The 53,183-nt window shown below is 61.9% G+C and carries 43 protein-coding genes and 1 tRNA gene (1 of these 44 running past the window's edge); 32 read left to right on the top strand and 12 right to left on the bottom strand.

Annotation, left to right across the window (positions count from 1 at the left end; all coding sequences use genetic code 11):
* Positions 1 to 102: 102 nt before the first annotated feature.
* The 6 genes from gltA to glmU all read right to left on the bottom strand — a co-directional run bounded on the left by gltA (position 103) and on the right by glmU (position 7,865).
* The gene (gene gltA / locus DWZ01_RS06005) at positions 103 to 1,512 is read right to left on the bottom strand and encodes an NADPH-dependent glutamate synthase (RefSeq protein WP_022094914.1); all 1,410 of its coding nucleotides are present in this window, start codon (positions 1,510 to 1,512) and stop codon (positions 103 to 105) included.
* A complete protein-coding gene (locus DWZ01_RS06000; RefSeq protein WP_006235793.1) occupies positions 1,503 to 2,342 on the bottom strand; it encodes a sulfide/dihydroorotate dehydrogenase-like FAD/NAD-binding protein in 840 nt (279 codons plus the stop codon). Before DWZ01_RS06000 ends, gltA begins: the two co-directional genes overlap by 10 nt.
* A 373-nt stretch (positions 2,343 to 2,715) precedes the next feature.
* A complete protein-coding gene (gene pth / locus DWZ01_RS05995; RefSeq protein WP_006235792.1) occupies positions 2,716 to 3,345 on the bottom strand; it encodes an aminoacyl-tRNA hydrolase in 630 nt (209 codons plus the stop codon).
* 351 nt (positions 3,346 to 3,696) lie between these two features.
* Positions 3,697 to 4,824 carry a hypothetical protein gene (locus tag DWZ01_RS05990; RefSeq protein WP_117769751.1) on the bottom strand — a complete coding sequence of 376 codons (1,128 nt, stop codon included), beginning with the start codon at positions 4,822 to 4,824 and terminating at the stop codon, positions 3,697 to 3,699.
* A 451-nt stretch (positions 4,825 to 5,275) separates the two neighbouring features.
* Positions 5,276 to 6,262, bottom strand: a complete 987-nt coding sequence (locus DWZ01_RS05985) for a ribose-phosphate pyrophosphokinase (protein WP_117769752.1) — start codon at positions 6,260 to 6,262, stop codon at positions 5,276 to 5,278.
* 190 nt (positions 6,263 to 6,452) lie between these two features.
* A complete protein-coding gene (gene glmU / locus DWZ01_RS05980; protein WP_117769753.1) occupies positions 6,453 to 7,865 on the bottom strand; it encodes a bifunctional UDP-N-acetylglucosamine diphosphorylase/glucosamine-1-phosphate N-acetyltransferase GlmU in 1,413 nt (470 codons plus the stop codon).
* Positions 7,866 to 8,064: 199 nt separating this feature from the next.
* On the opposite strand from glmU, the gene DWZ01_RS05975 reads away from it, so the two are divergent.
* Genes DWZ01_RS05975 through DWZ01_RS05965 form a run of 3 tightly spaced genes read left to right on the top strand, consistent with a single transcriptional unit; the run spans position 8,065 to position 11,313 of the window.
* The gene (locus DWZ01_RS05975; RefSeq protein WP_233504600.1) at positions 8,065 to 8,952 is read left to right on the top strand and encodes an energy-coupling factor transporter transmembrane component T; all 888 of its coding nucleotides are present in this window, start codon (positions 8,065 to 8,067) and stop codon (positions 8,950 to 8,952) included.
* Entirely contained in the window at positions 8,952 to 10,595 is a 1,644-nt protein-coding gene (locus tag DWZ01_RS05970) for an ABC transporter ATP-binding protein (protein ID WP_117769754.1), read from the top strand. Before DWZ01_RS05975 ends, DWZ01_RS05970 begins: the two co-directional genes overlap by 1 nt.
* A 4-nt stretch (positions 10,596 to 10,599) precedes the next feature.
* Entirely contained in the window at positions 10,600 to 11,313 is a 714-nt protein-coding gene (locus DWZ01_RS05965) for a DUF6580 family putative transport protein (RefSeq protein WP_117769755.1), read from the top strand.
* A 539-nt stretch (positions 11,314 to 11,852) separates the two neighbouring features.
* Here the strand turns inward: DWZ01_RS05965 and DWZ01_RS05960 are convergent.
* Complete coding sequence (locus DWZ01_RS05960; protein ID WP_117848375.1) at positions 11,853 to 12,671, bottom strand: exodeoxyribonuclease III; 819 nt, start codon at positions 12,669 to 12,671, stop codon at positions 11,853 to 11,855.
* 135 nt (positions 12,672 to 12,806) lie between these two features.
* Between DWZ01_RS05960 and DWZ01_RS05955 the strand changes: the two genes are divergently transcribed.
* From DWZ01_RS05955 to DWZ01_RS05945, 3 genes are all read left to right on the top strand, one after another.
* Positions 12,807 to 13,559 carry an NAD-dependent protein deacylase gene (locus DWZ01_RS05955; protein ID WP_117848374.1) on the top strand — a complete coding sequence of 251 codons (753 nt, stop codon included), beginning with the start codon at positions 12,807 to 12,809 and terminating at the stop codon, positions 13,557 to 13,559.
* Positions 13,560 to 13,654: 95 nt separating this feature from the next.
* Positions 13,655 to 15,397: a dihydropteroate synthase gene (folP, locus tag DWZ01_RS05950; RefSeq protein WP_117769758.1), complete on the top strand. Its 1,743-nt coding sequence runs from the start codon at positions 13,655 to 13,657 to the stop codon at positions 15,395 to 15,397.
* Positions 15,398 to 16,099, top strand: a complete 702-nt coding sequence (locus DWZ01_RS05945) for a hypothetical protein (RefSeq protein WP_117769759.1) — start codon at positions 15,398 to 15,400, stop codon at positions 16,097 to 16,099. It begins immediately after the preceding gene.
* Between the two features lie 20 nt (positions 16,100 to 16,119).
* Here DWZ01_RS05945 and DWZ01_RS05940 read toward each other — a convergent pair whose 3' ends face one another.
* Complete coding sequence (locus tag DWZ01_RS05940) at positions 16,120 to 16,893, bottom strand: type III pantothenate kinase (protein WP_158557001.1); 774 nt, start codon at positions 16,891 to 16,893, stop codon at positions 16,120 to 16,122.
* A 196-nt stretch (positions 16,894 to 17,089) separates the two neighbouring features.
* On the opposite strand from DWZ01_RS05940, the gene DWZ01_RS05935 reads away from it, so the two are divergent.
* From DWZ01_RS05935 to DWZ01_RS05900, 8 genes are all read left to right on the top strand, one after another.
* Positions 17,090 to 17,166 (top strand) — tRNA-Met (locus tag DWZ01_RS05935).
* Positions 17,167 to 17,613: 447 nt separating this feature from the next.
* On the top strand, positions 17,614 to 19,644 hold the full coding sequence (gene bilR / locus DWZ01_RS05930; protein ID WP_233506182.1) for a bilirubin reductase, long form: 2,031 nt from the start codon (positions 17,614 to 17,616) through the stop codon (positions 19,642 to 19,644).
* Between the two features lie 449 nt (positions 19,645 to 20,093).
* Positions 20,094 to 20,489, top strand: a complete 396-nt coding sequence (locus tag DWZ01_RS05925; RefSeq protein ID WP_117848371.1) for a helix-turn-helix domain-containing protein — start codon at positions 20,094 to 20,096, stop codon at positions 20,487 to 20,489.
* Between the two features lie 285 nt (positions 20,490 to 20,774).
* Positions 20,775 to 23,657 (top strand): proton-conducting transporter membrane subunit, encoded by a 2,883-nt coding sequence (locus DWZ01_RS05920; RefSeq protein WP_117848370.1) that lies wholly within the window; start codon positions 20,775 to 20,777, stop codon positions 23,655 to 23,657.
* A gap of 12 nt (positions 23,658 to 23,669) precedes the next feature.
* Positions 23,670 to 24,251 (top strand): NADH-quinone oxidoreductase subunit B family protein, encoded by a 582-nt coding sequence (locus tag DWZ01_RS05915; protein WP_117769763.1) that lies wholly within the window; start codon positions 23,670 to 23,672, stop codon positions 24,249 to 24,251.
* Entirely contained in the window at positions 24,251 to 24,952 is a 702-nt protein-coding gene (locus DWZ01_RS05910) for an NADH-quinone oxidoreductase subunit C (RefSeq protein ID WP_117848369.1), read from the top strand. The genes DWZ01_RS05915 and DWZ01_RS05910 overlap by 1 nt, the downstream gene beginning before the upstream one ends.
* Positions 24,953 to 24,957: 5 nt before the next feature.
* On the top strand, positions 24,958 to 26,046 hold the full coding sequence (locus tag DWZ01_RS05905; RefSeq protein ID WP_117848368.1) for a nickel-dependent hydrogenase large subunit: 1,089 nt from the start codon (positions 24,958 to 24,960) through the stop codon (positions 26,044 to 26,046).
* 7 nt (positions 26,047 to 26,053) lie between these two features.
* Complete coding sequence (locus tag DWZ01_RS05900) at positions 26,054 to 26,395, top strand: 4Fe-4S dicluster domain-containing protein (protein WP_117848367.1); 342 nt, start codon at positions 26,054 to 26,056, stop codon at positions 26,393 to 26,395.
* Between the two features lie 310 nt (positions 26,396 to 26,705).
* Here the strand turns inward: DWZ01_RS05900 and DWZ01_RS05895 are convergent, their stop codons facing one another.
* Together DWZ01_RS05895 and DWZ01_RS05890 are read right to left on the bottom strand one after the other, a co-directional pair.
* Positions 26,706 to 27,335 (bottom strand): response regulator transcription factor, encoded by a 630-nt coding sequence (locus DWZ01_RS05895; RefSeq protein WP_117848366.1) that lies wholly within the window; start codon positions 27,333 to 27,335, stop codon positions 26,706 to 26,708.
* Positions 27,332 to 28,588 (bottom strand): sensor histidine kinase, encoded by a 1,257-nt coding sequence (locus DWZ01_RS05890; RefSeq protein WP_117848365.1) that lies wholly within the window; start codon positions 28,586 to 28,588, stop codon positions 27,332 to 27,334. Before DWZ01_RS05890 ends, DWZ01_RS05895 begins: the two co-directional genes overlap by 4 nt.
* A gap of 100 nt (positions 28,589 to 28,688) precedes the next feature.
* On the opposite strand from DWZ01_RS05890, the gene DWZ01_RS05885 reads away from it, so the two are divergent.
* The 6 genes from DWZ01_RS05885 to DWZ01_RS05860 all read left to right on the top strand — a co-directional run bounded on the left by DWZ01_RS05885 (position 28,689) and on the right by DWZ01_RS05860 (position 36,903).
* Positions 28,689 to 29,627: an ABC transporter ATP-binding protein gene (locus DWZ01_RS05885; RefSeq protein ID WP_117848364.1), complete on the top strand. Its 939-nt coding sequence runs from the start codon at positions 28,689 to 28,691 to the stop codon at positions 29,625 to 29,627.
* Positions 29,628 to 29,636: 9 nt separating this feature from the next.
* Positions 29,637 to 30,824 (top strand): ABC transporter permease, encoded by a 1,188-nt coding sequence (locus tag DWZ01_RS05880; protein WP_117848363.1) that lies wholly within the window; start codon positions 29,637 to 29,639, stop codon positions 30,822 to 30,824.
* The gene (locus tag DWZ01_RS05875) at positions 30,811 to 32,016 is read left to right on the top strand and encodes an ABC transporter permease (RefSeq protein WP_117848362.1); all 1,206 of its coding nucleotides are present in this window, start codon (positions 30,811 to 30,813) and stop codon (positions 32,014 to 32,016) included. The genes DWZ01_RS05880 and DWZ01_RS05875 overlap by 14 nt, the downstream gene beginning before the upstream one ends.
* Before the next feature lie 183 nt (positions 32,017 to 32,199).
* Complete coding sequence (locus DWZ01_RS05870; protein WP_117848361.1) at positions 32,200 to 32,913, top strand: ABC transporter ATP-binding protein; 714 nt, start codon at positions 32,200 to 32,202, stop codon at positions 32,911 to 32,913.
* Between the two features lie 8 nt (positions 32,914 to 32,921).
* A complete protein-coding gene (locus DWZ01_RS05865) occupies positions 32,922 to 35,588 on the top strand; it encodes an ABC transporter permease (RefSeq protein ID WP_117848360.1) in 2,667 nt (888 codons plus the stop codon).
* 109 nt (positions 35,589 to 35,697) lie between these two features.
* The gene (locus DWZ01_RS05860) at positions 35,698 to 36,903 is read left to right on the top strand and encodes a DUF362 domain-containing protein (RefSeq protein ID WP_117848359.1); all 1,206 of its coding nucleotides are present in this window, start codon (positions 35,698 to 35,700) and stop codon (positions 36,901 to 36,903) included.
* A gap of 164 nt (positions 36,904 to 37,067) precedes the next feature.
* Here the strand turns inward: DWZ01_RS05860 and DWZ01_RS05855 are convergent, their stop codons facing one another.
* A complete protein-coding gene (locus DWZ01_RS05855; RefSeq protein ID WP_117848358.1) occupies positions 37,068 to 38,033 on the bottom strand; it encodes an alpha/beta hydrolase in 966 nt (321 codons plus the stop codon).
* Positions 38,034 to 38,219: 186 nt separating this feature from the next.
* Between DWZ01_RS05855 and DWZ01_RS05850 the strand changes: the two genes are divergently transcribed.
* The 8 genes from DWZ01_RS05850 to DWZ01_RS05815 all read left to right on the top strand — a co-directional run bounded on the left by DWZ01_RS05850 (position 38,220) and on the right by DWZ01_RS05815 (position 47,447).
* Positions 38,220 to 38,903, top strand: coding sequence for a hemolysin III family protein (locus DWZ01_RS05850; protein ID WP_199408783.1), 684 nt, complete (start codon positions 38,220 to 38,222; stop codon positions 38,901 to 38,903).
* A 108-nt stretch (positions 38,904 to 39,011) separates the two neighbouring features.
* Positions 39,012 to 40,385: a hemolysin family protein gene (locus tag DWZ01_RS05845; protein ID WP_117848357.1), complete on the top strand. Its 1,374-nt coding sequence runs from the start codon at positions 39,012 to 39,014 to the stop codon at positions 40,383 to 40,385.
* A 24-nt stretch (positions 40,386 to 40,409) separates the two neighbouring features.
* Positions 40,410 to 41,243, top strand: coding sequence for a hypothetical protein (locus tag DWZ01_RS10915; protein WP_233506181.1), 834 nt, complete (start codon positions 40,410 to 40,412; stop codon positions 41,241 to 41,243).
* A gap of 136 nt (positions 41,244 to 41,379) precedes the next feature.
* Positions 41,380 to 41,769, top strand: coding sequence for a YtxH domain-containing protein (locus tag DWZ01_RS05835; protein WP_035136593.1), 390 nt, complete (start codon positions 41,380 to 41,382; stop codon positions 41,767 to 41,769).
* Positions 41,769 to 42,524, top strand: a complete 756-nt coding sequence (locus DWZ01_RS05830; protein WP_117848356.1) for a PRC-barrel domain containing protein — start codon at positions 41,769 to 41,771, stop codon at positions 42,522 to 42,524. The genes DWZ01_RS05835 and DWZ01_RS05830 overlap by 1 nt, the downstream gene beginning before the upstream one ends.
* A gap of 72 nt (positions 42,525 to 42,596) precedes the next feature.
* A complete protein-coding gene (locus tag DWZ01_RS05825) occupies positions 42,597 to 44,003 on the top strand; it encodes a polysaccharide deacetylase family protein (protein ID WP_233506180.1) in 1,407 nt (468 codons plus the stop codon).
* Positions 44,004 to 44,331: 328 nt separating this feature from the next.
* A complete protein-coding gene (locus tag DWZ01_RS05820; protein WP_117758587.1) occupies positions 44,332 to 46,176 on the top strand; it encodes a magnesium transporter in 1,845 nt (614 codons plus the stop codon).
* Between the two features lie 74 nt (positions 46,177 to 46,250).
* The gene (locus DWZ01_RS05815; protein WP_117758623.1) at positions 46,251 to 47,447 is read left to right on the top strand and encodes an Nramp family divalent metal transporter; all 1,197 of its coding nucleotides are present in this window, start codon (positions 46,251 to 46,253) and stop codon (positions 47,445 to 47,447) included.
* Positions 47,448 to 47,963: 516 nt separating this feature from the next.
* On the opposite strand, the gene DWZ01_RS05810 is transcribed toward DWZ01_RS05815, so the two are convergent.
* Positions 47,964 to 50,180: an acyltransferase family protein gene (locus tag DWZ01_RS05810; protein WP_117848355.1), complete on the bottom strand. Its 2,217-nt coding sequence runs from the start codon at positions 50,178 to 50,180 to the stop codon at positions 47,964 to 47,966.
* Positions 50,181 to 50,367: 187 nt separating this feature from the next.
* On the opposite strand from DWZ01_RS05810, the gene DWZ01_RS05805 reads away from it, so the two are divergent.
* From DWZ01_RS05805 to DWZ01_RS05790, 4 genes are all read left to right on the top strand, one after another.
* Positions 50,368 to 51,330 carry a ribokinase gene (locus DWZ01_RS05805; RefSeq protein ID WP_117848354.1) on the top strand — a complete coding sequence of 321 codons (963 nt, stop codon included), beginning with the start codon at positions 50,368 to 50,370 and terminating at the stop codon, positions 51,328 to 51,330.
* A gap of 30 nt (positions 51,331 to 51,360) precedes the next feature.
* Entirely contained in the window at positions 51,361 to 52,335 is a 975-nt protein-coding gene (locus DWZ01_RS05800) for a nucleoside hydrolase (RefSeq protein ID WP_117848353.1), read from the top strand.
* Positions 52,336 to 52,438: 103 nt separating this feature from the next.
* Entirely contained in the window at positions 52,439 to 52,927 is a 489-nt protein-coding gene (locus DWZ01_RS05795; RefSeq protein ID WP_117848352.1) for an S-ribosylhomocysteine lyase, read from the top strand.
* 144 nt (positions 52,928 to 53,071) lie between these two features.
* Positions 53,072 to 53,183, top strand: the 5' end (the start) of a protein-coding gene (locus DWZ01_RS05790) for a DUF4867 family protein (RefSeq protein WP_117848351.1). The gene runs 533 nt beyond the window's last position; only the first 112 of its 645 coding nucleotides appear in the window; it begins with the start codon at positions 53,072 to 53,074; its stop codon lies beyond the right edge, outside the window.

Here is a 53,183-nt window from a genome sequence, read left to right as displayed (position 1 = left end):
GCCATAAAAAAGCCTCCCATTTCTTGTGTCCAAGAAATGGGAGGCAGTTCAGGCGTGTGCTCGACGGGGACTTTGCCGTTTGGTGGCTAGCGCCGCAGGTGATTACTCGCCCAGCAGGCTCTTGGTGATCGAAGCGGCGGCCTTCTTGCCGGCGCCCATCGCCAGAATGACCGTAGCGGCACCGGTGACGATGTCACCGCCGGCCCAGATGCGGGGATCGGTGGTCTGGCCGGTCTCCTCGTCGGCAACGATGTAGCCCCACTTGTTGAGCTCCATCTTGCCGCCGATCTTTTTTGCGAAGGGGTTGGCGTTGGTGCCGATAGCCGAGATCGCGACGTCGCAGGGGATCTCCTCGATGGCGCCCTCGATGGGCACCGGGCGACGACGGCCGGACTCGTCGGGCTCGCCGAGCTCCATCTTCTGGACCTTGACGGCGCACACGGAGCCGTCTTCGCCAGCGACAAACTCGAGCGGGGAGACAAGCGGCAGAACCTCGACGCCCTCGGCCTTGGCATGGTGCAGCTCGGCGCGACGGCAGGGCATCTCGTCCTCGGTACGGCGGTAAGCGATGATGGCGTGCTCGGCGCCCAGACGCTTGGCGGTACGGACGGCGTCCATAGCCACGTTGCCGCCGCCAAAGACAACGACGTTCTTGCCGTGCTTGGTGGGGGTGTCGTACTCGGGGAACTTGTTGGCCTTCATCAGGTTCACGCGGGTGAGGTACTCGTTTGCGAAGAAGACGTTGGGCAGGTTCTCGCCGGGGACGTTGAGGAACTTGGGCAGGCCAGCGCCGGTCGCCACGTAGATGGCGTCGAAGCCCTGCTCGAACAGCTCCTCGGCCGTGGCCATGTTGCCCACGACGGAGTTGTACTCAAACTTGACGCCCATGTCCTCCAGGCCGTCAATCTCGCGCTTGACGACCGCCTTGGGCAGACGGAACTCGGGGATGCCGTAGACCAGCACGCCGCCGCCGGTGAAGAAGGCCTCGAAGACGGTAACGTCAAAGCCGTTACGGGCGAGCTCGCCGGCGCAGGTGATGCCGGACGGGCCGGAGCCGACGACGGCGACCTTCTTGCCGTTCTTGGGGGCCATCTTGGGCGTGGAGGCGAGCTCGGGGCGATCACCCAGGAAGCGCTCGAGCTGGCCGATGGCCACGGGCTCGGACTTCTTACCACGGATGCACTTGCCCTCGCACTGGTTCTCCTGCGGGCAGACGCGGCCGCAGATGGCGGGAAGCATGGAGTCCTCGCGGATGGTATCGAGAGCGCCGCCGAAGTCCTTCGCGCGGATCTGCTCGATAAAGCGGGGAATGTTGATGTTGACGGGGCAGCCCTCAACACAGAACGGCTTCTTGCAGTTGAGGCAGCGCTCGGCCTCGGCCAGCGCCATCTCCTCGGTGAAGCCCTTGTCGACGGGGCGGAAGTCGCAGGCGCGCTCGGCAGCCGGCTCCTCGTTATCGGGGGTGCGGGGCGACTTCATATCGGCAACGAAACGACCGTTAACTAGTGGCATGCGCAGCTCTTTTCCTCATAGGCCTTGAGGGACTCGCCCTCTTCGGAACGGTAAGCGGCCTGGCGGGCACGAAGGTCATCCCAGTCGACCAGGGTGGCATCGAAGTCGGGGCCGTCGACGCAAGCGAACTTGGTCACGCCGCCCACCTCGACGCGGCAGCAGCCGCACATACCGGTGCCGTCAACCATGATGGGGTTGAGGGACGCGGTGATGGGGGTGTCGTACTTCTGGGCGGTGAGGGTCGAGAACTTCATCATCGGAACGGGGCCGACACAGAAGACCTGGCTCACGGCCTTGTCCTGCAGTAGGCGCTCCAGCGGAGCGGTAACAACGCCCTGCTCGCCGTAGGAACCGTCGTCAGTGGTGATGTGGATGTGGTCCTCGTCGAGGAGCTCGCGGAACTGGTCCTCCATGAGCAGGAGGTCCTTGGTGCGGGCGCCCATGATGGCGTGCACCTCGTGACCGGTCTCGACCAGGTGCTTGGCGACCGGGAAGGCAATTGCCAGGCCGACGCCGCCGCCAATGACGGCGCAGGGGCCCTCGGCCATCTCGGTGGGAACGCCCAGCGGGCCCACGACGTCGCGCAGCGACTCGCCGGCCTCGTAGGTGGAAAGCATTTCGGTGGTCTTGCCGATCACCATGAAGATGAACTCGACCCAGCCCTCGTCACCGTTCCAGCCGGCCAGGGTAAACGGGACGCGCTCGCCCGTCTCGTTGGCGCGAACCATGAGGAACTGTCCAGCGTGCGCATGCTTGGCGATTGCAGGCGCCTCGATGCGGAACTTGAACACCTTCTCCGAGAACTGCGTCTTCTCCAGGATCTTATACATAGAACCCCTCTCTTGTTAGGGCCGCCGAACCGTGCCTCCACGGAAATGGACGGTAGCCCGAATAAAACCGTACGCGCACAGGCGTTGTGCAGACATACGGTGCAAATTATACCCTCATGGACATGTCACTTACGTGTGTCTTCGGCTGTTGGGAGCAGGGTTTATCCACTTTGGCCTACCAAAGGGGAGAGGTTTATTTTGGTCAGTTTTATCAGGTAAAACGGCAAATGGGGCCGGCCTCGGGTTGTGATGAGGCCGGCCCCCTTTGGGGTGCTATGCATGTATGTCGGCGCGCGGTTGATTGCGATGCCGCAACTGGGGCGTTTCCGCAGGTAAAACCTGCCAAAATAAACCTGTTCCTAAATGATAGGTTTTAGTGCTTGCCGTTGGCGGAGGCGGCGCCGTTGACATGGTCGCGGGCATAGACCACGCCGTGCACGATCGCCAGGCCGGCGGCGTCGGCCGCGCGGGCGCAGGTGTCCTGGAAATCCTCGGCCTCGCGGGCGCGCAGCTGCTTAAGAACGTAGTCGGCGACGGCCATCTTGCCGGGAGGGTTGCCGATGCCGGTGCGGATGCGGCTGAAGTCGCGGCTGCCCATCTTGTCGATGATGGAGCGCAGGCCGTTGTGACCGGCGTGGCCGCCGCCCACCTTAACGCGGACGTCGCCGGCGGGAATATCGAGCTCGTCGTGGATTACGAGCAGCTCCTCGGCCTTGATCTTGTACTCGCGGCAGAGCTTGGAGATGGGGCCACCCGAGGTATTCATATACGACTGCGGCTTGACCAGTACAATCTGGCGCTTACCGCCCTCTTCCTCGGGATCGTTGATGTTGATGAGCGCGACCTCGGCGCCTGCTTGGTTTTTCCAGTACGTGACGCCGGCCTGACGGGCCAGCTCGTCGATTGCTTTGAAACCAGCGTTGTGACGGGTCTCGGCATATTCCTCGCCAGGGTTGCCAAGTCCGGCAACCATGCGAATCTTAAGCGGCTGTGCAGCTGCCATGTTTATCCTTTCGTTGATTTGTCGCCTGCTATGGTGAGCGACCCTGTTGCCGCTGTCAAATGGAGGGTAATTGAGGGCGTTTAGGGGCGTTTGGACGGCCGTCGAAATCAGAGGTGGACAGTTAGTTCAGATACGTATAAGTTCTGAGGACTCGAAGTGCTCAATTCAATGCCGATACGTTGTTTCGGAGCTTTAGTTAGTCCATATGGCGCTGTTTTGAAGTCTACCCTGCCTTCAAATAGGGCGAATGGTATAGAGATAGCTGCAAAACAGCCTAATTCAATGTGTCCATCTATACGTATCTGAACTAACTGTCCAGTCCTGTTCGGCGGCGCGCGGGTGATTCGCCGTTTAGACCGCCGCAAGGCCGATTCCAGCCCGCAGAGCGTTGAGCCAAGCGGCCTGACGCTTGCGATAGCCCTTGATACGGTATCGGAATCGGACTCCCGCGAGTCGATGCATCGTTTGGGCGAAGGCTTCGAGTGCAACAAGGTCTTTCATTTGGTCGCGATTGATAACCAGGACGTGGATGCCCATTGCCTTGAGGCCATTATTTCGATTGCCATCGTGGATGCGAGCGTTTTGAAGCTCATGCCCAATTCCGTTGTATTCGTTGTCGACTCCGGCTGCCGGGCAATATAGGTCGCAGATGGCATAGGGGATGCCCGAGGACATGTTGACCGCAAGAGTGTCGAAGTCGATTCGATAGTTGAGTAGCAGGCCTCCCATGGGCAGACTGCAACATCCGAATCCTCCAAAGCGCATGGGCGCTCCGAGAACGGCAAACATTAGGGATTCGGCTGGGGATGCAGATCCGGGTCGGGCAAGTTTGACTGCCGTGCGAAACGATGTGTATGAGCTACTTTTGGCAAGCTGTGCAACAGCCTCGAGATCTTCGATGGTCGTGGCGGGCTCGCATTTGTAGTGTGCCTGTTCGTAGCGGGTTTCGTTCTGCTGTTCGGTCGCCGACTGGTCGCCCCGGCAATCGAGGTCGTCCATCGCTTCGTAGTCATCGCCCTCGGGCCAGATGCCGTCATAGGCAATGGGGTATGTTGCCCCGGGAGGAAGGGAGTAGGTTCCGAGCAGTTCCATGAGAAGCATCAGGGTTTTGGCGACTGATTCATTTTTGGAACAAAGCATGGCTGTCATGGCGGGAGACGTTGCGTAGATGTCGGCCTCGACGTGCATAATTGCACCTTCAGGAAGAGGAGCGGAGAGAATATGCTGAAGAAGTCGCCTGTCGCGGCGTCTGTTGTCTTCGTTTGAAACGAGAAGATCGAGCAGTTCGGAATCATCTTCATTCCAGGCGTCGAGTATCGAAAGTGCACCAAAGTCTATCGCGTCATTGTTGGGAATACAGCTAGCCAAGGCATGTGCTTGCTGTTCGCTATCAACGAAGTCCCAGGGTAGGGCAGAGTACGCCCGTCGTGCGCGACGAATTGCGCGGAGGGCGGAGAGATGTGAAATCACGGTCGTCATAGCTATAACGTACTAAGTTGGCGGCAGAATGCGACCGCCATACCGTTCTTTTCGCTCAGCGGGGCGCTGCGCGCCATGAACGGCTGGGTGTTATGAATTCGGTGGAATCGGTTGAGGGGATTGCAGGAAATTGAGCTCTGCCGCGAAGGTTGACGATAGCTGCTGGACAGTTAGTTCAGATACGTATAAGGCAGCGGCGTTCGAGGCGTTTCTAAGGGCCTTTGAGGGCGATTTGAGGATAAATATGCAGCGGTTGTACTCGAAAACGATGAGCTTTGGACGGCATGGCATGCGCCGGGGAGGTCAGAAGGCTCCGAACGGTCCTTTGGAGCTTTAGAAAAATACGTATCTGAACTAATTGTCCAGGGCGGGTTGACGAGGGATAGAAAAAGGGTCGGAAGCGAGCTTCCGACCCTTTAAAAGCATCAAAGATGATGCGATGCGCGTTGGATTACAGCGCGAAGTCGCCGCCGACGAGCGTGGAGACGGGCTCCTCGTGGTAAACGGCGGAGATGGCCTGAGCGAACTCCTCGGCGACCGAGATGGTCTTGATCTTGCCGCCGACCTCGACGGGAATGGCGTCGGTGACGACGCACTCGACGATCGGGGCGTCGTTCAGACGCTCGATGGCCGGACCGGAGAAGATACCGTGGGTGGCGCAGACGTAGATATCGCCAGCGCCCATAGCCTTGAGCTCCTTGACGTTGGCGCACAGGGTGCCAGCGGTGTCGATCATGTCGTCGTTGATGATGCAGGTCTTGCCCTTGATGTCACCGATGATGCCCATGACCTCGGCGGCGTTGTGGCGCGGACGGCCCTTGTGGGCGATGGCCAGGTCGCAGCCGAGCATGTCGGACAGCTTCTTGGCGGCCTTGGCGCGGCCCACATCGGGGGAGACGACAACCAGGTTGTCGGTGTCGAAGTTCATGGCGTTGTAGTACTGGCCAAACAGCGGCAGTGCGGACAGGTGGTTGACCGGGATATCGAAGAAGCCCTGGATCTGACCCTGGTGCAGGTCGAGGGTGATGATGCGGTCGACGCCGGCGCGCTCGAGCAGGTTGGCGACGAGGCGGGCGGTGATGGGCTCGCGCGGGCCGGCCTTGCGGTCCTGGCGGGCATAGCCGTAGTGGGTGATGACGGCGGTGATGGAGCGGGCGGATGCGCGCTTGGCAGCGTCGGTGGCGATGAGCAGCTCCATGAGCATGTCGTTGACGTTGCCGCCGGCCACGGACTGAATCAGGAAGACGTCGGCGCCGCGGACGGTCTCGTCGTAGCGGGCGTAAATCTCACCGTTGGCGAACTGCTTTAGCGTAAGGCCCGAAAGCTCGACCCCAAGGTACTCAGCGATCTTCTGAGCGAGGGGACGGTTGGAGGAACCGGAATACACGCGGATGGACTTGCGCATATTCTCCGACTTCTCGGGATCATTAATCGGCATTACCCTTCTCCTTTATATCGAATGCCATATAGATGCCTTTTTGCATTGTAACCGTGCGGCGGGGTTAATCGGGTCTTGATAACGTCTTTACCGTCAACGGACACGAACCGACCACTCATCCGGTCGCGCAGGTCACGATAGAAAAAGGAGCCGTCCCCATGGAACAGCTCCTTTTGTGCTTGGCGAAACGTTATGCCTCGTCGTCCTCGTGCAGACGGCGGCGATAATCGGCGGCCCAGCCCTCAATATTTACCTGACGGGCGCGGCCCAGACCGAGTGCGTCGGCCGGGACCGGCTCGGTGATGACGGAGCCGGCGGCCACGAGTGCGCCGTCGCCAATCTGGGCGGGCGCGACCATCATGGTGTCGGAACCGATGAAGGCATCTTTGCCGATGACGGTCTTGTGCTTGTGGACGCCGTCGTAGTTGCAGGTGATAGAGCCCGCGCCCACGTTGACGCCGGAGCCCATGGTGGTGTCGCCGATGTAGGACAGGTGCGGCACCTTGGAGCCCTCGCCGATCGTGGACTTCTTAATCTCCACATGCGTGCCGGCCTTGGAGCCGTCGAGCATATGGGTGCCCGGGCGCAGGTAGGCGCGCGGACCGCAGTCGACGCCGTTCTCGATGACGGCCTCGATGGCGATGGTCTCATCGATGGTGCAGCCGCTGCCGACAGTGGTGTCGGTGAGGCGGCTGTTGGGGCCGAGCTGGCACTCCTCGCCCACGGTGACGTGGCCGATCAGGTGCGTCTGCGGCCACACGATGGTGTCGCGGCCGATGACGGCATCGGGGCCGATCCAAGCCTGCGTGGGGTCGATGAAGGTGACGCCCTCGGCCATCCAGTGCTCGTTGATGCGGTCGCGCGCGATGGCGGTGAGCTGCGCGAGCTGGATGCGGCTGTTGACGCCCAGGCCGTCGCGGTAGTCGTCGCAGTGGAAGATGGAGACTGCCTGGCCGTGACCCTTGAGGATTTCGAGCATGTCGGGCAGGTAGTACTCGGACTGCGCGTTGTCGTTGCCGATCTCGTTAATGTGGGCGGCAAGCTGCGCGCCGTCGAAGGCGTAGCAGCCGGCGTTGCACTCCAGCAGCGTGGCGGCCTGCTCGGGCGTGCAGTCCTTCTGCTCGATGATGCGCTCGATCTGGCCGTCGGCGCCCAGCTTGATGCGGCCGTAGCCGAAGGGGTCGGGCGGGGTCATGGTCATGACGGTGCAGGCGAGCTCGCCGGTGGCGACGGTCTGCGCGAACTTGGCGACGGTGTCGGCGGTGATGAGCGGCAGGTCGCCGTTAAGCACGACGACGGGGCCTTGCGTGATGCCGCAGGCCTCGAGCGCGACCTTTACGGCGTGGCCGGTGCCCAGGCGTTCGGTCTGCTCGACGCACTCGACCTTGGTGGCGCCGTTGGCGTAGGCGCCATCGATGAGGGCGCGCATCTCGTCGGCGTGGCTGCCGATGACGACCACGACGCGGCTGCAGCCGGCCTTGATGGTGGCGTCGACGATCCACTGGACCATGGGCTTACCCAGGATCTTGTGCGAAACCTTGCAGTGGTTCGACTTCATGCGGGTGCCCTCGCCGGCGGCGAGGATAATTGCGGTTGCGTCCATGTGATCTCCTGTTACGTTATAGAGACGTGTGTTTGGAAACGATACACGGCGCAATATGATACCGCAGGCATATGATGAGCGCGTAACGATTGGCGCGCGGCAGCTGAGGTTTGGGCCGGCGGTGTGGCGTTTGCGCTGGTTGCGGGTGGTGCCGGCAGTGCTTCGGCGTCGGTGATTTGGCGGGAGGGCGGGGATGCCTATGGACAACATGCGAGAGGGTTCGGGCGCCGAGTCCGTGGGGGCATTTTCGATGTCGCATCCGGCGGTGCCGGCGCTCTACATGGTGCTGACGTTGGGGCTCACCATGTTCTCGATGCAGCCGGTGCTGATCGCGCTGTCGCTTGCGGGCGGGCTGGCGTACGGGCTTGCGACGCGCGGTGCTGCGCGCACGTTGGGGGCGCTTCGCTGGCAGCTGCCGGTGATTTTGATTATCGCGGTGCTCAATCCGCTGTTTAGTGCATCGGGCTCGACGGAGCTGTTCCGTATTGGCATGCGCGCGGTGTATCTGGAGAGCATGGTTTACGGCCTGTGCATGGGCGGGCTGTTTGTGGCGAGCGTGCTGTGGTTTGAGGCCGCGGCGTCGATGCTCGAATACGACAAGGTACTTGCGCTTTTTGGCAACGCCGCGCCGGTGGTCGCGCTCATGATCTCGATGTGCATGCGGCTTATCCCACAGTTTTTGCGTCGCGGCCGCACGGTGCTGGCGGTGCAGGACGCGATCGATGTACCGGGGCGTGCGCCCACCGATCCCGTGCGATCGCGCCTGCGGGCATCGAGTGTGTTGATGGGCTGGGGCATGGAAGATTCGCTGGAGCGCGCGGACGCGATGCGCTCGCGCGGGTGGGGTGCCGCGACGCGTCGTACGACGTATGCGCGGTATCGGCTGGGGCGCGGCGATGTTGCCGCGCTGGTTGGGCTTGCACTGTTTGGCGTGGTCACGGTGACAGTGGCGTGGACCGCGACGACGCAGTATTCGTTTTATCCTCAGCTCTTGGTGCCGGCGCCGTGGCCGGGCTATGTTGTGTACGCTGCCTGGATGGTGCTGCCTTGCGCGTTGCACGCGAGTGATGAGAAGAGGTTTGGCTGATGGCTCGGTTGGATAGGGGCCCGGTGTCGGGCGCGGCGTGCGGCCCGGATATGCCGGCGATTGAGGTGCGGAGCCTGAGCTTTGCCTACCCCGATGCTGATGCTGCGGTGCTCGAGGGGCTCGACTGGTCTGTTTCCCAAGGTGCATTTGCGCTGCTTGTTGGCGGTACCGGATCGGGTAAGTCGACGCTGCTGTCTCTGCTCAAACCCGAGATCGCTCCGGCGGGCGAGCGCACTGGCGAACTGCGCGTGCTGGGCGAGAACGTCGCCGACATGGATGTGCGGGCATCGGCGGAGCGCGTGGGCTATGTGTTCCAGGATCCCGAGAACCAGATTGTGTGCGAGACCGTGTGGCATGAGATGGCGTTTGGCCTAGAGAATCTGGGTGTGTCGCGCGACGAGATGCGCCGCCGTGTTGCCGAGACCAGCTATTTCTTTGGTCTGGAGGACTGGCTTCATCGTGATACCGATACGCTTTCGGGTGGCCGCAAGCAGCTGCTGTCGCTTGCCGCCGTCCTGGCGCTGCGTCCGCGTGTGCTGCTACTCGACGAGCCCACGTCTCAGCTTGATCCGGTTGCGGAGAAGAATTTCCTGCACGCGCTGTTTCGTGTAAATCGCGAGCTGGGCTGCACGGTTGTTGTGGCGACGCATCAGCCGCGCCCAATGCTCGAATACGCGACGTGTGCGTACCGGATTGAGGATGGCCGCGTGCGCGAGGCGGCGGATATGGCATCTTTGGGACGCCGAGAATCGCTGTTTTCCGATGACACGTTGGGGTGGGGTGCCATCCGATGTGCAAAAAACGGAGTATTCAGCAGGCGTGAGGACAATTTGGGCTCTCTGGAGCCGCCCGGGGACGTATCGAGCGCGAAAAAAAGTTCAGAATTGGACAAATCGTCCGAATTTGTGGCGCAAACGTCGCTCGAGAACGGCTTGGAAGCCTTCTCGCGCACGGATGGAAGTAGAATACTCCAAAAAATGCACGCTGGGTCGGCTACCATCCTGTCGGAAGGTTGGTTTCGCTACGATCGAGCGTCCGGCTGGGTGTTGCGTGGGCTCGATGCGTCGTTTTCGGCCGGTGCGGTGCATGCGGTTGTTGGCGGTAACGGCTGCGGCAAGTCGACGATGCTCTCGGTGCTGGCGAAGACCGCCAAGCTGCAGCGCGGCCGCATGGTGCGCGGAGCGGCCTCGGCGGCGCTGCTGCCTCAGAATCCCAAAGCATTGCTGGTTGCCGAGACGGTTCGCGATGAGCTGATGGAATGGGCCTCGACCTGCGGATATGACGAGAACTTGGCGCGGGAGCGTGCGGCGAGCTTGGGGTTGTCGGGTCTGGATGGACGCCATCCGTACGATCTTTCGGGCGGGCAGCGTCAACTGCTTGCATTGGCAAAACTGCTGCTAATCGGCCCCGAACTGCTATTGCTCGATGAGCCCACCAAGGGTCTAGACCTGTTCAGCCGCCGCATCATCGCCCGCGCCCTGCGTGACCATGCGAAGGCTGGCGGCACCGTCATCATGGCTACGCACGATTTGGACTTTGCCGAGCAGGTAGCCGACGACGTCGCCATGATGTTTGACGGCGAGATTGCCTGCATGGAGCCGCCGGCCGACTTCTTTGCCGACAACGTGTTCTATAGGGCGTGATGGGATGACGGACTGTCGTTTCTCGCGTTTGCTTGCAAAACTGGAGATCCCGCTGTTGTTGGCGGTGCCGGCGGTGATGGCTGCCGCGTTGCTGGCGGGTGTTGAGCAGGCAGCGTTGGCCATGCTGGTTGTGGTGGCGTTGGTGCTTGCGCTGTTCTTTGCGGGTTACGAGGCATCTCGTCCGGGTTTGCGCCAGATTATGCCCACGCTGGTGCTGGCGGTGCTGGCGGCGGCGGGGCGCATCCTGTTTGGGCCCATTCCCGACTTTAAACCGGTGAGCGCCATCGCCATTATCGCGGGGGCGACGCTTGGTCGCCGCAATGGTTTTATGGTTGGCGCGCTGGCTGCGCTGACCAGCAATTTCTTTTTTGGACAGGGCATGTGGACGCCGTGGCAGATGTATGCTTGGGGGCTCGTGGGATACGTTGGCGGTGCGCTGACGTATGCGGGTGCGTTCGACCGCGCCGACGGCACCGTGCGCATGCCAGCACTGCTGGCGTACGGCTTTGCGTCGGGCCTGCTCTATGGCGTCGTGATCAACGCGTATGACATCATTGGTTTTGTGCAGCCGCTTACCTGGGCGGGTGCCGTGGCGCGTCTTGCCACGGCGGTGCCGTTCGATATCACACACGGCCTCGCGACCTGCGTGTTCTTGGTCGCCCTGTACAAGCCCTGGTGTCGCCGCATTAACCGTGTCGTCGTGAAATACGGGCTGTAAGGCTGGTTGCGTCGGAGCGGGAATCAATACTGCCGAAGTGCCATTTTAAAACTATGCCGGTTTACGGGGCTAGATTGGCGCAGGCCGACCATACCGGCTTTTTTCAAAATAGAGCAAGCCGTTTACCTGCGGTTTTATTATTACGGAATTGCGCATGGCTGGGGGTTCGCGATTCAGCCCCGTAAACCGGCATAGTTTTAAAATGGCCGGCTGATACGACGGGCATCGTGGCCCCCAGAGAGCCAAATTGATCCATTTTCTTCCGTCTCCAGATGTCCCCAGGAAATCAGTTGACGGCGCTTGCCACGAAACTGGCCCATCTACTACGTTTAGCTTGATACCCCCGACCATGACCGCGTTTTATGAAAAACCGCAGGCTTTCTACCTGCGGTTTTCTTTTTGCGTTGTTCGCTGTGGTTGAGGGTAGTGGCTTAAACGTAGTAGATGGGCTGGTTTCGTGGCGGACGGGGTCACGCGGGCGCCCCTTGCGCGGGCAAAAGTGATCTGTATTCCTTCGTCCCCGGGGGATCATTTGGGGGCTAGAGCTCTAGCGTGAGGGTGACGGGGCAGTGGTCGCTGCCGAAGATGTCGCCGCGGATGCCGGTGTCGCGTACGTTGTCGGCGATTGCGTCGCTTACCAGGAAGTAGTCGATGCGCCAGCCTGCGTTGTTCTTGCGGGCATTAAAGCGGTAGCTCCACCAGCTGTAGACGCCCTCGACGTCGGGGTTTGCCGCGCGCCAGGTATCGGTAAACCCGGCGTTGAGCAGCTCGGTAAACTTGCCGCGCTCCTCGTCCGAAAAACCGGCGTTGCCGCGGTTGGACTTGGGGTTCTTAAGGTCGATCTCCTCGTGCGCCACGTTAAAGTCGCCGCAGGTTACGACGGGCTTGCCGGTCTCGCGCTCAAGTGCGCTCAAAAAGCCGCGATAGGCATCGTCCCAGGCCATGCGTACATCGATGCGCGCGAGCTCATTTTGGGCGTTGGGCGTGTAGACATCCACGAACCAAAACTTGTCGAACTCGAGCGCGCAGACGCGGCCCTCGGTTGCGGCTTGGGCGACGAGCTCGGCCGCCTCGCCCTCGCCGGCGTAGGGTAGCAGCGCGTCGGCGTGCAGCACGCGCAGCGGTTCCTGGCGGCTAAAGACCGCAGTGCCCGAATAGCCTTTACGCTCGGCGTAGCTCCAGGTTTGGTGATAGCCGGGCAGGTCAATATCGACCTGACCCTCTTGCAGCTTGGTCTCCTGCAGCGCCAAGATGTCGACGTCGAGTTCTTGCGCGATCTGAATAAAGCTCGGGTCCTTTTTGAGCACGGCGCGCAGGCCGTTAACGTTCCACGAGGCAAAGGTGTAAGTCTGAGGCATGGTGTCCTTTCGACGGGGTTGGCAGGCTTAAGATTAACGCAACAGGGGCGGGGTGGGCTCCGCGCATGCTGACTCAAAGGCCGCATGCTGGGACGTCGCCCAACGCTGCCCGACTAACAAGGACGGAGGACTCATATGACGCAGGCAATATCGGACCCCAGGCAGGCCTCCGCCGCGCTGGCGGATCTGTTTGACACCCACAAGCGCGTGGTCTTCTTTGGCGGCGCTGGTGTTTCCACGGCAAGTGGCATCCCCGATTTCCGCAGTGTGGACGGCCTGTATCACCAGCAGTTTGCCTATCCGCCCGAGACCATGCTGTCGCATAGCTTTTACGAGGCGCATCCTGCCGAGTTCTTCGACTTTTACCGCACCAAGATGATCGCGCTTAACGCTAAGCCCAACCGCTGCCACACCAAGCTAGCCGAGCTGGAGCGCGCCGGCAAGCTCGACGCCGTAGTGACGCAAAATATCGACGGCCTGCATCAGATGGCCGGCTCACAGCGCGTGTTCGAGCTGCACGGATCGGTCCATCGCAACATTTGCCAGTCGTGCGGCGCGGTCTATAGCGCCGAGTGGATTTGCTCGCGCGAGCACGAGGATGCCGCGGGCGTGCCTGCGTGCCCCGCGTGCGGCGGCCGCATCAAGCCCGATGTAGTGCTCTACGAAGAGCCGCTCGACGAGCATGTGTTGACCGGTGCCGTTGCCGCCATCGCCGCGGCCGATGCCCTCATTGTAGGCGGGACCTCGCTCGTGGTGTATCCGGCGGCAGGCCTTACGCGATACTTTACCGGCGATACGCTGGCCATATGCAACCTTGCTCCCACCGATCAGGATGCAAATGCCGACCTGCTGATTTCTTGCGACATCGCGGCCACGTTTGCGTTCTAGCCCGCGCGCGCGGATACAATAGAAAGACTGAGTGCAAAGCGACCCCGCCGCCAGCTCCCCAAGCTCGGCGGCGTGGGCATTTTAGGAGGATGCTCATGGCGAACGACAGCAAGACATGGCGGTGCGGAAAGTACGAGCTCAGCTTTGACCGTCCGCGCATCATGGGCGTCCTCAACGTGACGCCCGATTCGTTTAGCGATGGCGGGGAGCACTTCGACCCCGATGCCGCCATCGAGTACGGCCTGGCGATGCTCGACGCCGGCGCCGACATCATCGACGTGGGCGGCGAGTCCACGCGCCCTGGTTTTACCCCGGTCAACCCCGACGAGGAGGCTCGCCGCGTGCTGCCCGTGGTGCGCGCGCTGGCCAAGGAGGGCGCCATCGTCTCGATCGACACGCGTCATGTGGCGGTTGCCAAGGCGGCCGTGCGCTGCGGCGCCTCGATCGTCAACGACGTGACGGGCTTCACTGATCCCAAGATGGTCGAGTTCGTTAAGACGAGCACCTGCGGCGTCATCGTGATGCATGCCGGCGAGGTCGCCGCGCCCGCCCGCACGCACGCAACGGTGCAGCTCGATACCTCGGCTGCGGCGTTTGTTGCCGAGAAGGCACGCGAAGCGGCTGCCGAGGCCGCGCGCGAGGCCGAGAAGCCGGCCCGTCGCCGTCGCGGCAAGTTGCTGGGCGAGCCCAAGGTTGAGGCCAAGCTTCCGGGCGGTGTGGTACAGCCCTCACTGCCGTTTGGCGAGCCGGAGCCCACGTCCGAGCCTGCAAGCGAGCAGGAGACGCCCGCCGCCGAGCGGGCTGCTGCCGCCGAGACCGTCGCGCCCGCACCCGAGGCCGCGCCCGCAGCCACCGAGGCCGAATCGGAGTCCAATGACCGCCTGGCCGCCATGATGCGCCGCAGCGCCCGCCGCGAGGAGGCCTACGTGCCCACCTCTCAGCTCCGCCGCTTTACCCTGCCCGATTCGGCGCCCATCATGCGCCGCGTCATGGGCTTTCTGTCCGACCAGGCCCGCACACTCATCCATGCCGGCGTGTCGCGCGACCGCATCTGCATCGATCCTGGCCCGGGCTTTGGTAAGTCGGCTAACGAGGACATCGTCATCCAGCGCGAGACTGCCAAGATGGCGTCACTGGGCTATCCGCTCATGTGCGCCGTGTCGCGCAAGCGTTTTGTGGGCGCTGTCTCGGGCGTGACCGAGGCCGCCGCGCGCGATGCCGCCACGTTTGGCGTGTGCCTGGGCGCCATCCAGGCCGGTGCCAACATCGTGCGCGTGCACGACGCCGCGGGTTTTGCGCAGTTCCTGAACGGTTACTGGGCCGTCGCCAAGCCGCAGCCGCGCCGTGCGTTTGTGGCCGTGGGCTCCAACCTGGGGCATCGTTGCGACAACATCCGCGCCGCGCGCGACATGATCGCCGAGATTCCGCTCACCTGCGTGTCCAACTCCTCCAAGATCTACGAGAGCGAGCCGGCCTACGAGACGCGCCAGGACGCGTTTGCCAACGCTGTCATCGAGATTAAGACCGAGCTGGCGCCGTTGGTGCTGCTCGACGAGCTCATGAAGATCGAGGTCGAGCTGGGGCGCGACCGCTCCAAAAAGGCCAAGGCCAACGGTCCGCGCACCATCGACCTGGACCTGCTGTGGATGGACGGCGAGACCCACGGCGGCAAAAAGCTGCGCCTGCCGCATCCGCTGATCGGCGAACGCGATTTTGTGCTGGTGCCGCTCGAGGACCTGATGCACGACCCGGCGCGGTTCTTCCGCTACAACGGCGTCGAGGTCAAGGAGCCCGAGGACCGCGTGGGCCATATCGTGGGCGAATTGGGGCGTATGTAGATGATCGAGATGAATGCTGTTGCCGCTGGCACCGAGCTCGACGCGGCGCGCGACGCGGGCCGCGAGGGCATGTCCGCGGGCTGGTGCGCGTGGAGCGCGGGCGATGCATCGCTGATGTTTTCGCTGGTCGTGCGCCCCGATGTGAACATGCATGCCTTCCACGGCCTGCCGTTTGTGGCGGCTATGGGCATGATGGACGCGCTTGTGGGCACGGCTTCGACGCCGGGGTTGGGCCTTGCCGGTAAGGTGGGTATCCAGTGGCCGAGCGATATCGTGTGCGGTGCGCCTGCGTTTGAGACGTCGCTCGCGCGTGTTGCCGTGAACGGCGGTGCCGGTGCTGCGGGCATGTTCGGTGCCGTGACGGTGGATATTGAGCGTTCGGCGCTGAGCGAGCTTGGTGTGGACGTGGCTGACGAAGCGCTGGTCGAGACGCTGGCCGCCGCCGTGCTGGCCCGCGTGGACGCCTGGGCGGTTGTTGCCAACACGCCGCAAGGCGCCGCAGGGCCGCTGGCTCCCGTGCTGGGCGAGTACTTCGACATGGTGCCGCTGCTGGGCCGCCAGGTTGCGGCGGTGTCTCCCAACGGCTTGCCGCTTGCGGTCGGTGTGTTTGCGGGCCTGGACATCTGGGGCCGCGCGACCATCAAGACCGATGCCGGCGAGCAGGAGTTTCCGCCCGAGGCTGTACGAATTCGCGGGCTGTAGCGTCTCGGCTTCGCCAGAGCCTACGCTAACTCCTGCATGCGGCGGTAGATTTCGCAGATGCCTTTGATGGTGAGTTGGCCGTCGACTATGTCGAAGGCGTCGGTCGAATCGGCGACGATGCTGGCGAGACCGCCCGTGGCGATAACGGTGGCATCCTCGCGGCCCAGCTCGCGCTTCATGCGCGCGACCAGGCCCTCAGCCATGGCGGCGGCGCCCGTTACGGCGCCGACCTTGATGCACTCCTCGGTATCGCGGCCGATGGCGTGCTCGGGCGCCTCGAGCGGCACGCTGGCGAGCTTGGCGGCACGGGCGGCAAGCGCGTCCATGGAGATGCGAATGCCCGGCGCGATCGCTCCGCCAATGTAATAACCGTCCTCATCGATGACGTCGATATTGGTCGCGGTGCCAAAGTCCACCACGATCGCCGGCGCGCCATAGAAGGTCTCGGCAGCGACGGCGTTGGCGATGCGGTCGGCACCAACGGCCTGGGGGCGCGCCGCCCGCAGCTTGGTTACGGCGGCCGTCTGCGGCCCGATGACGATGGCGTCCGCGGCAATGCGGTCGGCCACGGCGTGCCACTCGCGCGAGAGCTGCGGCACCACGCCCGCAAAGGCGATCGCGTCGACCGCATCGAGCGAAAGGCCGTACATCTTAAAGAAACCCATCAGGCGCACATGGATCTCGTCGGCGGTATAGGAGCGGTCGGTGGGCATGCGCCACGACTGCACCAGCTCGTCTCCGTCAAACAGGCCCATGGCCGTCTGCGTGTTTCCCATATCGATAGCGAGCAGCATGTCTACTCCCGGTGTCGGCATAAAAGGACGCGCACCATTGTATACGTGCCGTCGACGGCGCTCGGCTGCGATTCGTTTACGGTGATAGGGGCTGAGGGGTTTAAATATGAAGGAATTATGCTCTACGAGATTTTCCTTGCCGTTTACCGAACTCCCGCGTAATATTCTTTCTTGCGCACATGAGGCGCCCAGACATTGCGGGGTGGAGCAGTCTGGTAGCTCGCCGGGCTCATAACCCGGAGGTCGTAGGTTCAAATCCTGCCCCCGCGACCAAGAACTTGCAGCTCGTCGGCCTAGCCGGCGAGCTTTTTTGTTATTCCGGGACTGTGTTTTCGGTCCAATTCTCGGCTTCTTAAACAAAATCTCGATCTGTAACATCTAGACCCGATTTGGGCGGCTAAGTGTTACAGATCGAGATGTTTCGGCAGGACGGTCTTCGTTTGTCTAAATCTGTAACACGAGGGACGGATTTTGCCGAGTTGTTGTTATAGATTGAGATTTTTTAGCAGGCGGGTTTGGTTTGTCTCGATCTGTAACAGTAAGACCCGGTTTTGTCGCGTAACTGTTACAGATTGAGACAAACCGACGGGCCGCCCTGCCCCATCCACCTGCCGCTACCTGCTGTCCGCCGATTTCCGTTGCGCTGTTGTATTCCCATGCCATATCCTCTAGACAACTACGCGGCAACATCGCCGCCGCGCCTACAAGAGAGGAATGTCCATGACCGCACCTGCATCCAAGCTGCTTCAGCCCATTACGGTTGGCCCCCTTGAGCTCAAAAACCGCATTATGTTTCCGCCGCTGACCACCGGCTACGAGGAGCGTGACGGCTCCATTGGCGAGCGCAGCCTGGCTTTTTACGAGCGCTTGGCCCGTGGCGGCGTGAGTTACATCGTCATCGGCGACGTTGCTCCCGTCATGACCGCAAGCCCCACGCCCAAGCTGGCGACCGACGCCCAAATCCCCACGTTTAAGGCCCTGGCCGATGCCGTCCACAAGCACGGCGCCAAGGTCGCGCTGCAGCTGTTCCACCCCGAGTACGACGTGCCCGGTGTCGGCCGCATGGTCATGGGATCCATGGCCGCCGCCAAGGCCGCGCAGGAGGCCAAGGCCGCCGGCGACGAGGAGACCTTTGCCGCCAAGATGGCCGAGTCCAACGAGATCCGCAACCAGGCCTACGCCAAGCTGCACCACGACATGCAGCACTTTGTGAACGAGGCGAGTGTGGAGCAGCTCACCCAGATCAAGGAGGCTATCGCCGCCTCGGCCGCTCGCGCGCAGCAGGCCGGGATCGATGCCATCGAGGTCCACGGCGACCGCCTGGTAGGTTCGCTGTGCTCGGCCATCCTCAACCAGCGCACCGACGAGTACGGCGGCTCGTTCGAGAACCGCGTTCGCTACGCGCTGGAGGTCGTCGCTGCCATTAAGGAAGCCGCGCCGCAGCTGATGGTGGAGTACAAGCTCCCCGTGATCATGGAGAACCCCGACGGCACGCCGCGCGGCAAGGGCGGCCTGCAGCCCGACGAGGCCTGCGAGTTCGCCAAGCTGCTCGAGGGCGCGGGCATCGATATGATCCAGGTCGCACAGGCCAACCACACCGGCAACATGGGCGACACCATTCCGCCCATGGGCGCCATGCCCTACAACTGGACGCTGCCCGTGGCCGAGCGCGTCAAGGCCCTGGTCTCCGTGCCGGTGGCAACCGTCGGCCGTGTTGTTTCGGTCGAGGCCGGCGAGAAGATTCTGGAAGACGGCGCCGCCGACATCATCGCCTATGGCCGCTCGCTCATGTGCGACCCCGACATTGCGCTGAAGGCCGCCACGGGTGAGCCCATCCGCGAGTGCCTCAACTGCAACAAGGGCTGCGTCGACGCGATTCAAAATCGCAAGTACATCTCGTGCGTGCTCAATGCCGAGAACGGCGACGAGGCGACCATCGCCATCAAGCCGGGCGAGGGCGACAAGAAGATCGCCGTGGTGGGCGGCGGTATTGCCGGCCTGGAGGCCGCGCGCGTGGCGGCCAAGCGCGGCTACGATGTGACCGTCTACGAGGCGAGCGATCATCTGGGCGGCCAGATTGTGCTGGCGGCCGCGCCTCCGCGCAAGGACGAGATCATGCGCTCGGTCGAGTATTACGAGAAGATTCTGCCCGGCCTGGGCGTGAAGGTTGAGCTCAACCATGCCGCTAGCCCCGCGGACCTCAACGCCGCCGATGCCGCGATTGTGGCCGTGGGCGCGCACGACGTGGTCATCCCCGTTCCGGGCGCCGACTCGGAGAAGGTCGTCTCGAGCTGGGACGTGCTGGCCGGCAAGGTGGAGCTTACGGGCCGCGCCGCCGTCATTGGCGGTGGCCTGGTGGGCACCGAGACTGCCGAGTACCTGCTGCAGCACGGCTGCCAGGTGGCGATCGTGGAGATGCTCGACAAGATTGCCGCGGGCGAGTCCGAGACCATTCTGCCGCTGATTATGAGCGACTTTGCCGAGCACAACGTGGAGCAGCACGTGAAGACCCGCCTGACCGCCATTACCGACGAGGGCGTTGAGGCCATTTGCACCACCGAGGACGGCGCCGAGGAGCCGGTGAAGATCGCCTGCGATTACGTGGTGATGGCCGTGGGCTCCAAGGCCAACGCGTTTGACCTGGATGGCGTGACGGTGCCCGTGACTTGCGTGGGCGACTGCTCGGGTGAGCGCACCGCCGACATTGCGAGCGCCATTCGCACGGCGTATCACGCGGCCAACGAGCTGTAGTTGAACATCGCGGCCAGGCGGGGCGGTAGCACGGATCCGTCTCGCCCGGCTGTGTCCCGTCGGGTGTTAACCGGTGCGGGGCCTGCAAGCGCAGCAGGTCCCGCCCTTTTTGTTTTGCTCCGGTGGATGGCAATGCGCGGTAATCATGAGGAGTGAGGACGTCTACTGCCTTGCAGATCACTCAAAAATATTGGGGGAGGGGTTAATAATTATATCCTCTATACCAAAGGACATAAAGAGATGCCAATTTTGTTGACAAGCGAATGACGATTAGCTGCGAGTCAGCTACCAGCGTAAATAATCGATAAAGAAATGTCGTAATTTGGTGCCAAATGCCCAGATAACGCCGCGTCTATTTTAATTAACTGCTTTGAGCAAACAGTAAAATGCTACTATCTAACTTGCACGTAAGAAAGCAGATTAACGGTTAAGGCTAAGAAGTGGCAGGTATGTCGGAAGCAACTAGGACTCGCACGCATGCGCCCGAGGTTAGGCAGCGCGCCGTCGAGATCCTCCAAGAGGGGGTCGGCCATCGCGCCCTCGCCGCGGAGCTTGGCATTCCCCAGGCCACGGCTCGTCAGTGGGCCCGCGCGTATGCCGTGGGCGGTGCCGACGCCGTTCTCAATGCCGGTTCGCATCATCACACCTATTCGTACGACGTAAAGCTCGCTGTGGTTAAGGACCGTCTGGAAAGCGGCTTGACGGTTCGCGAGGCCATGATCAAGCACAAGATTCCCAGCGAGTCTTCGGTCAAGGCTTGGTGCCGTCAGTACCGTGAGGGCGGTGAGTCCGCACTGGTCGATAAGCCGCGCGGTCGCAAGCCGCGCGTTAAAAAGGCGGAATAGCAAACGGGATGGTGCGCCCACAGGGGCGCATTTTTCTTGCCGCGCCAACTTTTTGGACCGGCGCGAGCCTGTCGGGACATCCTCCAAAGTGGCCAATAAACCGCGCGCAGTGGCCCGCGCGCCTGTCGCTGCGATAGGGGAGCGTCGCCTCTCTGCTCCAAAGCAGACGTGCCCTTACCCCGTACGCCTAAAACTCCCCAGTTGACCGAAAACCTGCCGCCGCTGCTCCTCAATTGAGCTATAACGTTAAACAATTGCAGCGTTTTTGCATGGGGGAGTGATGGTATGACGCTACTGTATTTCCTTACCCTGTTTCCGCTGGTACCGGCGCTGGGCATGCTGCTCGCGCGCGGTGACCGCGCCCGCGATGCGGTGGGGCTCATAGGTTCCGGCATTATTATGGCGGTGACAGTTGTAGTCGCCGTCATGTTTTTTGGCACGGGTCCGCAGAGCTTTGAGGTTGCCCCCGGCACCTCGCATGTGCTCTCGATCATCAGCTCCGCCATCGATGTCATCCTGTGCGCCGTCATCCTGTACAACGCGTATAAATATAGGAACGCGCTCACCACGGTGCTCGGCATAGTCCAGCTGGTGGGTTCGCTCGCCTTTGCGGCCATGACGCTGCCCGCGGCCGAAGCCGTCACGGCGACGCCGCTCTACCTGGACTACATGAGCGTGATCATGGTCCTCGCCGTCGGTATCGTCGGCAGCCTTATCTGCGTGTATGCCCTGGGCTACATGAAGGACTTCCAGGCCCACGACGAGCACGAGGCTGCGCTGCGCGGGCAGACCGCGCCCGACCGTCGCCCGCAGTTCCTGGCGCTTATGTTCCTGTTCCTCTCGGCCATGTTCGTCATCGTGACGAGCGACAACCTTGAGTGGCTGTTCTGCGGCTGGGAAATCACCACCGTGTGCTCGTTCCTTATGATTGGCTACACGCGCACGCCCGAGGCCATCAAAAACGCCTTCACCCAGATCATCCTCAACATGCTGGGCGGCATCGCGTTTTTGGTCGGACTCATGTACCTGCACGTTAACGGCATGCCGCTGACCATCTCGGGCATGATCGAGCTTTCCGGCGCCGGCACCGCGCAGTCCGCGCTGCTGGTGATGCCGGTCATCTTGCTATCGCTCGCCGCCCTTACCAAGGCCGCACAGATGCCGTTCCACACTTGGCTGCTTGGCGCCATGGTTGCCCCCACGCCCACGAGCGCCCTGCTGCACTCGTCAACCATGGTCAAAGCCGGCGTGTTCCTGATGGTCAAGCTGAGCCCGCTCTATGCCATCTATCCCGTGACCGGCTTTATGGTCACGAGTGTGGGTGCCATCACGTTTTTGCTCGCTGCCCTCATGGCCATCTCGCAGAGCAACGCCAAGCGTGTGCTCGCGTACTCCACCATTTCCAACTTGGGCCTCATTAGTGCCTGCTTGGGTGTCGGCGCGCCCGAGGCCGTATGGGCGGCCATCTTCCTGATCCTGTTCCACACGGTGGCCAAGTCGCTGCTGTTCCTGTGCGTGGGCACGGCCGAGCATCATATCGGCAGCCGCGATATCGAGGACATGGACGGCATGTTCAGCCGCATGCCGCACCTGACGCGCCTGATGATGCTGGGCATCATGGGCATGTTTGTGGCGCCGTTTGGCATGCTCGTGTCCAAGTGGGGCGCCCTGGTGGCGTTCGCGCAGACCGGCAACGTGCTCATGATCATGGTGCTTGCCTTTGGCTCGGCCGCGACGTTCTTCTTCTGGGGCAAGTGGCTTGCCAAGCTTTCGGGCGTCGACCCCACGGCTCAAAACGTTGAGGTCAATGTCCATAAGACCGAATGGATGGCCCTCAACACCATCGCCGCGCTGCTTATTCTGTGCTGCGTGGCGTTCCCGGTTATCTCGAGCGGTCTGGTGTCGCCTTACTTGGCCATGGTGTTTGGCCGCGTGCCGTACGTTATTGGCAAGGACGCCATGTATCTGATGGTGGTTATCGTGGCTTTTATTGCCGTGGTGTTGCTGACTTCATTCCGCGTGAGCAACAAACCGCATGTAAACGTATATCTTTCGGGTGTGGGAACCGACAAATATCGCCATTTCCGCGGCTCGATGGGACACGAGGTAAAGGCCGAAAAGCGCAATTGGTACTCGGAGGACGCCCTTGGCGAGAAGCGTATTGGCCCCGCGGGTAGCGTCGTGTGCTGCAGCATTATCTTGTTTGCGCTGCTGTGTTGCGCATGGATTGGGCCCGAGAGACTTGCCATGAGTGCGCCCTCGGTGCTGCGCGGCAAGTATTTTGAAGGTTCGGGCGTCGTGGGCATTTTTATTGGCACCGTGGCATTTGCCTTGCTGGCGCCGCTTGTGGGCGGCCTGATCGACGGCGTTGACCGCAAACTTTCGGCCCGCATGCAGGGCCGTGTGGGCCCGCGCCTGCTGCAGCCTTTCTACGACGTTTCCAAGCTGCTGCGCAAAGCCCCCGCCAGCGTAAACACCATGGACGATACCTACATGGCGTGCGCGCTCATCTTCACCGTCGTGGGCGGCGGCATCTTTGTGTCGGGTTCCAACACGCTGCTGTGCGCCTTTATGGTTACGCTCGCCGCGATCTTTGTGGTGCTGGCGTCCGCCTCGACGCAAAGTCCGTTTGCCCAGGTTGGCGCCGATCGTGAGTTGCTGCAGGTTATGAGTTACGAGCCCGCCGTTCTGCTGATGAGCGTGGGCCTGTACCTTGCCACCGACAGCTTCGATTCCATTGCCGTGACGGGGCAGTCGGCCCCCATCATCGTGTACAGCGCGCCCATTTTCCTCGCGCTGCTCGCGGTGCTTACCATCAAGCTGCGCAAGTCGCCGTTCGATCTTTCGTACTCGCATCACGCGCATCAGGAGATCGTCCAGGGCGTCGCCACCGAGATGAGCGGCGGCACGCTGGCCAAGATGACCCTTATGCACTGGTGCGAGACCGTGCTGTTTTTGATGTGGGTGGGCATGTTCTTTGTTTGGGACAACCCGGTGAGCTGGGTGGTCGCCCTGGTCGTGATGGCTGCGACGTATTTTGTCGAGGTACTGATCGACAACACCTTCGCACGCAGCACCTGGCGCAGCTGCTTTAAGCTCGGATGGGGTGTGGCGCTGGTGTTTGGCCTGCTCAACCTTATGCCCATCCTCGTCGACGTGTTTATTTAGGAGGCGGCATCCATGGATCATAAAATGTCGCGCTCGCCGTGGGTTATTCATTACGACGGCTCGAGCTGCAACGGATGCGATATCGAGGTGCTGGCCTCGCTCACGCCGCTGTTCGATGCGGAGCGGTTTGGCGTGGTCAACACCGGCAACCCCAAGCATGCAGATATCTTTTTGGTGACGGGGTCGGTCAATGCCCAGAACCTGCCCGTCGTGCGCCAGATCTACAACCAGATGCTCGAGCCCAAGTGCGTGGTGGCCTGCGGTATCTGCGCGTGTTCGGGCGGCGTGTTCCGCGATGCGTACAACGTGATCGGTGGCGTGGACCGCGCGATTCCCGTGGACGTGTACGCGCCCGGGTGCGCCATTCGTCCCGAGACGGTGATCGATGCCATCGTGGAGGCGTGCGGCATCCTGGATCAGAAGGAAGCCGTGATGCGCGCCGGCGGCGACCCGCTCACCGTGGGCGGTGCCGCAACCTGGGACGGTGGCGTTGAGCTGGGCGAGGACGGGTTCGTGGCTGCTGCGGGGGCCGGGGTCGGTGTCGACGCAGGCGCGGCTGACGGTGCGCCCGTCGCTGCAAAGGAGGCCGAGTAATGCAAAAGGCAATCTATACCACCGTCGGAATCGACGAGCTGTTGCCGCATGTGCAGGCGCTCAAGGGCTTCGGTGCCCGCTTTGTGCAGATGCACGCCGAGCGCTGTGTGGACGACGGATCGTATCGCCTGGTCTATACGTTTATCAACGTTCGTGCTGCTCGGGAGCATATCGCGCAGGACGGCAACTATGCGATTGAGAATCTGATGGTCGAGGGTATCGACCAGTACCAGGAGATTCCGTCCATCAGCTCGTACTATCCGGCGGTATTCCCGTTTGAAAACGAAGCGCATGACCTATTTGGTCTTGCCATCACCGACATGCAGGTCGACTTCAACGGCTTTTTCTACCAGGTCTCGACTGCCGAGCCCATGAGCGTTATCACGCCCGAGGTGAAGGCCGCGCGCGAGAAAGCCATGAAGGTCCGTGCCGCCGCCGAGGCCAAGGCGCGCAAGGCCGCCGCCGAGAAGGCTGCCGCTGCCGCGGCCGCTGCGGGGGAGGGTACTGCGGGTGCTACTGTCGCTCAGTCCGCTGCGGCTGCCGGCTCCGATGCTCAGCACGATGAAGCTGCCGCCAAGGCCGCGCTCAAAGCCGCCGAGCTGGAAGCAAAGCTCGCCGCCATGGATCCCGAGAAAGCGGCCAAGGTCCGCGCGGCGCTTGCCGCCAAGGCCGCCCGCGACAAGCAGAAAAAGGAGGCGTAAGGTCCATGGCACATCGCTCCGTTATTCCGTTTGGCCCGCAGCACCCGGTGCTGCCCGAGCCGCTTCATCTGGACCTGGTGATCGAGGACGACCGCGTTATCGAGGCAATTCCGCAGATCGGCTTTGTGCACCGCGGACTCGAGAAGCTTACCGAAAAGCGCGATATGCATCAGTTTGGCTACATCGCCGAGCGCATCTGCGGTATCTGCGCCGTGGGCCATAGCTGCGGCTATGCCAGCGCCTGCGAGCGCATGCTCGACATCGAGGTGCCCGGCCGCGTGCAGTATATCCGCACCATTTTGCACGAGCTTTCGCGCATTCACTCGCACCTGCTGTGGCTGGGCCTGCTCGCCGATGCCTTTGGCTTCGAGGCGCTGTTCTATCGCTCGTGGACGCTGCGCGAGCAGATTCTCAAGATTTTTGAGAGCACCTGCGGCGGCCGTGTGATCCTTTCGATTAACGAGATCGGCGGCCTTAAGCACGATATCGAGGACTCCGAGCTGGCAGGCATTGTCCAGACGCTCGATGCCATGCGTCCCGACTACGAGGCCCTGGTGCATACGTTTTTGGACGACAATAGCTGCGGCGAGCGCTTGCATGGCGTGGGCGTGATTAGCAAGAAGGAAGCGCTGGAGCTTTCGATGGTCGGCCCGTTCGGTCGTGCCTCGGGCGTGGACTACGACGTGCGCATGTTTGGCGACGGCGCCTATGCGGATCTGGCCGCGTTTGAACCTATCGTGGCGACCGATGGCGACTGCTATGCCCGCTGCCAGGTGCGTTGCGCCGAGGTCACGCAGGCCATGGACATCATCAAGGAGCTTGTGGGCAAGATTCCGCACGACGGAATCGGCGGGCGCACCAAGCTCACGCCGGCCGACGGCGCGCTCGGCGAGGTTGTGATTGAGCAGCCGCGCGGCGAGGCGTATTACTATGTGCGCGGTAACGGCACCAAGAACTTGGACCGCTTCCGCGTGCGGACGCCGACGTCGCAAAACCTGGCGGGTCTGACGCATGCGCTGCAGGGCGTGCTTCTTGCCAACGTGCCCATGATTATCCTGACCATCGATCCCTGCATTAGCTGCACGGAAAGGTAGGCGCGGCATGAGTTTGCTGACATTTGCCAAGACGGCCTTGGGTTCTATGGTCAAGCGGCCGGTCACGGTGTGCTATCCGCAGGAGAAGCTCGCGGCGCCCGAGCGACTGCGCGGGCATATCGTCAATGACATGGACGTGTGCATCTGCTGCGGCATGTGCGCGCGGCGTTGCCCGGCGGGCGCGCTCGCGGTCGATCGCAAAGGCGGCACCTGGTCGATCGACCCGTACGCCTGCGTGGTGTGCGGCGAGTGCATCGAGAGCTGCCCCAAGCACTGTCTGAGCATGGACACCGCCCGCACTCCAGTTGCGGCGAACAAGACTCCCACGGTAGAAACCAAACCGGAATAACTCTGGACTGGGGCTGGTATAGCGTTGGGATAGGGCCGGTGGGGCAAAATTGCCCCACCGGCCCCGCGCTTAAACGCGCGGTTGTACCGCCACGAACAAAACCATGCCGGATTACGGGGCTGGATAGCGAACCTCCGACCATATAGAAAACCGCAAAAACAAAACCGCAGGTAGATAGCCTGCCGTTTTCCAAAAAATGAAGGTATGGATGAGGGTCCCGACTTTAGCCCCGTAATCCGGCATAGTTTTGAAATAGCATTAAATCGGTAGCAGCTATTTTTCTTTGCCGGGGCGGTCGGTCTTCGGGCAATTACCCCCGCAGGTAGGCGATGGCGATCTGCGTGCGGTTGCGCAGGCCCATTTTGGCAAGGATCGAGCTGATGTGGTTGCGCACTGTGCCTTCGCCCATATAAGCGGTGGCGGCAATCTCCTTGTTGTCGAGGCCGCGGGCGATGAGCTCGGCGACTTCGAACTCGCGGTCGGTCAGGCTGACAAAGGCCGCGGGCCGGCGGGTCGCGCCGGCCTCGACGTCCGCCCCATCAAAGTTGATATCCTCGATCGCCTTACCTTCGAGTACGCGTTTGCCATCCATGACCTGCGCTAACGCTGGCGGAATGGCGGCGACATCGGTTTTGATCAGGTAGCCGCGGGCACCCAGTTTGAGCGCCGACACAATGTACTCGTCATCCGGGAATGTCGTCAGAAACACCACGCGCGCCGCAGGGTCGCGCTCGAGGATCTCGCGTGCCGCCGATAGGCCGTCGCGTCCTGGCATCTGAATGTCGAGCAGCGCGATGTCGGGTGAGTACTCGGTGTAGAGCGCCACCGCATCGTTGCCGTTGGCGCCGGTACCCACCACCTCGATCTGCGGCTGGGCGCCCAGGATAATCTTGAGCGAATCGACCACCAAGCGGTCGTCGTCGACAACGATGAGCCTCATCGGTCCTCATCTCCTTGCTGTTTGGGAACGGTGGCAAACACGCGCCAGCCGCCGACGCCGGCGCGCGGACCGGCGGTGAAGGTGCCGCCAAGCGCCTCGATGCGCTCGCGCATGGAGGCGAGCCCCATGCCCTCCGCGGCGCCACGGCCGATTGCTTGGACCCCGCCCACGCCATCGTCGGTAACGATGAGCTGGTAAAACGACGGATGCTCCATGCACCGTACGGTGGCAGTATGGGCGCAAGCGTGGCGCATGGTGTTGGAGAGCGCCTCGCGCAGGACCGCCGCAAAGCAGTTCGCGACGTTTGCGGGCGCATGTTCGGTCATAACTTCAAGCTCAATCTGCGGGCCGCCGTCCGAGCGCGCGCCTTCAACAATGCGTTCGAGCTGCACGGAAAGGTCGACGGCGTTGTCGTTGAGCGCGTGGACGCTGGTGCGCACAAGCTGGAGCGCCTCGTCAACCGTGCGTTTGACGTCGGCGAAATCGACGGCGACGCCGGGCTCGTCGGCGTGGATCACGCGCAGGGCTTCGGCTTGTAGCGAGGCACGCGTGAGCTGGTGTCCGACGTTATCGTGGATTTCGCGCGCGATGCGGGCGCGTTCGGCGAGTGTCGCGAGCTCGACTTCGTAGTCCTGGCGGTCGGCAAGATCGCGGTTGCGCGCCTCCAGCGCCAGAGCTCGTTCTTGCAGCTCGTCGCGGATACGGCGCATGCGCTGCTGTTCGCGCTCCAACTGGGCGGTACGTAGCGATAACAAGGTGGCGGCAACCGAAAGGATGGTGGTCAGCAGGAGCGTTCGGGCGGTGAGCTCGTCGGCGCGAAGGTCCGCGACAAGCGCAAAGGTAAAGACGGAGCCAATGCTCAGTGCGATCCAGGCGTGCTCGCGGCGCACGCGTCGCGCGATGTCATAGAGGGCGAGAGGCGCAAACGGCACAAACGGCGGCACGAAGACAGCCGCGATGATGTAAGCGTAACTCGCGGCCTCGCTTACGCGGCGCGTGCGTTCCCCCTGTGCGACCTCGGCCAGCGAGGTGGCAATAATGCCAAGGCAAAACGCCGCGACCAGGCGAGCGTCCACAGCAAGACCCATGGCGGCCGCAATACAGCACGCCAGCACGATCGATTTGTCGAAAAGCCTGTTCATACGGGTATTGTACGCGAAGCCGCGCGTGGTGGAGGGACCGCCTGCGCAACTGTGACATTCCTCCCACGCGGCAAAGCGGCGTCGATCGCTCGCGCGAGCGGGGGTTTTCACCTCTGCCCCCTCGCACTCGTGACAAAGCTCACTGGCGCGCGCCGGCGGCTCCTGCGATGATGCAATCGTACCGGGCTGCAATCAACAGAAGGGCCGCCTCATGACAGACATCGTCCACGTCGAAAACCTCGTCAAGCGCTACGACGATCTTATCGCGCTCGACCACTTTAACCTGAGCATCGCCCCCGGCGAGATCTTTGGCCTGCTCGGACCCAACGGCTCGGGCAAGACCACGTCCATCAACTGTATTCTGCAGCTGCTCGCTTACGACAAGGGCACCATCGAGCTGTTCGGCGAGCCCATGACACCCGCCCGCTACGACCTCAAGCGCCGCATCGGCGTGGTGCCGCAGCAGGTGGCGGTATTCGACGAGCTCACGGTGCGCGAGAACATCGACTATTTCTGCAGCCTCTACGTCAACGACCGCAAGCGCCGCCGCGCGCTGGTGGACGAGGCGATCGACTTTGTCGGGCTGGGCGACTTTACCAAGTTCCGCCCCGGCAAGCTCTCGGGTGGCCTGGCGCGTCGCCTCAACATCGCCTGCGGTATCGCGCACAAGCCCGAGCTCATCTTTTTTGACGAGCCCACGGTGGCGGTCGACCCGCAGAGCCGCAACGCCATCCTGGAGGGCATCTGCCGCCTGCGCGACGAGGGCGCCACGGTGGCGTATACCAGCCATTACATGGAGGAAGTCGAGCAGATCTGCAGCCGCATCATGATCATGGACGGTGGGCGCGTGCTGGCACAGGGCACCAACGACGAGCTCAAGCGCATGATCCAGATGGGCGAGCGCGTGACCGTCGAGGTCGGCGCCGTCGAGCCCGTCACGGTCAAGCGGCTGCGCGCCCTCGAGCACGTGCTCAGCGTCGAGCTGTCCGGCGGCGAGCTCGTCTGCACCTGCGAGGCGAGCCCACACAATCTGGTTGACATCCTCGACACGCTGCGCGCCGCCGACGTGGCACTCGGCCGCGTGTGGAGCGAGCCGCCGACCCTCAACGACGTGTTTCTTGAGATCACCGGCCGCGAGCTGCGCGACTAGGGGGCGGCCATGTTCAACACCATTATCATTACGGTCAAGACGCTGCTGCGCCGGCCGAGCACGTGGGTTTGGGGCGCGATCTTTCCCATTGCGCTTTCAACGATGTTCATGTTTATGTTTGCGAACCTGAGCTCCGACGGCAAGGTCGACCCGGTGCCGGTAGCCGTCGTGGCTGACGAGGCCTGGGACGCCTCGACCTTTAAGGACGTGGCGACGTCGCTTGCCAAGGAAGGCGACGACCAGCTGCTCGAGATCCACGAGTGCGACGATGCAGCCGATGCGAACCGTGCGCTTAAGGCCGGCGAGGTCGCGGGCATCTATACGGTCGACGACGCGGGCACGCCCAACCTCACGCTGCTTTCGAGCTATGACAACTCGCGTGCGTCGTCGGTGCTCACCGACCGCAGCATTTTGGAGACGGTGGCAAGCTCGTATACGCAAAATGCCGAGCTCATGTCCCAGATTGCCCAGGACAACCCGGCGGCGCTCGCCGACCCGGAGGCGGTTGCGCGCGCCCTGTCGCTCGAGGGTGGCACCCGCCGCGTAAGCCTGACACGCACCACGCCCGATGGCACGGTCATTTACTACTACGCGCTCTTTGGCCTGGTCGCGATGATGTCTGCCGAGTTTGCCGCCTTGAGCGTCGTCGATCTGCAGCCCAATCTGTCGGGCCTTGGTGCGCGTCGCTGCGTGGGCGGTCTTTCCAAGACGACGTCGCTGGCCGGCATTTTTGTCGGCTCGTGGCTGGTCTCCTTTGCCTCGATGGCAATCGCGATCGGCTACGTGCGCCTGGTCGTGGGCGTCGACTTTGGCGGGCGCGAGGGGCTGTGTCTGGTGGGCGGTGCCGCCTCCGCGCTTGCCGCCACGGGCCTGGGACTCTTTGTGGGCACGCTTCCCGTTAAGGGCGGCAAGGCGTCCAAGTCCGGCATCCTTACGGGCTTTGCCACCACGTGCGCTTTGTTCGCCGGGCTCTACGGTGAACCGGCGATGGCGCTTGCCGATGACGTTGCCCGCGCCTGCCCGGCCGAATGCTGGCTCAACCCCGTCAAGCTCATCTGCGACATGTTCAACCGCCTGTATTTCTTTGAGGACTTGGGCCCCTTTGCCGTTCGCGCCGGCGCGCTGGTCCTTATGGCGCTGCTGTTCGTTGCCGCCGCCACGCTGATCTTTGGAAGGAGCCGCTATGAGCACCTTTAAGACCGCGCTTCGCATGGCGCTGGCGCACCCGTTCTACCTGCTCATCTACACGGTGTTCATCTCACTGATGGGCGTATTCATCGCGGCATCGGTGAGCTGGAACTCGTCGCAGCTTACCGAGTACAAGCCCTACGACACCAACGTGATCGTGGTCGACCGCGACGACAGCGACCTTTCGCGTGCGCTTACCAAGCATCTGGGTTCGCGTTTTGAGCTGGTCACGGGCATCGGCGACGATACATACGATCTTGCGGACGCGCTCTCCAAGAGCAATAGCGCCAAGGGTAGCGCCGACTGCGTGTTCTTTATCCCGGAGGGGTTTGAGGGTGACCTTGTTGCAGCCGCCCGCGCGGGGGAGTCTCTGCCCAAGCTCGATGTGACCTACGGCGCCGGTACCATGGCGGCAGCGCTTTCGTCTGCCGAGGCCTCGCGCTGGATCTCGCTCGCGGGCGCTGCGGCCGCACTTGAGCCCGCCGCCTCTAACGGTAGCGTCGCCAAGGCTGCCGAGCATGCGGCCGCGAAGCGCGCCAAGGTCGAGATCGAGCAGGTCAAGGTTGACTCGACAGCCGCCGCCACGCTCGAGTCGTATTTCAACTTTGGCGCGTACGCGATTATCTCGTCGGTCATCGTGTCGGTGGGATTGGTGTTCTCGGGCATGAACGAGCCCGAGCGCGTGCGCCGCATGGATGCCGGCCCGGTCTCCGAGCGCCAGCGTTCGCTCGCCGTGTTTGCGGCCGCTGCCGTGCTCACCGTCTGCATTTGGCTCGTGTCGAGCATGATGGGCGTCGTGGGCTTTGCCGGCGCGGTTGCCGAAGTCGGCGTGGGCCGTGTGTGCCTGGCGCTGGCGGCGACGTTTGCCCTGGCGTGCACGCCGCTGGCCGTTGGCTTTGCGCTTTCGAGCCTGGGTGCGCGCGAGGAGTTGCTCAACGGCGTGGGCAACCTGCTCGGCATGCTCATGACGTTTTTGGGCGGCGCCTGGATGCCCCTGTCGCTGATGGGCCCGGCCGTGCAGACGGTGGCGCATTTTGTGCCGACATATTGGGTGAACGACGCGATCAGCAAGGCACTTGCCTCGGATTTGACGTCCGCCGTGCTGGGGGACATCGCCTGCGACCTGGGCGTCACGGCACTCTTCGCCGTGGCCATCGCCGCCGTAGGCCTCGCCCTCGCACGCACCAAATCCCGCGCCTAGCCACCTAGTCATTGGGTACTCATTGGGGACAGACTTAAATGAGTGGTTTCAGTCATTTAAGTCTGTCCCCAATGAGTACCCAATGACTGGTTTGGAAAAAATCGCGCACGTCGCTTAAAAATAGTTCGCCCAGGTTTACTATTACCCTAGAAAAGTAGCAGAAGGCTAACAACGGGGGATAGCATGGCAACGCGGGAAGCCTATGTCCAGGTCAAAGGGCTCAAGAAACACTACGGCGACGGTGACGCGCGTCTGACGGTACTCGATGGCATCGACACGTCCATCAACCGCGGAGAGGTCTGCGTCATGCTGGGGCCTTCGGGCTCGGGCAAGTCGACATTTCTTAATCTGATCGGCGGCCTGGAGGATGCCGACGCCGGCTCTATTCTGGTGGACGGCTGCGACCTCACGGTGCTCAAGCCTGCCGACCTGGGCGAGTATCGCCGCCGCGAGCTGGGCTTTGTCTTTCAGTTCTACAACCTGGTGCCCGACCTCACCATCAAGGAAAACATCGAGGTCACGGCACACCTGTCCAAAAAGCCGCTCAACATTGACGACCTGCTGCGTTCGCTGGGTCTCTACGAGCACCGCAACAAGTTCCCGCGCCAGGTCTCGGGCGGCCAGCAGCAGCGCTGTGCCATCGGCCGCGCGCTCGTCAAAAACCCGGGCCTGCTGCTGTGCGACGAGCCCACGGGCGCGCTTGACTACAAGACGTCCAAGGAAATCTTGCAGCTCATGGAAGACGTCAACCGCGAGTACGGCTGCACCGTCATTATCGTCACCCACAACGCTGCCATCGCCCGCATGGCCAATCGCGTGCTGCGCCTGCGCGACGGGCGCATCGTCGAGGATGAGCTCAACGAGTCGCCCGTCGCAGCCGCCGAGCTCGATTGGTAGGCGGCGCCATGACACCTCTCGCAAAACGTCTCCCGCGCGAGCTGCGCCGCAATATCGGTAAGTACCTGGGCATCTTTTTGCTTATGTGCGGAAGCATTGCCCTTACATCGGGCTTTTTGCTTGCGGCGCATTCCATCGGCTGCCTTATCGACGACATGCGCGATGCGTACACGATTGAGGACGGCCGCGTGACCACCTCCTTCGAGGCCACCAAAGACCAGCTCAAGGCAGCCGAGGACGCGACAGACGACGTCGGCGGCGTCACGCTCTACAAGAATTTCTCCATCGACGCCATCATCAAAAAGACCGCCGGCGACGACGGCACCAAGCGCACGCTGCGCACCTATGCGCACCGCACCAAGGTCGATATCGCGTCCTACTGTGAGGGCAGGGAACCCAAGGCGGACGACGAGGTGGCCATCGACCGTGTCTTTGCCACCAATAACAACCTGTCCGTGGGCGATAAAGTCGAGCTCGAGGGTCGCACCTACACCATCTGCGGCATCATGACCCAGCCCGATAGCCAGGCGCTGTTCCTCAACAATTCGGACTTTACGGTGAACACCATCACCTATGGCGTGGCCGAGGTCACCGACGCCGGCTTTGCCGCGCTCGAGGATGCCGGCGGCGCGCCTGCCTACACCTACTCCTTTACCTTTACCGACCGCGACCTCTCTACTGCGGATCGCATCGATGCGGAGCAGGATATGGTCGAGGCGCTGACCGATGTCGATGCGCGCGTGGACGATCTGATCGATGCCGATTCCAATCAGGGCATTGGCTATGCGCGCGACGACGTGGACGGCGACTCCATGATGTGGACGACGTTGCTCGACATCATCATCGTGATCATGGCGTTTGTCTTTGTGGTCCTTACCGACGCCACCATCGAGGAGGAGAGTGCCATCATCGGCACGCTGCTCGCCAGCGGTTATCGCCGTCGGGAGATCGTCCTGCACTACCTGGCACTTCCCGCCATCGTGGGCGTGGTCGCGGCGCTTTTGGGCACTGCGCTCGGCGTTGTGTTCTTTACCGAGCCCATGCGCAGCCTCTATTACGGTTCGTACAGCCTGCCGCCCTTCCAGGTGTATTGGAGCTGGGAGATCTTTGTGAAGTGCGCCGTGGTTCCTGCCGCCGCGCTCATTCTCATCACGCTGGTGGGCCTGCTTCGCAAAATGGGCAAGACGCCGTTGCAGTTCCTTCGTCACGAGGCGAGCGGTAAATCGGGTACCAAGCGTGGCCTGCAGCTGCCGGAGCGAATGGGCTTTGTCTCGCGCTTCCGCCTGCGTATCTTCCTGCGCAACCTGGGCAACTTCGCCACGCTCTTCGTGGGCATTGCGTTCGCCTCGCTGCTGCTGCTCTTTGGCCTGGCGATTCTGCCCACGATGACGCACTACGCGGACAACCTCGAGACGAGCCTGGTCGCCGAGCACCAGTACACGCTCAAGGCTCCGCTGGAGCTCGAGGGCACCGCCGAGGTGCGCGAGCAGTGGTCGGCACTCGAGCGCTTGCAGTCGGTTGACGGCGCGCTGCTTTCCGCCGCTCAGGATGCCGATGACGAGCTTGACGACGCGGCCGATGCGGCGCAGGCGGCAGCCGATGCCGCGACCGCATCTCCGTCTGCCGAGAGCCTGACCGCGGCGCAGGATGCGCTTGCCAAGGTCCAGGACAAGAAGGATGCGCTTTATGCGCGCCTCGATGACCTTGCCGATGCCCTCGGCTGCAACCGCGACGAGGCTATCGACCTGATCGACAAGGCCTCTAAGATTGACGCTGACAACGACGATATCCACCCGGTCAATACGATCGACAATGGTGCAAGCGCAATCGCGCAGGCCGAGAAATACGCCGTCTACCAGCTGCAATACGACCGCGGCGATGGAAATGGCGAGGAGACGATTTCCGTCTACGGCATTTCATCCGACTCGCGCTATTGGAAAGACCTCAACGTCGGCGACGGACGCGTCGTCTTTGGCGGTGGCTTGCTCGACAAGTTCGGCTGGAGCGAGGGCCAGAAGGTCACGCTCAGCGACAAGTACGAGGGCGAGCATTATTCCTTTGAGTACGCGGGCAAGGACTGTGCCTGGGGCTCCAAGTCGGATATGAATGTCTATATGAGCATCGACGACTTTAACGAGCTGTTCGACAACGACGCCACCTACTTTAACGGCTATGCGAGCAACAAGAAGCTCGACCTCGATGCTCGTTACTTTGCCGGCGACACCACGCCCGACGACATGCGCGCCGTGGGCGACCAGTTCATCGGCATGATGAGCAAAATGATCGGCATGATGGTTGGACTTGCGGTGTTCATCTTCCTGCTGTTTATGTACCTGCTGACCAAGGCTGTGATCGACCACAGCGCCCGTTCGATTAGCTACATGAAGGTCTTTGGCTATCGCGAGAGCGAGATCTCGCATTTGTACATCCGCTCGATCACGCTGTGCGTGGTGGCGTCGCTCGTGCTGAGCCTGCCGGTCATTATTGGCTCGCTCACGGCCATCTTCCGTTCGATGCTGCTCGCCTATAACGGCAATATCGAGATCTATGTGCCCGCTTGGTCCATGGCGGCGTGCGTAGGAATCGGCTTTGCGACCTACCTGGTCGTGGCGCTGCTGCACACGCGTTCTATCAAACGTGTGGGCCTGGCCGAGGCGCTCAAAGTCCAAGAGTAGTCATTTAAGAACGTCCCCAATGACTAGGTTCCGTACTTGACTTTAACTCTGCTTTAACTGGTACCATCCTCTATGTCTGTAACGCCATATAGACCGAGGGGATATATCTATGACCGCAACTGCACCCGCAGCACCCGCTAAGGTGTACTTCACCAACCTGCGCACGCATGCTCGCGAGAGCCAGCTCGACAAGCTCAAGCGCCTCATACGTCACGCCGGTATTGAGCAGATCGACTTTGAGAACAAGTTCGTCGCCATCAAGATTCACTTTGGCGAGCTGGGCAACCTGAGCTTTTTGCGCCCCAACTACGCCCGCGCCGTCGCGGACGTGGTGAAGGAGCTGGGCGGCAAGCCCTTCCTCACCGACTGCAATACGCTCTATGTCGGTAGCCGCAAAAACGCGCTCGAGCACATCGACACTGCCTACCAGAACGGCTTTACCCCGTATGCCACGGGTTGCCAGATTATCATCGCCGACGGCCTCAAGGGTACCGACGAGGCGCTCGTCCCGGTCGAGGGCGGCGAGTACGTGCGCGAGGCCAAGATCGGTCAGGCGCTCATGGATGCCGATATTGTGATCAGCCTTACCCACTTTAAGGGTCATGAGCAGGCCGGCTTTGGCGGCGCCATGAAGAACCTGGGCATGGGCGGCGGCAGTCGCGCCGGCAAGATGGAGCAGCATGCCGCCGGCAAGCCGAACGTCGCGACCGAGCACTGCGTTGGCTGCCGTGCCTGCGAAAAGATCTGCGCGCACAACGCCATCTCGTTTGACGATACCCGCGAGCGCGAGCTTGCCAACGGCAACACTCGCACGGTGCACGTGGCTGCCATCGACCACGATCGCTGCGTGGGCTGCGGACGCTGCATTGCGGCATGCAACCAGGACGCCATCAAGCCCGGCTATGAGGCCGCGGCCGACGTGCTCAACTGTAAGATCGCCGAGTACACCAAAGCCGTTGTCCAGGATCGTCCCAGCTTCCACATTTCGCTGGCTATGGATATCAGCCCCAACTGCGATTGCCATCCCGAAAACGACACACCTATCGTCAACGATATCGGCATGTTCGCGAGCTTCGACCCGGTCGCCATCGACCAGGCCTGCGCCGACGCCGTCATGGCGTCCGAGCCGCTGCCCAACACCGAGCTTACCGATAGCGCGGCCAAGATGGAGCACAACCACGAGCATCTGGAGGGCGAGCAGGCCAAGGATCCCTTCTGCATCACGCATCCCGACACCGACTGGCGCGTGTGCATCGCGCATGCCGAGAAGATCGGCCTGGGCACGAGCGAGTACGAGCTCATCGAGGTCAAGTAGCGTCGTCCTATTGGACAAACCAAGCGCCTTTGTGGCGTTAGTTGAGTAAAAGCCGCCCACGAGCACAACGCTCGCGGGCGGCTTTTTGGAAGTGCGGCGAAAAATCGAACCCCGCCGACCACAAACCGTTTTTTGGCAACAAAACCCCAGACGTTGCTTTTTGCCTAAAAATTCTTGTCGAGGAAGTTGTCGACCGTGTCCCAGTAGAGTTCGGGGTCGACCTGCGCGCTCTTGGCGTGGGTGGCGCCATGGATGGTGAGCTTTTGCTTGACCTTGCTGGCGCACGCGTCGTAGTTTTGGTCGAGCATGTCGTACGGCACAAAGGTGTCCTGGTCGCCGTGGATAAACAGCATGGGAACCGTCGCGTGTTTGAGTTGCTCCACACTGCTTGCCTTATGAAAGTCGTAGCCTGCGCGCACGTTGCACACCAGGTTGGCCACATCGAGCAAAGGAAAACTGGGCAGCCCAAATACATCCTTGAGCTGCAGAGAAAACTCGTCCCAAACACTCGTATAACCACAGTCCTCGATAATGCATTTCACGTTTGCGGGCAGAGATTCCCCCGCGACGTCCATGGCGGTTGCCGCACCCATCGACTCGCCAAAGACCAGGATGCGCGCCTCGGGGTCAGCCTGAACGATTCGCTCGATCCATGCGACGACATCGAGCCGCTCGGGCCAGCCCATGCCGATATAGTCGCCGCCGGAGCGCTCGTGGGCACGGGCGGCAGGCGCGAGCACGTTCATGCCGCGGTCATGGAATCGTTTGGCGTATCGGGCCATACCGATGGTCTCATCGGTGTATCCGTGTAGGCAGATAGCGTAATTGTGCGTGCTCTCTGGGGCGGCAAAATACCAAGCGGCAAGTTCGGTTCCGTCATCTGCGGTGAGGCTGCTGCTCTCGCGGTTCTCTTTAAACCATGCCCGCGCCTCGGTTCCCTCGGCATCCGGCTGCTCACTTTCTTTGTCGTCCTTGCCGTCCTGCATCATCTTCATGGTGTATGGCGCGCGGGGATTCAGCGCGAAGTCAAACAGAAAGTTGCCGGCAAATCCGAGCAGTGCAATGACAACCACCAGTGCAACGATGCCGGCTATCTTGAGCTTTCGATGGGAATGTGCGTTTTGAGCCATGCGGTATTCTCCTATAACATGTTAATACATCAACATTTAAAACAAGCGCATTATGGATGTTCGCCGTTGACGCGTCAACAGGCAAAGAATGGGTAAACAAAGGGTCACGTATGGTGCAAATTTCGCATGTACCCAGACGCTTTGATATAGTGTTGAGAACTCTTTACATTGGAGGATGTAACCGGCATGTCCGATTCGAGCGACAGTTCTAAGCCGCGACCCAAGACCGCGGCCGTTCCACACTACACGGTGGGCGAGGAGATCATGAACTCCGTCACCCATGGTGTCGGCTGCCTGCTGGGTATCGCGGGCCTGGTGCTCCTGATCGTATTCGCTGCCCTGCGCGGCGGAGGCCCGGCCCACATGGCCGCGGCGATTGTCTATGGCGTCAGTATCATCCTCGAATACTTGGCCTCCACGCTCTATCACGCGATTCAGCCCGCTCGCGCCAAACGCGTGTTTCGCATCATCGACCACAGCTGCATCTACCTGCTCATAGCCGGCAGCTATACCCCGTTTTGCCTCATCACACTCGCAAACGACGGCGGCCCTGCGCTGTTCTTTGCCGTGTGGGCCATCGCCATCATCGGCATCGCACTCGAGTGCTTTTTGCGCGAGCGTCAGCCGCACTGGGTAAGCGGCCTGGTCTATCTGCTGATGGGCTGGCTCGTCGTCTTTAAGCTGCCCGAGCTCGTGTCGCTGCTCAACCCCGTGGCACTTGCCCTGCTCGCCGTTGGCGGCGTGTGCTATACCGTGGGCGTGCCGTTCTATATCGCCAAAAACGTGCGCTATCTGCACAGTGTTTTCCACTTGTGGGTGCTCGCCGGCAGCATCTTCCAGTTCATGGCGGTGATCCTCTTCGTAATCTAGCGACCACGCCCACGGCCCCGCTCGCACGGGCAACCGGCGCAATTGCCCTATCCGTCACCTACGCTTACTACCCAACGTCCCGAATCTTGGAGGTTCGAGAAACTCCCGATGGACATAACCATCTCCCTTATTACCACGCTCGTTTTAACGCTTATCAACGGCTACTTCTCCATGTCCGAGATGGCTCTCACCACGGCTAAGCGCGCCGTGTTGGAACACGATGCCGAGGAGGGCGATAAGCGCGCCGAGCGCGCCGTCCAGCTTGCCGCCGATTCCGACCAGCTGCTCGCCACCATTCAGGTCGCCATCACGCTCGTGGGCTTCGCCTCGTCCGCCGTCGCCTCGACGAGCCTGTCCGACCCGCTCGCCACATGGCTCATGAGCTTTGGCATCGCGCCGCTTTCCGCCATCGCGCGCGGCCTGGCGCCGGTCATCATCACCGTCGCGGTCGCCTTTGTGTCCATCGTGATCGGCGAGCTCGTGCCCAAGCGCATCGGCCTTGCTAACGCCGAGGGCGTATCCAAACAGGTCGTGGGACCGCTCTCCGTGTTCCAAAAGATCGCCCGCCCGCTCGTGTGGCTGACCGGTGCCTGCTCCGACGGCCTGGCCCGCATCCTGCGCATCAAGAGCGCCGATGACCGCCAGAACGTCTCGGAGGAAGAAATCAAGTACATGGTCTCGGAGCAGGACGACCTGCTCGACGAGGAAAAGCGCATGATCCACGAGATCTTTGACCTGGGCGACACCGTTGCCCGCGAGGTCATGGTGCCGCGCGTGGACACCACCATGTGCGAGGACGACGAGACGGTCGCCGACGTGTTGTCCACCATGCGCCAGACCGGCTTCAGCCGCATCCCCGTCTATCACGAGGATCCCGACAACGTCGCGGGCATCGCGCACATCAAGGACCTGATCCAGCCCGCGCTCGACGGCAAGGGCGACCAGCCCATCGCTGGCTTTTTGCGCGATGCCACCTTTGTGCCCGACACCAAGGACATCCTGCCGCTGCTGTCCGAGATGCAGACTTCGCACGACCAGATTGTGGTCGTCGTGGACGAGTACGGCGGCACGGCCGGCATCATCACCATCGAGGACATCGTCGAGGAGATCGTCGGCGAGATCGAGGACGAGTTCGATCCCGACAACAAGTACCTCACGCGCCTCTCGCGCCGTGAGTGGCTCGTCGATGGGCGTTTTTCGTGCGATGACGCGATTGAGCTTGGTTGGCCGCTCGAGGAAAGCGATGATTATGAGACCATCGCCGGCTGGATTTTGGAGCTTTGCGACTCGGTGCCCGACATCGGAGAGGTGTTTGAGGTCGCAGGGTACAAGTTCAAGGTACAGTCGATGCGTGGCCAGCGTATCTCGCTCATTCGCGTGATCGCTCCGGCCGAAACCGATAAGAAGGATTCCGAGTCTTCGGCAGAGAAGCCGGCGGCGTCGGGTGCGGGCTCTGTGGATCCGCACGATGGCGACGAGTAGGGCAAGGACGAGTAGGGGAGAGTTATGGCAGGCCTGTTCAACATCCTTAAGGTCACCGTCAGCGAGGACAAGATCTGCGCGCATGTGCTGGTGAACCCCGGCATGCCGCTCATGACCTCGGAGGACATCGAGGCCACGGCGCGCGTGTACTACCTGGTGCCCGCGATTGCCAAGCATCTGTGCCTGGGCGATTCCGGTCGCGAGTTCCAGGACTGCATGGGCCAGACCGAGCTTTGCCACCTGCTGGAGCACGTGACGGTCGAGCTCATGAACGAGACCGGTCTTGCCGGCAGCATCTCGTGCGGTCGCACGCGCGTGAGCGAGCATGACGAGCGTGTCTTTGAGGTCGAGCTTTCGTGTCCCGACGACGCGCTGGCCATTGGCGCGCTGTCGTCGGCGACCTTTATGATGGACTGGGCGTACCTGCACGCCGATCAGCCGGCCCCCGACGTGGAAGGCACGGTCGCGGGTCTGCGCAACCTGGTGCTGGGCATGCGTGCCGAGGCCGAGGGCAAAGATCCGCACGAGGCCGTCGCCGTCGCGAACGGCGAAGATGATGCCGAGGCCGAGGGCGCTGACGAGGGCGATGTGCCGGTCGACGCCGAGCCCGTTGCCGATGCGACCGCCGAGCCCGTTCCCACCGAGCCCCAGGGCGTCCCCAACTTTGACGACGAGCCCCAGGTGGCGATTGATACCGAGGGCGCGGTTGCCGAGAACCACGAGGCCTCCGCTGCCGTCTTTGGCGGTGCGGCGACGGTTCCGGCAGGGCCTGCGCATGAGGGCGGCCTGCCGCTCGTGGACGGCGCCGGCGAGGACCCGGGTGCCACGGTGGCCATGCCGGCTATGCCTCAGGAGTAGGCCTACGCGTTTATCACCATCACGTACCTGCGCCTTTGCCGTACGCAGATGAGCGGAGCGGCAAGTGATGCGCTGCGGGTATAATGGACAGCATTCAAACGGTGGGCACCGACGTGCCCGCAGGAGAGGAATGATCATGGGTAAGACTTTCAGCTTTGTCTCCGGCGCACTTTTTGGCGCCGCTGCCGGCGCTATTGTCGGCGTTGCTCTGGCCCCGCGCTCGGGTGCCGAGACCCGCGCCATGGCTGCCGATATCGCTAACGACGCCTGGGACAATATGCGCGACACCTACGAGCACAGCGCCGAGGAGGCCCGTGCTGCGGTGAATGACTTTGGCCCGATGGTTGACGCCAAGACCGACGACCTGCGCGCCAAGGTCGACCTGGCCCGCGAGCGCATGGACCAGCTGCGCGAGCAGCTCAACGACGCCATTTCGGGCGGCAACGTGACGCCTGCCGCCGACGTCGTGGTCGAGAACGCCGTCGAGGCTGATACCGAGGCTGCGGAGCCCTCGACCGAGGCATAATGCGCGCCGGGGATTTTGTCGGCGCCAAGATCTATCGCAAGCCTACCGAGGACAAGCGCACCAAAAAGGATGGCACGCCGCGCAGCCCTAAAAAGCTCGGAAAGATTCACTTTCCGGTCTTTACCCCGGGCGGTACGCGCGTGGTCGGCTTTATGGTCCGCCAGTCCGATATCGCGGGCATGATCGAGCGTCCCGACCGATTCGTAGCGCTCGACGCCATTGGTGTCTACGAGGGCGCCATTGCGGTCGATGACGTCAAGGACACGTACGATTCCGCCGCCGCTAAGCGCCTCGACATCAACTTGGACGATTGCATCATCTGGGTCGGTATGGACGTGCGCACGGAATCGGGCGACGTCGTGGGCTATTGCTCGGACGTTGAGTTCAAGCCACGCTCGGGCATCGTGCAGGCATTCTATGTGACCGCCGGTGCTGCTTCGAGTGTTTTGGTTGGTGACACGCAGGTGCCGCCGACGATGCTGCGCGGCTACGAGAACGGTGCGATGGTCGTCTCGGACGAGGTCAAGTCGCTCGGGTATTCGGGCGGTGCGGCCGCCAAGGCCGCCGAGGCCAGCGTCGTGGTGGGCGACAAGGTCAAAAAGGGTGCCAAGGTACTCGACGACAAGGGATCGGTTGCCGTGGACAAGGGCAGTCGCGCACTGGGCAAGCAGCTCGGCAAGACGCGCGGCATGTTCAAGGCCTTTAAGGACGAATACCAAAAGGCGAGCGGAGGCTCGTCAAAAGCTACAAAATAGCGACGTACCAAATGATGGGAGGCAAGCCGGAGACCTGTTGCTCCGGCTTGCTGTGTTTATGGGGGAGGGCACATGCACCAAAACGGATCCAACTTAAACGGGCGTTCGGGTGCGCATCCGACAGCGCGCCGCGACCTGGGGCAGCTGCCCAGCGGTCAGCGCCGCCGTCACCGTAAGCCCGGCGCGATGTATCTCAACCATAGCCGCGGCTTTAGCGATCGCAGCGCGCGCATCGGCAACAGCCGCACACCCCGTCGTTCGTCTCGCCTGCCCTATGCGCTGATCGCCGTGGGTTGCGCGCTCGTGCTGTTTATCGCTGCCGTCGTGGGCTACGTCAACCGCAGCGTGGACGTGGAGCTCAACGGCCAGAAGACCGCGGTGCGCGTGGGCTCTACGCTGCAGAATCTCATCGACGAACAGGATTTGACTGACACCTACGACGCAGGCGACCTGCTAGCCGTCGATGACAGCGTGCTCAAGCGCCATGGGGGCGAAAAGCTGTCGGTGAAGGTCGACGGCAAGCGCGTGAAGCAGGGCAAATGGGATAGCCGCGAACTCGAGGGCGGCGAGAAGGTGACGGTCAAGGATGGCCGTAACACTTACGAGAAGCACGAGGTTCAGGCTACGGTTATCGAGCCCAGACTCAAGGTCGAGGGCACGGGCGCTATCGAGTATGTGCAGACATGGGGTGTCCAGGGCCGATCCGAGGTGTGGGTTGGTGAGCGGTCAGGCAAGACGCAAGACCGCGGCGAGGTTGTACCCGCCACCGATTGCGTTGTTGCGTGCGCCAGCGTGGCGCCCAAGGGCAACAAAAAGTACGTGGCGCTGACGTTTGACGAGGGTCCGAGCGGCGCCACCAAACAGATCTTGCAGGTGCTCAAGGAAAAGGGCGTCACCGCGACGTTCTTCCTTTCGGGCGATGCGGCCGAGGCCTCGCCTGCCACGGCCAAGGCGATTGTCGACGCCGGGTGCGAGATCGGATCCAACAGCTACAGCGACGATTCGCTCAAGGGTCAGGACCGTGAGGCGGTGCGCGAACAGATCACGAAAGGCACCGATGCGATTAAGTCGGCGACCGGCGTGAAGACGATGCTGCTGCGTGCTCCCTACGCTGCCTTTGACGAGCAAAACTGGATTGATGCGATGGACCTGGTCTCCGCCGTGGTCTCGTGGAATATCGACTCGGGCGACTGGCTGCTAAACGGTGCCGACGAACAGGTCTCGACGGTGCTCGATTCGGTGACGCCGGGCAATATCGTGCTGCTCACCGATAGAGACGAATGCGCCGAGCAGACACTCGAGGCGCTGCCGCAGATTATCGACGGCCTCATTGCCGACGGCTACAAGATCGTGACGCTCAGCGACCTGGTCAAGACGGACACGTCGCTGAGCAAAAAGCTCACCTCGCTGACGAAGGTCACCATGCCCAAGGACGCCGTGTTCCCCCAACTTGCCGAGGACGACGACACCACAGAGTAGTCATTGGGTAGTCATTTAGGAACGTCCCCAATGACTATGTCACGGATGCGTCAGCGTTTGGTATGCCTGCAATGTGCAGCGCATAAATTCGATGCCGCAGGGCGATGCTGATGCTATAGTTACTGCGGTTAATGAGGGTCAAGAGAAAGGTTACAGGTGAAATCCAAACCTCGACCATACAGTCGATGACCCCATGCAGGTGCTTTTTGCGCATGCACGGGGTGTAAGCGTCGAGCGGCGTGCCGCCCGCGCATGCGTATACATATCCAGAAGCCCCCGGACGTCGCACATGCGGCCGCGTTCGGAGGAATAATGATGGGGAGCACCATTGAATTATCTGAGTGAGATGCTCAAATTGCCGGTCTTGGACGTCGATGGAGAAAAGCTCGGCGTGGTGAACGATTTTGGTATTGCTACCGGCGAAGTTTTTCCGCACGTGACGTCGCTCGCGTTCCGCGGTCCCGGCAAGACGCCGTTTATGATCAGCTGGCGCAAATGGGTCGACCGTATCGACGAGACGGGTGTACACCTTAAGACGTCGGCCACCGAAATCCGTTTTTCGTACCTGCAGCCGACCGAACTCTTGCTTGCCCGCGACGTGCTCAACAAGCAGATTGTCGACACGCAGGGCATGAAAGTCGTGCGCGTAAACGACATCAAGTTTTCCATGTCGGGCGAAAATCAGCTGCGCCTGCTGGGCGCCGAAGTGGGCGCCCGCGGTCTGCTACGCGCGATCAGCCCCGCACTCGAGCATATCGTCGAAGGCTTTATGAAGCACCTGGGCAAGCCGCTCAGTGAGGACATCATCGCTTGGTCCTACATGGACCTGCTCGATCGCTCGACCAAGAACATTCAACTCTCGGTGTCGCATAAGACGCTCGGCGAGCTGCACCCTGCCGACATCGCCGACATTATCGAGCAGCTCGACCCGCGCCTGCGTGCGCAGGTGTTTGCACAGCTCGATACTGCCCAGGCCGCCGAGGCCATCTCGGAGTTCGATGACGACGAGCTTATGACCGAGATGCTCGAGGGCCTGTCCGACACGGACGCATCGTCGATGCTGGCCATGATGGACCCGGACGACGCCGCCGACCTGATCGACGAGCTCGATTACGAGAAGGCCGAGAAGCTCCTGCGCCTGATGGGCGTCAAGGAGGAGAAGGCGATTCGTAACCTGCTGGGCTATGAGGACAACACCGCCGGCCGCATCATGACCTCGGAGTTTGTCTCGCTGCCCGCCACGGCGACGGTCGGCGATGCCATCGAGGCGATTCGCAAACTCGATGAGGACTTCGAGAGTGTCTATTACGTCTATACCGAGGATCCGAGCGGCATGCTCACCGGCGTGCTCTCGCTGCGCACGTTGATCGTTGCCGACCGCGATGCCACGCTGGGCCAGCTCGCCTATCGCGACCTGGTCTACGTGTCGCCCGACGAGGACCAGGAAGACGTGACGGACGAGATGACCAAGTACGACCTGGTTGCCATCCCTGTCTGCGACGAGAACCGTCATATCCTGGGCATCGTGACCTTCGACGACGCCATGGACGTTATCGCCGAGGAGCATCAGGAGGACCTGCAGATCGCCGGTGTCGGCTCGGGCGATAGCGCGTCGGACGACTCGACGAACGTGCTCAGCTGGTTTGTGCATCGCCAGTACTGGGTTGTCGTGTGGGGCATTGCCTCGTGCATCATGGCAACGGTGCTGGGGACGGCGCTCGGCTCCGCGCATCTGGTGGTGTTCCCCATGTGCGCCATGCCGCTCGTGCTGCTTGCTGCCTCGCGCATGGTGTCGTTCGTCAAGAACTACTTCTTGGAGTATGACGGTCACGACGACGAGCCCAAGCCGTATCTGGGGTTCTTCTTCCAGAGCACGGGCATGGGCCTGATTCTGTCACTCGTGACCTACCTGTGCGCCCAGCTGGTGCGCACCGCTGCGTTCCCCGATGCGCCCATGTTTGAGGAGCAACTCTTTACCGGGTGCTTTAATATCGCTGCCATCATTTGCCTGGTTGGCAACATGAGCGCCGTGATTTACCTGATGGTGCTGTTCTGGCGTGACGAGCATGACCTCAACACGTCGGGCACCGCCATGAACGTTATTGCCGTCATGATCTCGTGCGTAGCGTACTGCGCCGCTGCGGTGCTGCTCACCATGTCGGTCATGGGTTAGGTGGTCGCGTGCAAAATACCAAGCAAAAGTCGGGCACCAAGCAAAAGTTGACCATCGCGGCCATCTTTGGCGCTATGGGTCCCGGTCTGCTGGCGGCGCTTTCGGGCAATGACGCCGGCGGCATTGCAACGTATTCCAGCGCGGGCGCCAGCTATGGCTACAAGATGCTCTGGATGCTTCCCGTCATGACTGTGCTGCTTATCGTGACGCAGGAGACCGCGGCGCGCTGCGGATGCGTCACGGGTAAGGGCCTGGCCTCGCTCATCCGTGAGCGCTTTGGCGTGCGCAGGAGCGTGCTGGCCATGGCGGCGCTGTTGATTGCCAACACGGCGGTGACCATCTCGGAGTTCGCGGGTATCGCGAGTGGCCTTGCTCTGTTTGGCGTTCCGGCGAGCATCTCGGTGCCGCTCGTGGCGCTGCTGGTGTGGATGCTTACCATGTCGGGCAGTTTTCAGCGCATCGAGAAGATTTTGCTGCTGGTAAGCTGCGTGTTCGTGACCTACATCGTCGCCGCGTTTATGGCCGGCCCCAACTGGGGCGAGGTCGCGGTCGACTTGGTCGTCCCCAATATTCAGAACGATCCCAGCTACGTGTCGCTCGTGGTCGCAACAATCGGTACCACCATCGCACCGTGGATGATCTTCTTGGCGCAGAACAACGTGGTCGATAAGAACGCGGGCGAGGACGATATCGTGCTGCAGCGCATCGATACCGTGAGCGGCTCGCTTGCCGCCGATGTCATTGCCGGCTTTATTATCATCACGACCGGTACGGTGTTGTTCCCGGCGGGTATTCAGATAAGCGATGCTGCCGATGCTGCCCGCGCGCTGGAGCCTATTGCGGGTCAGTGGTCCACGGTACTGTTTGCCTCGGGCCTGGTCGCGGCGAGCTTCTTGGCCGCCTGCGTGCTGCCGGGCGTTACGTCGAGCGCTATCTGCGAGGCATTTGGCTGGGAGCGCGGTGCTGACCGCAGCTGGGACGAGGCCCCGGTCTATCGCGGCATCATTACGGCCATCATCGGTATCTCTGCCGTGCTGGTGCTTATGCCCGGCGTCGATCTGTTCCAGATTATGATGACCTCGCAGGTCATCAATGGCGTGCTACTGCCCGTGGTTCTGGTGTTCCAGGTGGTTATCGCCGCTGACCGTCACATTATGGGCACTAACCGCAACGGCCGCGTGTGGAACGTGCTCACTTGGGCGACTATCGGTGTGATTACGGTGCTCACGGTCGTCATGTTTGTTCTGCAGGCGATGGGTTACAGCGCTTAGCGCCTCTTTTGGACTCCAAACAGGCCGCCGCCATGGGCTGCGACCTGTTTTTTTGCCTGCTGTAGGGTGTTAGCTATATGGCAGTGGGCAAAAAATGCCAAATATGAGTACTGTTGCTAAGTGAATAGCATTTACATCCAAGAAGATAATGAACATAAACTATAGTATGTTCATTAAAATTGGTTCCAATACGCCTTAAACCAGTCAGGTTGGCTGCTTTAGGGGTTGTAGGAGACGCTCAGACGTCATTTTGGGTGGTTTTGCCTGTTACTAAAATGGTAACACTACTCATATTTGCCTTTTTTGTCCACAGACCTTTGAGGTTGCGGCGAAAAGGGCTTGTTTTGATTGTTTGGGGCAGGCGCGAGGCGCGGAAACGATGTCTGGAACGGCGGAGCGGCTTGGAATTCATCCGTAGAGGTCTTCATTGGCTGCGCCAGGAGTGTCCCTAACTGCCGGAGGGGGTGTCTGCCGTAGCAGACACCCCCTCCGGATGTGGGAAGTTTACGCTGCAGGTTACTTGTCGGTGCCCAGCTTGTGTGGCTTGAGAGCGAGCGCATTGACGAGTGCGTCGGTGGCAGACTTGACGGCTGCCGGCTGCGGATCGTTGACGTGATCCTCGGGGTGTACGGGCAGGTCCTTCTTGACGGCATCGTGGATCAAGTTGAGGTACTCAGTCACGCCAGTGGTCGATAGGTGCGTGCCATCGCCATCGAACAGGTCGTTGCGGTTGGCACTGTATCCGTACCAATCGATAACGCGCACGTTCTTGTAGCGCGTAGCGGCGTTGGCGATGGCCTGGTTGGTAGAGCCAACCCACGGCTGCGGGCTGCGCGTGTTCACAAACACCACAATACGCTTATCTCCTGCATCGGCCATGATGGCGTCGATCTGGTCGTCGGTTACCAAGCCGTTGGTGCCCAGCGCAAAGACCACGATCTTGCCGGCAAGGTTCTGCTGGAGATAGCCCTCAAATGTCGCGCGGCCCGCATCAAACTGGCGGCCCTTTTCGGCATCGATATGGCTGTGTGGGAACACGCCATCAAAGGAATCAACGGCACGCAGCGACACGGAGTCACCGATCATCAACAGGTCGTAGGAGCCATCGGGGAAGCCGTCGTTGTCCTTGTCGGTGTCGTCGGCCGCCTGCTGGTCGGTGGGCGCGGTGTTTTTGGCTTCCTTGTTCAGAACTTCGGCGCCCTCACCGCTCAGCGCAGACGTCTCGGGCACAAAGATCAGGCCGCCCAGTGCAACGACCAACACGACAGCGCAGGTTGCGCAGGCAGGGACGTGCGCGCGTGCCCAGTTAGCGGGCTTTGTGGTGCCATCGCGGAACTCGGCGACGGTGCGGCCGAAGGCGCCCTTCCTAAACGGCGTTTCGATAAAGCGATAGGAGCACTCGGCTACGGCGACCACCAGCAGCACCTGCAAAATGTACTGCCACCAGGGCGTATCGTTGATGTTGGCGACCGGGTTCATGAGCAACAGCAGCGGATAGTGCCACAGGTAGATGCTGTACGAGCGCTTGCCAATCCACACGAGCGGCTCGGCGGACAGCGCGCGGGCAACCATTCCCTGGGGCTGCACGCAGGCCGCGATGACCATGAGCGTGAGGATCGAGCACAGCAGTGTGCCTCCGCGATACTGGAAGGCGGTGTAGCCGTTGGTGAGCGCGACCATGGCGGCAAGGCCAACCAGACCCACGACGCCCAACACATCGATGGATGCGGGCGAGGACCAAAAGCGCACGAGGGCGCTCGGCTGTGCCGGGGCGGTCTCGGCTGCTTCGTCGGCCTTCTCGCCAGGCTTGCCCTCGGCGTTCTTGCCGTGCTTGGCGGCGCCAGCTAGGCGATTGAGCCCCAAACGACGAGCGAGACGCACCGGCGCCAGGTCGCGATCGGGGATAAAGGCCATCCAGGCACCCAGCAGCAGCGAGAACACGCGGGTGTCGGTGCCGTAGTACACGCGGCTGGGGTCGGCGGCAGGGTTGTAAAGCACCATCATGGCTAGGGCAGATACCGCGGCAAGGCCCAGAACCACGCGGCGCGTGTTGGGCTTGCTCACATGCATGGATACCATGGCAAACAGCAGTGGCGGCCAAATCAGGTAGAACTGTTCCTCGATGGCAAGCGACCAAAAGTGCGTGAGCGGCGAGGGGTCGCCCAGAGCATTGAAGTACGAGACGTTTTGGGCAATCTGCCACCAGTTGTTGAAGAACAACAGCGACGGCAGGATGTCGGGGCGCATCTTGGTGAGCATCACGTGGTTGAAGACGGTGCACAGCGCACAGGTCACCACCACGACGGTCACCACGGCGGGGATCAGGCGACGGATGCGGCGGATCCAGAAGCTCTTGAGGTCGATGCGGCCGGTCTTAGCGACTTCGTTGAGCAGCAAGCGCGTGATCAGATAGCCCGAAAGCACAAAGAAGATCGTGACGCCGAGCAGGCCGCCCTGAGCCCACGTGAGGTTAAGGTGATAGAGCACCACCGCGACGACGGCGAGCGTACGCAGGCCGTCGAGTGCAGGGATGTAGCGGGACTTGGGGCGAGCGGGCGTCTGCTCCGCGGCGGGAGTGTTGGCGCGGCCCGCGTTGTTGGCAGAAGCGCGATGGGGGCTCGCGGTGCGTCGCGGTTCGTCGGCACGGCGTTCGCCCTTCACGCGTTCGTGCGGCGCCGGCTCGTTGCCCGTGCGGCGTCGACCGCGCGAGCCCGATTGCGAGAGTTGTTCCATAAAACATCATCCAATGACGAGAATAATCATCACGCCTTCATTGTAGCTGCCTGCTCCTGTGAATGCTTGCTGCTGGCGCAAGCTCAAGCGCGCGTCCACATCAAAGTGAACTAAAGTTATAGGGGGTGCGAGAGTGCACGATCGACGGCCGACGGTGGGCATAAGGCCCGCAGATGAGGAGGTTTCCATGGCAGATCGCGGCATCGTTGCGGTGTTCGGCAGCATGAACATGGACCTTTCGGTGGCGTGCGAGCGCATACCGCGTGCGGGCGAGACCGTCGGCGGCAGCGGGTTTATCACCAACGCCGGAGGCAAGGGCGCCAATCAGGCCGTAGCTGCCGCGCGTATGGGCGCGTGCACGCACATGATCGGCGCGGTCGGTCGCGACGCGTTCGGCGCGTCGCTCGTGGCGGGGCTCCAAGACGCCGGCGTGGACTGTGACTTTGTAGTGCATCGCGATGACGTGGAGACGGGAACGGCGACCATCATTCGCTGCGAGAGCGACAACCGCATCATACTGTCACCGGGCGCCAACCATGCGCTTGCGGGCGCGGACGTTGCCTGCGCGTTGAGGCGTCTGGTGGCCCATGAGCTCGACGGCGACGCCAGCGAGATTGCCCCGGCTGCCGGAAGCGTCTTTATCGCCCAGGGCGAATGTGACCTTGCGGCGACGGCCGAGGCGCTTGTTTGCGCTCACGAGCTGGGGTTCTATACGGTCTTTAATCCAGCGCCCGCCTGCGAGCTGCCTGCGGAGGTCTGGCCTGCGGTCGACCTGGTCTGTCCCAACGAGACCGAGTGCCAGGTGCTGACGGGCATTCTGCCCACGGATGATGTGAGTTGCGTCGCCGCGCTCAATGCGCTGCTCGACAAGGGCGCCGGCGCCGCGGTCATCACGCTGGGCGGTGCCGGCTCGGTTACGCTCGGCGATGGCGGTGAGCTGCTGCGCATGCCGGCACTTTCGAGTGCGGTAGTCGATACCACGGCCGCCGGCGATACGTTTATCGGCGCGTTGGTGGCGGCTCGCCTAGAGGGCTTGCCGCTCTTTGAGTGCATGGCCGCGGGCGCTCGCGCCTCGGCAGTGACGGTGTCGCGCCTGGGCGCTCAGCAATCGATTCCCACGCGCGCCGAAGTTGAACATTGGTTTGGTTAAACGATAAAGACGGAGAAGCGGAGTAGAACAATGGCAATCAAGAAGCTGATCCTTGATCTGGATATGGGTGTGGACGATGCGATGGCGCTGGCCTATGCCATCGCGAGCCCCGAGGTGGAGCTCGTGGGCATCACCACGTGCTTTGGCAACGTGCGCGTCGAGCAATCGGCGCACAACTGCCTGGCGGTGCTCGATCTGCTGGGTCGCCCCGAGGTTCCGGTGTACCTGGGTGCCGACCGTCCTCTGCAGGCGACTGAGCCCTATACGCCGCCGGCGTCCACCGCGCTCATTCACGGCAAGAACGGCATCGGCGGCGCGAGCGTGCCCGCGTCGCCCTACGAGCCGGTGGGGGCGACCTCGGCCGACGGCAACGCTGCGGTCGATTATCTGATCGATGCCGCGCGCACCTATGGTCCCGATCTGGTCTACGTAGCGACTGGCCCGCTCTCCAACCTGGCGCTCGCCCTGGAGCGCGATGCGGCGGCGATGATGTCCATCGGCCGCGTGGTCGTGATGGGCGGCGCCCTTACCGTGCCCGGTAACGTGAGCGCGGGCGCCGAGGCCAACATGGCGAGCGACCCCGAGGCAGCCGACGCGGTGCTGCGCTCGGGCCGTAAGCTCACCATGGTGGGTCTGGACGTGACGCATCGCGTGGTGCTCACACGCCGCGACATTGCCGGCTGGACGGGCTCGGGCACCATGGCGGGCTGCGCATTTGCGAGCATGGTCGAGCACTACATTGGCTCGTACGAGATGAACGCACCCTACCTGGGTGGTTGTGCGCTGCACGATCCGCTGGCCGTTGCCGTGGCGGTCGACCCCACGCTCGTAGGTGCGCTCGGCTGCAACCTGCGTGTTGATCTGCTGGGCGAGTACCGCGGTCGCACCATCTGCGATGAGCGTCGCCTGTCCGATCCGGACAAGAGCGCGCTTGTGGCACTGACCGTGGATGCTCCGCGCTTCCTGTCCGAGTTCAAGACGCGTATGGCCCGTGTCCTTGGCTAAGTTGTCTTTTTGGGACGGGGCTTTTTTGACTGGTATGATTGGTGTGACCATTCGAACCAGCTAAAAGAGCCCCGTCCCAATTTGACTATCGAGAGGATCTGCCATGGAGCGCATCGCGAGCTTTTCCGTTGACCATCTGCTGCTTGAGCCCGGCGTGTACGTGAGCCGCATCGACCGCGATCCGGCGACCGGCGCCGCCGTTACCACCTTTGACCTGCGCCTGACCACGCCCAATAAGGAGCCGGTCATGAACACGGCCGAGTGCCACACCATCGAGCACCTGGGCGCGACGTTCCTTCGCAATCATGCCGAGTGGTCGAGCCGCATTGTCTACTTTGGCCCCATGGGCTGCCGCACGGGCTTTTACCTGGTTGTCTTTGGCGAGCTGACGAGCGAGAAGGTCTTGCCGCTCGTCCGCGAGCTGTTTGAGTTTGTCGCCGGCTTCGAGGGCGATGTCCCCGGTGCCGCTCCCGAGGAATGCGGTAACTACCTGGACCAGAACCTCCCCATGGCCAACTGGCTTGCGCGCCGCTACCTCGACCGCGACCTGGCCGATATCGACGAGAAGCATCTGCACTATCAGCAGGCGTAAGGGCTTTGTCGTCCAAAACGCGCGCATTGGGCGCCTTCGCTTATGCGGGGGCGCCTTTTTGTTGATTGGTCGGGGTGAGCGTTCAAAATCGCTCATGTTTGTTCTAGAATGTTCGTATAGTCACATTTACGAACAGGAGTGAACATGCATATCTACTCTGTCAACGATCCCGAGTTCAAATCCTATGGCAACGTTTGGGATGACGTTCCGTCTGAGCTCACGTCGCCCGTGCTCGAGGCGCTCTCTGCCACGCCCA

The sequence above is a fragment of the Collinsella sp. AF28-5AC genome (genome assembly GCF_003457875.1).
Lineage (GTDB): Bacteria > Actinomycetota > Coriobacteriia > Coriobacteriales > Coriobacteriaceae > Collinsella.
Note: the sequence above shows the minus strand (reverse complement) of the source record. Positions and strands in the feature narration are given on the sequence as shown.

What these genes read in the sequence shown, in the direction of transcription:
- gltA (WP_022094914.1), bottom strand. Translation starts at nt 1,512, where the DNA reads ATGCCACTAGTTAACGGTCGTTTCGTTGCCGATATGAAGTCGCCCCGC.
- DWZ01_RS06000 (WP_006235793.1), bottom strand. Translation starts at nt 2,342, where the DNA reads ATGTATAAGATCCTGGAGAAGACGCAGTTCTCGGAGAAGGTGTTCAAG.
- pth (WP_006235792.1), bottom strand. Translation starts at nt 3,345, where the DNA reads ATGGCAGCTGCACAGCCGCTTAAGATTCGCATGGTTGCCGGACTTGGC.
- DWZ01_RS05990 (WP_117769751.1), bottom strand. Translation starts at nt 4,824, where the DNA reads ATGACGACCGTGATTTCACATCTCTCCGCCCTCCGCGCAATTCGTCGC.
- DWZ01_RS05985 (WP_117769752.1), bottom strand. Translation starts at nt 6,262, where the DNA reads ATGCCGATTAATGATCCCGAGAAGTCGGAGAATATGCGCAAGTCCATC.
- glmU (WP_117769753.1), bottom strand. Translation starts at nt 7,865, where the DNA reads ATGGACGCAACCGCAATTATCCTCGCCGCCGGCGAGGGCACCCGCATG.
- DWZ01_RS05975 (WP_233504600.1), top strand. Translation starts at nt 8,065, where the DNA reads ATGGACAACATGCGAGAGGGTTCGGGCGCCGAGTCCGTGGGGGCATTT.
- DWZ01_RS05970 (WP_117769754.1), top strand. Translation starts at nt 8,952, where the DNA reads ATGGCTCGGTTGGATAGGGGCCCGGTGTCGGGCGCGGCGTGCGGCCCG.
- DWZ01_RS05965 (WP_117769755.1), top strand. Translation starts at nt 10,600, where the DNA reads ATGACGGACTGTCGTTTCTCGCGTTTGCTTGCAAAACTGGAGATCCCG.
- DWZ01_RS05960 (WP_117848375.1), bottom strand. Translation starts at nt 12,671, where the DNA reads ATGCCTCAGACTTACACCTTTGCCTCGTGGAACGTTAACGGCCTGCGC.
- DWZ01_RS05955 (WP_117848374.1), top strand. Translation starts at nt 12,807, where the DNA reads ATGACGCAGGCAATATCGGACCCCAGGCAGGCCTCCGCCGCGCTGGCG.
- folP (WP_117769758.1), top strand. Translation starts at nt 13,655, where the DNA reads ATGGCGAACGACAGCAAGACATGGCGGTGCGGAAAGTACGAGCTCAGC.
- DWZ01_RS05945 (WP_117769759.1), top strand. Translation starts at nt 15,398, where the DNA reads ATGATCGAGATGAATGCTGTTGCCGCTGGCACCGAGCTCGACGCGGCG.
- DWZ01_RS05940 (WP_158557001.1), bottom strand. Translation starts at nt 16,893, where the DNA reads ATGCTGCTCGCTATCGATATGGGAAACACGCAGACGGCCATGGGCCTG.
- bilR (WP_233506182.1), top strand. Translation starts at nt 17,614, where the DNA reads ATGACCGCACCTGCATCCAAGCTGCTTCAGCCCATTACGGTTGGCCCC.
- DWZ01_RS05925 (WP_117848371.1), top strand. Translation starts at nt 20,094, where the DNA reads ATGTCGGAAGCAACTAGGACTCGCACGCATGCGCCCGAGGTTAGGCAG.
- DWZ01_RS05920 (WP_117848370.1), top strand. Translation starts at nt 20,775, where the DNA reads ATGACGCTACTGTATTTCCTTACCCTGTTTCCGCTGGTACCGGCGCTG.
- DWZ01_RS05915 (WP_117769763.1), top strand. Translation starts at nt 23,670, where the DNA reads ATGGATCATAAAATGTCGCGCTCGCCGTGGGTTATTCATTACGACGGC.
- DWZ01_RS05910 (WP_117848369.1), top strand. Translation starts at nt 24,251, where the DNA reads ATGCAAAAGGCAATCTATACCACCGTCGGAATCGACGAGCTGTTGCCG.
- DWZ01_RS05905 (WP_117848368.1), top strand. Translation starts at nt 24,958, where the DNA reads ATGGCACATCGCTCCGTTATTCCGTTTGGCCCGCAGCACCCGGTGCTG.
- DWZ01_RS05900 (WP_117848367.1), top strand. Translation starts at nt 26,054, where the DNA reads ATGAGTTTGCTGACATTTGCCAAGACGGCCTTGGGTTCTATGGTCAAG.
- DWZ01_RS05895 (WP_117848366.1), bottom strand. Translation starts at nt 27,335, where the DNA reads ATGAGGCTCATCGTTGTCGACGACGACCGCTTGGTGGTCGATTCGCTC.
- DWZ01_RS05885 (WP_117848364.1), top strand. Translation starts at nt 28,689, where the DNA reads ATGACAGACATCGTCCACGTCGAAAACCTCGTCAAGCGCTACGACGAT.
- DWZ01_RS05880 (WP_117848363.1), top strand. Translation starts at nt 29,637, where the DNA reads ATGTTCAACACCATTATCATTACGGTCAAGACGCTGCTGCGCCGGCCG.
- DWZ01_RS05875 (WP_117848362.1), top strand. Translation starts at nt 30,811, where the DNA reads ATGAGCACCTTTAAGACCGCGCTTCGCATGGCGCTGGCGCACCCGTTC.
- DWZ01_RS05870 (WP_117848361.1), top strand. Translation starts at nt 32,200, where the DNA reads ATGGCAACGCGGGAAGCCTATGTCCAGGTCAAAGGGCTCAAGAAACAC.
- DWZ01_RS05865 (WP_117848360.1), top strand. Translation starts at nt 32,922, where the DNA reads ATGACACCTCTCGCAAAACGTCTCCCGCGCGAGCTGCGCCGCAATATC.
- DWZ01_RS05860 (WP_117848359.1), top strand. Translation starts at nt 35,698, where the DNA reads ATGACCGCAACTGCACCCGCAGCACCCGCTAAGGTGTACTTCACCAAC.
- DWZ01_RS05855 (WP_117848358.1), bottom strand. Translation starts at nt 38,033, where the DNA reads ATGGCTCAAAACGCACATTCCCATCGAAAGCTCAAGATAGCCGGCATC.
- DWZ01_RS05850 (WP_199408783.1), top strand. Translation starts at nt 38,220, where the DNA reads ATGTCCGATTCGAGCGACAGTTCTAAGCCGCGACCCAAGACCGCGGCC.
- DWZ01_RS05845 (WP_117848357.1), top strand. Translation starts at nt 39,012, where the DNA reads ATGGACATAACCATCTCCCTTATTACCACGCTCGTTTTAACGCTTATC.
- DWZ01_RS10915 (WP_233506181.1), top strand. Translation starts at nt 40,410, where the DNA reads ATGGCAGGCCTGTTCAACATCCTTAAGGTCACCGTCAGCGAGGACAAG.
- DWZ01_RS05835 (WP_035136593.1), top strand. Translation starts at nt 41,380, where the DNA reads ATGGGTAAGACTTTCAGCTTTGTCTCCGGCGCACTTTTTGGCGCCGCT.
- DWZ01_RS05830 (WP_117848356.1), top strand. Translation starts at nt 41,769, where the DNA reads ATGCGCGCCGGGGATTTTGTCGGCGCCAAGATCTATCGCAAGCCTACC.
- DWZ01_RS05825 (WP_233506180.1), top strand. Translation starts at nt 42,597, where the DNA reads ATGCACCAAAACGGATCCAACTTAAACGGGCGTTCGGGTGCGCATCCG.
- DWZ01_RS05815 (WP_117758623.1), top strand. Translation starts at nt 46,251, where the DNA reads ATGGGTCCCGGTCTGCTGGCGGCGCTTTCGGGCAATGACGCCGGCGGC.
- DWZ01_RS05810 (WP_117848355.1), bottom strand. Translation starts at nt 50,180, where the DNA reads ATGGAACAACTCTCGCAATCGGGCTCGCGCGGTCGACGCCGCACGGGC.
- DWZ01_RS05805 (WP_117848354.1), top strand. Translation starts at nt 50,368, where the DNA reads ATGGCAGATCGCGGCATCGTTGCGGTGTTCGGCAGCATGAACATGGAC.
- DWZ01_RS05800 (WP_117848353.1), top strand. Translation starts at nt 51,361, where the DNA reads ATGGCAATCAAGAAGCTGATCCTTGATCTGGATATGGGTGTGGACGAT.
- DWZ01_RS05795 (WP_117848352.1), top strand. Translation starts at nt 52,439, where the DNA reads ATGGAGCGCATCGCGAGCTTTTCCGTTGACCATCTGCTGCTTGAGCCC.